General features: G+C 38.1%; 69 protein-coding genes, 1 tRNA gene, 1 other RNA gene and 4 pseudogenes (1 of these 75 cut by a window edge). 52 read left to right on the top strand and 23 right to left on the bottom strand.

The window, feature by feature from the left end; genetic code table 11:
- Positions 1-188: 188 nt before the first annotated feature.
- From H7T93_RS03520 to rpmF, 10 genes and pseudogenes are all read right to left on the bottom strand, one after another.
- The gene (locus H7T93_RS03520; RefSeq protein WP_195918084.1) at positions 189-2129 is read right to left on the bottom strand and encodes a hypothetical protein; all 1941 of its coding nucleotides are present in this window, start codon (positions 2127-2129) and stop codon (positions 189-191) included.
- A complete protein-coding gene (locus tag H7T93_RS03525; RefSeq protein ID WP_175063095.1) occupies positions 2126-4351 on the bottom strand; it encodes a glycosyltransferase family 2 protein in 2226 nt (741 codons plus the stop codon). Before H7T93_RS03525 ends, H7T93_RS03520 begins: the two co-directional genes overlap by 4 nt.
- Positions 4341-5405, bottom strand: coding sequence for a bifunctional glycosyltransferase family 2/GtrA family protein (locus H7T93_RS03530; RefSeq protein WP_084915202.1), 1065 nt, complete (start codon positions 5403-5405; stop codon positions 4341-4343). Before H7T93_RS03530 ends, H7T93_RS03525 begins: the two co-directional genes overlap by 11 nt.
- Positions 5406-5507: 102 nt before the next feature.
- Positions 5508-6545 carry a GGDEF domain-containing protein gene (locus H7T93_RS03535; protein ID WP_014635176.1) on the bottom strand — a complete coding sequence of 346 codons (1038 nt, stop codon included), beginning with the start codon at positions 6543-6545 and terminating at the stop codon, positions 5508-5510.
- 21 nt (positions 6546-6566) lie between these two features.
- Positions 6567-6800, bottom strand: a pseudogene (locus H7T93_RS03540) (PfkB family carbohydrate kinase); the annotation flags it as partial.
- Between the two features lie 29 nt (positions 6801-6829).
- A pseudogene (locus H7T93_RS03545) lies at positions 6830-7212 on the bottom strand (UDP-N-acetylglucosamine 2-epimerase); the annotation flags it as partial.
- Positions 7186-7613, bottom strand: a pseudogene (locus H7T93_RS09955) (UDP-N-acetylglucosamine 2-epimerase); the annotation flags it as partial. The pseudogenes H7T93_RS09955 and H7T93_RS03545, both read right to left, overlap by 27 nt.
- 829 nt (positions 7614-8442) lie before the next feature.
- Positions 8443-9897: pseudogene (locus tag H7T93_RS03550) on the bottom strand (IS1182 family transposase).
- Between the two features lie 321 nt (positions 9898-10218).
- The gene (gene rpmG / locus H7T93_RS03555; protein ID WP_002262412.1) at positions 10219-10368 is read right to left on the bottom strand and encodes a 50S ribosomal protein L33; all 150 of its coding nucleotides are present in this window, start codon (positions 10366-10368) and stop codon (positions 10219-10221) included.
- A 15-nt stretch (positions 10369-10383) separates the two neighbouring features.
- On the bottom strand, positions 10384-10566 hold the full coding sequence (gene rpmF, locus H7T93_RS03560) for a 50S ribosomal protein L32 (protein ID WP_002885630.1): 183 nt from the start codon (positions 10564-10566) through the stop codon (positions 10384-10386).
- Between the two features lie 230 nt (positions 10567-10796).
- On the opposite strand from rpmF, the gene H7T93_RS03565 reads away from it, so the two are divergent.
- The 8 genes from H7T93_RS03565 to yaaA all read left to right on the top strand — a co-directional run bounded on the left by H7T93_RS03565 (position 10797) and on the right by yaaA (position 18630).
- The gene (locus H7T93_RS03565) at positions 10797-11909 is read left to right on the top strand and encodes a vitamin B12 independent methionine synthase (protein WP_175057855.1); all 1113 of its coding nucleotides are present in this window, start codon (positions 10797-10799) and stop codon (positions 11907-11909) included.
- 65 nt (positions 11910-11974) lie between these two features.
- Entirely contained in the window at positions 11975-12757 is a 783-nt protein-coding gene (locus H7T93_RS03570) for a PTS transporter subunit EIIC (RefSeq protein WP_021144728.1), read from the top strand.
- Positions 12758-12914: 157 nt separating this feature from the next.
- A complete protein-coding gene (locus tag H7T93_RS09960) occupies positions 12915-13061 on the top strand; it encodes a hypothetical protein (protein WP_227039390.1) in 147 nt (48 codons plus the stop codon).
- 236 nt (positions 13062-13297) lie between these two features.
- Positions 13298-14578, top strand: a complete 1281-nt coding sequence (hisS, locus tag H7T93_RS03575) for a histidine--tRNA ligase (protein WP_175057854.1) — start codon at positions 13298-13300, stop codon at positions 14576-14578.
- A 7-nt stretch (positions 14579-14585) separates the two neighbouring features.
- Positions 14586-15008, top strand: coding sequence for a hypothetical protein (locus tag H7T93_RS03580; RefSeq protein ID WP_002892121.1), 423 nt, complete (start codon positions 14586-14588; stop codon positions 15006-15008).
- Between the two features lie 109 nt (positions 15009-15117).
- Positions 15118-16869 (top strand): aspartate--tRNA ligase, encoded by a 1752-nt coding sequence (aspS, locus tag H7T93_RS03585; protein ID WP_073686029.1) that lies wholly within the window; start codon positions 15118-15120, stop codon positions 16867-16869.
- Entirely contained in the window at positions 16862-17803 is a 942-nt protein-coding gene (locus H7T93_RS03590) for a YitT family protein (protein WP_002892117.1), read from the top strand. The genes aspS and H7T93_RS03590 overlap by 8 nt, the downstream gene beginning before the upstream one ends.
- Positions 17804-17889: 86 nt before the next feature.
- Positions 17890-18630, top strand: a complete 741-nt coding sequence (yaaA, locus tag H7T93_RS03595) for a peroxide stress protein YaaA (RefSeq protein ID WP_175057853.1) — start codon at positions 17890-17892, stop codon at positions 18628-18630.
- Between the two features lie 20 nt (positions 18631-18650).
- On the opposite strand, the gene nrdG is transcribed toward yaaA, so the two are convergent.
- From nrdG to rpmB, 9 genes are all read right to left on the bottom strand, one after another.
- Entirely contained in the window at positions 18651-19256 is a 606-nt protein-coding gene (nrdG, locus tag H7T93_RS03600) for an anaerobic ribonucleoside-triphosphate reductase activating protein (RefSeq protein WP_175057852.1), read from the bottom strand.
- Between the two features lie 4 nt (positions 19257-19260).
- On the bottom strand, positions 19261-19761 hold the full coding sequence (locus H7T93_RS03605; RefSeq protein ID WP_048790912.1) for a GNAT family N-acetyltransferase: 501 nt from the start codon (positions 19759-19761) through the stop codon (positions 19261-19263).
- A gap of 1 nt (position 19762) precedes the next feature.
- Positions 19763-19894 carry a hypothetical protein gene (locus tag H7T93_RS09965; RefSeq protein ID WP_002885877.1) on the bottom strand — a complete coding sequence of 44 codons (132 nt, stop codon included), beginning with the start codon at positions 19892-19894 and terminating at the stop codon, positions 19763-19765.
- A gap of 89 nt (positions 19895-19983) precedes the next feature.
- The gene (nrdD, locus tag H7T93_RS03610; protein WP_048790913.1) at positions 19984-22188 is read right to left on the bottom strand and encodes an anaerobic ribonucleoside-triphosphate reductase; all 2205 of its coding nucleotides are present in this window, start codon (positions 22186-22188) and stop codon (positions 19984-19986) included.
- A gap of 98 nt (positions 22189-22286) precedes the next feature.
- The gene (locus H7T93_RS03615) at positions 22287-23933 is read right to left on the bottom strand and encodes a membrane protein (protein ID WP_048790914.1); all 1647 of its coding nucleotides are present in this window, start codon (positions 23931-23933) and stop codon (positions 22287-22289) included.
- A gap of 212 nt (positions 23934-24145) precedes the next feature.
- The gene (locus H7T93_RS03620; protein ID WP_002887079.1) at positions 24146-24451 is read right to left on the bottom strand and encodes a DUF1292 domain-containing protein; all 306 of its coding nucleotides are present in this window, start codon (positions 24449-24451) and stop codon (positions 24146-24148) included.
- 105 nt (positions 24452-24556) lie between these two features.
- Positions 24557-24976: a Holliday junction resolvase RuvX gene (ruvX, locus tag H7T93_RS03625; RefSeq protein ID WP_002887078.1), complete on the bottom strand. Its 420-nt coding sequence runs from the start codon at positions 24974-24976 to the stop codon at positions 24557-24559.
- Entirely contained in the window at positions 24976-25242 is a 267-nt protein-coding gene (locus H7T93_RS03630) for an IreB family regulatory phosphoprotein (RefSeq protein WP_002885737.1), read from the bottom strand. The genes ruvX and H7T93_RS03630 overlap by 1 nt, the downstream gene beginning before the upstream one ends.
- Before the next feature lie 126 nt (positions 25243-25368).
- Positions 25369-25557, bottom strand: coding sequence for a 50S ribosomal protein L28 (gene rpmB, locus H7T93_RS03635; RefSeq protein WP_002885786.1), 189 nt, complete (start codon positions 25555-25557; stop codon positions 25369-25371).
- 169 nt (positions 25558-25726) lie between these two features.
- Between rpmB and H7T93_RS03640 the strand changes: the two genes are divergently transcribed.
- The 3 genes from H7T93_RS03640 to H7T93_RS03650 all read left to right on the top strand — a co-directional run bounded on the left by H7T93_RS03640 (position 25727) and on the right by H7T93_RS03650 (position 27350).
- Complete coding sequence (locus tag H7T93_RS03640) at positions 25727-26995, top strand: replication-associated recombination protein A (RefSeq protein WP_073686023.1); 1269 nt, start codon at positions 25727-25729, stop codon at positions 26993-26995.
- An 86-nt stretch (positions 26996-27081) separates the two neighbouring features.
- A non-coding RNA gene (gene ssrS / locus H7T93_RS03645) (6S RNA) lies at positions 27082-27277 on the top strand.
- Positions 27278-27350, top strand: a tRNA-Lys gene (locus H7T93_RS03650).
- Between the two features lie 86 nt (positions 27351-27436).
- On the opposite strand, the gene H7T93_RS03655 is transcribed toward H7T93_RS03650, so the two are convergent.
- Genes H7T93_RS03655 through H7T93_RS10030 form a run of 4 tightly spaced genes read right to left on the bottom strand, consistent with a single transcriptional unit; the run spans position 27437 to position 29983 of the window.
- Positions 27437-28576 (bottom strand): site-specific integrase, encoded by a 1140-nt coding sequence (locus H7T93_RS03655; RefSeq protein WP_175057851.1) that lies wholly within the window; start codon positions 28574-28576, stop codon positions 27437-27439.
- A 1-nt stretch (position 28577) separates the two neighbouring features.
- Complete coding sequence (locus H7T93_RS03660) at positions 28578-28766, bottom strand: DUF3173 domain-containing protein (RefSeq protein ID WP_000369785.1); 189 nt, start codon at positions 28764-28766, stop codon at positions 28578-28580.
- An 11-nt stretch (positions 28767-28777) separates the two neighbouring features.
- On the bottom strand, positions 28778-29755 hold the full coding sequence (locus H7T93_RS03665) for a replication initiation protein (RefSeq protein WP_181670798.1): 978 nt from the start codon (positions 29753-29755) through the stop codon (positions 28778-28780).
- A 45-nt stretch (positions 29756-29800) separates the two neighbouring features.
- Positions 29801-29983 carry a hypothetical protein gene (locus H7T93_RS10030; protein WP_003009863.1) on the bottom strand — a complete coding sequence of 61 codons (183 nt, stop codon included), beginning with the start codon at positions 29981-29983 and terminating at the stop codon, positions 29801-29803.
- A gap of 210 nt (positions 29984-30193) precedes the next feature.
- Here H7T93_RS10030 and H7T93_RS03670 point away from each other — a divergent pair, with 210 nt between their 5' ends.
- From H7T93_RS03670 to H7T93_RS03870, 41 genes are all read left to right on the top strand, one after another.
- Positions 30194-30706 carry a helix-turn-helix domain-containing protein gene (locus H7T93_RS03670; protein WP_002919839.1) on the top strand — a complete coding sequence of 171 codons (513 nt, stop codon included), beginning with the start codon at positions 30194-30196 and terminating at the stop codon, positions 30704-30706.
- A 223-nt stretch (positions 30707-30929) separates the two neighbouring features.
- The gene (locus H7T93_RS03675; RefSeq protein ID WP_175057849.1) at positions 30930-31445 is read left to right on the top strand and encodes a DUF308 domain-containing protein; all 516 of its coding nucleotides are present in this window, start codon (positions 30930-30932) and stop codon (positions 31443-31445) included.
- Positions 31446-32131: 686 nt separating this feature from the next.
- Positions 32132-32737 carry a DUF1269 domain-containing protein gene (locus H7T93_RS03680; protein WP_175057848.1) on the top strand — a complete coding sequence of 202 codons (606 nt, stop codon included), beginning with the start codon at positions 32132-32134 and terminating at the stop codon, positions 32735-32737.
- A 28-nt stretch (positions 32738-32765) separates the two neighbouring features.
- Positions 32766-33182: a helix-turn-helix domain-containing protein gene (locus tag H7T93_RS03685; RefSeq protein ID WP_071788307.1), complete on the top strand. Its 417-nt coding sequence runs from the start codon at positions 32766-32768 to the stop codon at positions 33180-33182.
- A gap of 214 nt (positions 33183-33396) precedes the next feature.
- Complete coding sequence (locus H7T93_RS03690) at positions 33397-34542, top strand: low temperature requirement protein A (protein ID WP_021152654.1); 1146 nt, start codon at positions 33397-33399, stop codon at positions 34540-34542.
- Positions 34543-35040: 498 nt separating this feature from the next.
- The gene (locus tag H7T93_RS03695; RefSeq protein ID WP_049528623.1) at positions 35041-35547 is read left to right on the top strand and encodes a DNA topology modulation protein; all 507 of its coding nucleotides are present in this window, start codon (positions 35041-35043) and stop codon (positions 35545-35547) included.
- A gap of 235 nt (positions 35548-35782) precedes the next feature.
- Positions 35783-37075 (top strand): adenylosuccinate synthase, encoded by a 1293-nt coding sequence (locus H7T93_RS03700; protein WP_014632520.1) that lies wholly within the window; start codon positions 35783-35785, stop codon positions 37073-37075.
- A 275-nt stretch (positions 37076-37350) separates the two neighbouring features.
- Complete coding sequence (locus H7T93_RS03705) at positions 37351-37785, top strand: low molecular weight protein-tyrosine-phosphatase (RefSeq protein ID WP_014635146.1); 435 nt, start codon at positions 37351-37353, stop codon at positions 37783-37785.
- Positions 37782-38192 carry a membrane protein gene (locus tag H7T93_RS03710; RefSeq protein WP_014635145.1) on the top strand — a complete coding sequence of 137 codons (411 nt, stop codon included), beginning with the start codon at positions 37782-37784 and terminating at the stop codon, positions 38190-38192. The genes H7T93_RS03705 and H7T93_RS03710 overlap by 4 nt, the downstream gene beginning before the upstream one ends.
- Positions 38189-40012 carry an acyltransferase family protein gene (locus tag H7T93_RS03715; RefSeq protein ID WP_014635144.1) on the top strand — a complete coding sequence of 608 codons (1824 nt, stop codon included), beginning with the start codon at positions 38189-38191 and terminating at the stop codon, positions 40010-40012. The genes H7T93_RS03710 and H7T93_RS03715 overlap by 4 nt, the downstream gene beginning before the upstream one ends.
- A gap of 80 nt (positions 40013-40092) precedes the next feature.
- Entirely contained in the window at positions 40093-41094 is a 1002-nt protein-coding gene (gene ruvB, locus H7T93_RS03720; RefSeq protein WP_014635143.1) for a Holliday junction branch migration DNA helicase RuvB, read from the top strand.
- 243 nt (positions 41095-41337) lie between these two features.
- Positions 41338-41646, top strand: a complete 309-nt coding sequence (gene rpsJ, locus H7T93_RS03725) for a 30S ribosomal protein S10 (protein ID WP_002885653.1) — start codon at positions 41338-41340, stop codon at positions 41644-41646.
- Between the two features lie 114 nt (positions 41647-41760).
- Positions 41761-42387 (top strand): 50S ribosomal protein L3, encoded by a 627-nt coding sequence (rplC, locus tag H7T93_RS03730; RefSeq protein WP_002885755.1) that lies wholly within the window; start codon positions 41761-41763, stop codon positions 42385-42387.
- A 24-nt stretch (positions 42388-42411) separates the two neighbouring features.
- Entirely contained in the window at positions 42412-43035 is a 624-nt protein-coding gene (gene rplD / locus H7T93_RS03735) for a 50S ribosomal protein L4 (RefSeq protein ID WP_014635142.1), read from the top strand.
- Positions 43035-43331 (top strand): 50S ribosomal protein L23, encoded by a 297-nt coding sequence (locus H7T93_RS03740; protein ID WP_002887066.1) that lies wholly within the window; start codon positions 43035-43037, stop codon positions 43329-43331. Before rplD ends, H7T93_RS03740 begins: the two co-directional genes overlap by 1 nt.
- Positions 43332-43348: 17 nt before the next feature.
- On the top strand, positions 43349-44182 hold the full coding sequence (rplB, locus tag H7T93_RS03745; protein ID WP_002887065.1) for a 50S ribosomal protein L2: 834 nt from the start codon (positions 43349-43351) through the stop codon (positions 44180-44182).
- 93 nt (positions 44183-44275) lie between these two features.
- Positions 44276-44554, top strand: coding sequence for a 30S ribosomal protein S19 (rpsS, locus tag H7T93_RS03750; RefSeq protein ID WP_000533765.1), 279 nt, complete (start codon positions 44276-44278; stop codon positions 44552-44554).
- Positions 44555-44569: 15 nt separating this feature from the next.
- Complete coding sequence (gene rplV / locus H7T93_RS03755) at positions 44570-44914, top strand: 50S ribosomal protein L22 (RefSeq protein WP_002887063.1); 345 nt, start codon at positions 44570-44572, stop codon at positions 44912-44914.
- A gap of 12 nt (positions 44915-44926) precedes the next feature.
- The gene (rpsC, locus tag H7T93_RS03760) at positions 44927-45580 is read left to right on the top strand and encodes a 30S ribosomal protein S3 (RefSeq protein WP_002885727.1); all 654 of its coding nucleotides are present in this window, start codon (positions 44927-44929) and stop codon (positions 45578-45580) included.
- Between the two features lie 3 nt (positions 45581-45583).
- Positions 45584-45997 (top strand): 50S ribosomal protein L16, encoded by a 414-nt coding sequence (gene rplP / locus H7T93_RS03765; RefSeq protein WP_000960950.1) that lies wholly within the window; start codon positions 45584-45586, stop codon positions 45995-45997.
- A gap of 9 nt (positions 45998-46006) precedes the next feature.
- On the top strand, positions 46007-46213 hold the full coding sequence (gene rpmC, locus H7T93_RS03770; protein WP_002885754.1) for a 50S ribosomal protein L29: 207 nt from the start codon (positions 46007-46009) through the stop codon (positions 46211-46213).
- Between the two features lie 27 nt (positions 46214-46240).
- Positions 46241-46501 carry a 30S ribosomal protein S17 gene (rpsQ, locus tag H7T93_RS03775; RefSeq protein WP_002885836.1) on the top strand — a complete coding sequence of 87 codons (261 nt, stop codon included), beginning with the start codon at positions 46241-46243 and terminating at the stop codon, positions 46499-46501.
- Between the two features lie 24 nt (positions 46502-46525).
- On the top strand, positions 46526-46894 hold the full coding sequence (gene rplN / locus H7T93_RS03780) for a 50S ribosomal protein L14 (protein ID WP_002885711.1): 369 nt from the start codon (positions 46526-46528) through the stop codon (positions 46892-46894).
- 80 nt (positions 46895-46974) lie between these two features.
- Positions 46975-47280 (top strand): 50S ribosomal protein L24, encoded by a 306-nt coding sequence (gene rplX, locus H7T93_RS03785; RefSeq protein ID WP_002885874.1) that lies wholly within the window; start codon positions 46975-46977, stop codon positions 47278-47280.
- Positions 47281-47306: 26 nt separating this feature from the next.
- A complete protein-coding gene (gene rplE, locus H7T93_RS03790) occupies positions 47307-47849 on the top strand; it encodes a 50S ribosomal protein L5 (protein WP_002887058.1) in 543 nt (180 codons plus the stop codon).
- Positions 47850-47866: 17 nt separating this feature from the next.
- Entirely contained in the window at positions 47867-48052 is a 186-nt protein-coding gene (locus H7T93_RS03795) for a type Z 30S ribosomal protein S14 (protein ID WP_001085699.1), read from the top strand.
- 122 nt (positions 48053-48174) lie between these two features.
- Entirely contained in the window at positions 48175-48573 is a 399-nt protein-coding gene (gene rpsH, locus H7T93_RS03800; protein WP_002885642.1) for a 30S ribosomal protein S8, read from the top strand.
- 126 nt (positions 48574-48699) lie between these two features.
- A complete protein-coding gene (gene rplF, locus H7T93_RS03805; RefSeq protein WP_002887056.1) occupies positions 48700-49236 on the top strand; it encodes a 50S ribosomal protein L6 in 537 nt (178 codons plus the stop codon).
- A gap of 89 nt (positions 49237-49325) precedes the next feature.
- Positions 49326-49682 (top strand): 50S ribosomal protein L18, encoded by a 357-nt coding sequence (gene rplR, locus H7T93_RS03810; protein WP_002885810.1) that lies wholly within the window; start codon positions 49326-49328, stop codon positions 49680-49682.
- Positions 49683-49700: 18 nt separating this feature from the next.
- Complete coding sequence (gene rpsE, locus H7T93_RS03815; protein ID WP_002885626.1) at positions 49701-50195, top strand: 30S ribosomal protein S5; 495 nt, start codon at positions 49701-49703, stop codon at positions 50193-50195.
- Positions 50196-50209: 14 nt separating this feature from the next.
- Positions 50210-50392 carry a 50S ribosomal protein L30 gene (gene rpmD, locus H7T93_RS03820; RefSeq protein ID WP_002885773.1) on the top strand — a complete coding sequence of 61 codons (183 nt, stop codon included), beginning with the start codon at positions 50210-50212 and terminating at the stop codon, positions 50390-50392.
- A gap of 127 nt (positions 50393-50519) precedes the next feature.
- A complete protein-coding gene (rplO, locus tag H7T93_RS03825; RefSeq protein WP_002885849.1) occupies positions 50520-50960 on the top strand; it encodes a 50S ribosomal protein L15 in 441 nt (146 codons plus the stop codon).
- A 16-nt stretch (positions 50961-50976) separates the two neighbouring features.
- The gene (gene secY, locus H7T93_RS03830; RefSeq protein ID WP_002892081.1) at positions 50977-52272 is read left to right on the top strand and encodes a preprotein translocase subunit SecY; all 1296 of its coding nucleotides are present in this window, start codon (positions 50977-50979) and stop codon (positions 52270-52272) included.
- Between the two features lie 131 nt (positions 52273-52403).
- Entirely contained in the window at positions 52404-53042 is a 639-nt protein-coding gene (locus H7T93_RS03835) for an adenylate kinase (protein WP_073949444.1), read from the top strand.
- 117 nt (positions 53043-53159) lie between these two features.
- Positions 53160-53378, top strand: coding sequence for a translation initiation factor IF-1 (gene infA, locus H7T93_RS09970; protein ID WP_001040189.1), 219 nt, complete (start codon positions 53160-53162; stop codon positions 53376-53378).
- Between the two features lie 25 nt (positions 53379-53403).
- Positions 53404-53520, top strand: a complete 117-nt coding sequence (gene rpmJ / locus H7T93_RS03845) for a 50S ribosomal protein L36 (RefSeq protein WP_000868345.1) — start codon at positions 53404-53406, stop codon at positions 53518-53520.
- Between the two features lie 17 nt (positions 53521-53537).
- The gene (gene rpsM, locus H7T93_RS03850) at positions 53538-53903 is read left to right on the top strand and encodes a 30S ribosomal protein S13 (protein WP_073949446.1); all 366 of its coding nucleotides are present in this window, start codon (positions 53538-53540) and stop codon (positions 53901-53903) included.
- Between the two features lie 26 nt (positions 53904-53929).
- Positions 53930-54313, top strand: a complete 384-nt coding sequence (rpsK, locus tag H7T93_RS03855) for a 30S ribosomal protein S11 (RefSeq protein ID WP_002885718.1) — start codon at positions 53930-53932, stop codon at positions 54311-54313.
- Positions 54314-54361: 48 nt separating this feature from the next.
- A complete protein-coding gene (locus H7T93_RS03860; protein WP_002885793.1) occupies positions 54362-55300 on the top strand; it encodes a DNA-directed RNA polymerase subunit alpha in 939 nt (312 codons plus the stop codon).
- 17 nt (positions 55301-55317) lie between these two features.
- Positions 55318-55704: a 50S ribosomal protein L17 gene (gene rplQ / locus H7T93_RS03865; RefSeq protein ID WP_002885709.1), complete on the top strand. Its 387-nt coding sequence runs from the start codon at positions 55318-55320 to the stop codon at positions 55702-55704.
- Positions 55705-55952: 248 nt separating this feature from the next.
- Positions 55953-56961 carry the 5' portion of a gamma-glutamylcysteine synthetase gene (locus H7T93_RS03870; RefSeq protein ID WP_195968946.1) on the top strand. Its footprint extends 287 nt past the window's final position, so 1009 of the gene's 1296 nt are visible here — the first part of the coding sequence; its start codon is at positions 55953-55955; its stop codon lies off the right edge, out of view.

The following is a 56961-nucleotide window of genomic DNA, read 5'->3' on the forward strand; positions in this document are numbered from 1 at the left end:
GCTTTGTGTGATGAGTAGAGCAGATAATTCAAACGGACTTATCTTAGCTTCCTCTCCAATGTTCAAGAAAGTCTTTTGAGCACTACAAGAGGCGAAGTCACAAACTCCGCCTCCTTCTACATATTTTTTGTTATAATAGAATATTTTATTTGAAATATCAAGACTTATGCTTGATAAAGCTAGAAAACTTACCCTTTTCCAGCAAGAATATCTGATACTTTATACAATCCTGGGGAATATGTCCGACCAAATAGTTTTTTCGTCAAGGCATTAAACGTATAATGGTCATCTAAAATCAAGACTTCGTCATACGTTTTTAAGAGTGCAATAAAGTCATCGTCTGTTAAATTGGAACCATCTCTAGTATCGATATTTTCATTGCCGAGGTAATAACTTGTTGCGCTGTCGCTGTATGATGCCATTAAATCTAAAAATTCTTGGTCAGCCGTCACAAAATTTTCTCTGGCATCAACATTGACATCCCACAGATAATAACGACTAGCATATTGGACAAAATAATTATCTACATTCTCCTTATCTGCTGTTACAACCAAAATTCTATCCGTTGACGAATTACTCTGACTTTCAGTAAACTGATGAATTTCTTTTACGACCTCGTTTGTTTCCTGATTGTTATTGTAAACAATGCTATTATTTTCTGACAAGAACATTCCAATGGCATAAACTGTCAAAACAAGGCTCGCGTATTGGTACAAGTGTTTATTAAATAAGCTCTTGTAAGACCTAGCATTACGTTTACTAATGATTTTTTCATACAGACACTTGTCCATTACCCATGCTAAAGCCATGGTCAAACAACCAAAAGCAAAGATAACGATGCTCGAAGCATAGCGCTCAAATCCTGCTAATTCTAACGCTTCATCAGTCGGCATTGCTGTCAGATACATGAGTAAAATGCCAATATAGTAAGTCACAATCGAAATATCAACAAATCCCCAAGTCAACAAGACAAATTTCTTATATTTCAAACGAATGCCAATCACAATAAAGGCAATCAGCATAATCAGATTGATTATCAAAATTCCATTGCTTGCCAAACTGTCAAACGTAAACACCGATTTGACAAAAAGAGTGATAATTTTTTGTGGGTCGCCTGACAGATTTCCAGTCAATACCTGACCAAGTTCTGACATGGACACCGCATGCTTGGCACTTGAGGCATTTGGGAAATTATCCGTCACATGCTTTTGCCAAATAACAAAAGGAAGACAGCTGACTAGCAAGGTCATTATGAGCAGCACTAGTGCTTTTAAACGTGCTCTTTTACGAACAAGTAAACGCACAATACAAACCACATAAACTACTAAAACGAGAGCGACAAAGAAAAGTCCACTTACTTTGACGATACTTAATAATCCAAGAATTACCGCCGTATTTAGTGACAAAAACCAGAAACGATTACGATAGACAAAACAACCTGCTATGGCTGCCAAGGCCAAGGCCGGAAGCAGAAAATCAACCAGCAAATTATTTAATCGAATAGCAACGTTGAACGTATTAAAAACAGCAAACGAAGCAAAAATCATGCTAACCATTAAGACACGTCGATCATCACGAAGTGCCGCAAACATGGCATAAAGACTGGAAGCAATCAAGAAGAATTGCCCGACCAACATACTACCTTCTGAAAAGCCTACGATAGTCGTGAAAAAATAAATGAAAAGTGAACTTCCAACAGGATAGGTATAATAACTAATAATCGTATCCTGCTGTGTTGGCAAAGCATTATTGATATGGAAAAATTTTACAATCGTTGCCCAATGCGTAAAATTATCATAATGTAAAAGCGGTGAATGCCAGAGCGTTATTCCAAACAAAAGCAAATAAGCCATCATTCCAAGCGCAATATAATCAAGTCTCCTAAAGCGATATTTCTTTTTCCATACCGCCCAAAGATAATAAAGACTCAAAAGACAGCCCAAAACAGAAATGGCATACACGGTCTGCAACATAAAGCCTAACAAACTACCAAGGTACAATACCAATGTAATGACTGAAAATGTAAACACCCATGTCAGACTGCGATTCATCTTCACAGTATTACGGAAAAAGGCATTGTACCCCATGGTAATCACAAAGAACAACAGTAATCTAGCAATACTAATCATACTCTCCCTCTCCATTCATTTGCTAAGGCTTTAAAAGCAGGTAAGCTATCCAAATCCGCTAAATTGGTAACTCGATAAAGCGATTCGTCTCTATCAATATCATAGGACACAAAAGTCAACTGAATTGGCAAATCTTTGTAGGTAAATGCGACATTCGGTCCTTTTTTAGGATTTGTCAATTTTCCAGAAAATGTCATGTAATAATAATCTGTCTTTCTAAGCTGGCATTTTTTTCCAGCAACCTGAACCTCTTCATTAACACGAACTTTCGGAAAAGCTACTTGGTCATAGGCTGAAACAGGACGTTCATTATTTTGGAAACGTTGACTAAAGTTCTCAAATAAATCATCCCATGTTGTCATCCAAGGGTCTTTTTCCTTCGGAAGATTGTGATTAATGCGGTCATAAATGTACTGATAAAATTCGCGCTTATCAGCTTCAGGAATTTCTGAAAATTGAACGCCGTAGCGCCAACCATTATCAATCGCAAAAACACGAACAACATGACCTTTTACCCTCGCATGGTAATCACGTGATTGCAAATTAAGCGTCAGTTCTTTTTCTTTCGGCAAATACAATGGTAAATCCGTATAGAATGAAATCCCCGTTTCTGAAATATCACAGACTCTCACTTGGTAAGAATCATCATCAACCTCAATAACCATAGCTTCATCAACAGTAAAACGCTCACTTGAGCGATAAATCGGACGACCAAGCGCACAGAAAATCGCAAAGGTCAAATTGATGATATGATAAATCAACCAAAAACTGATAATACTTCCATAAAAAAGCTCTGAACCAAATTTTCCATAGTTAAAAGTCACCAACCCATAAACGGCTAATCCCCATAAAACAAGATAAGGAAGCGCATAAAGGTACAACGTCCACGACGTATCATTTCCCTTACGTGTCACCTTAAATTTTTTTTCGCTAATGCCAAAGGACTCCAACATCATGGGAATAAACAAATACGGAGCAAAAATCGTTTCCACAATTTCTCCCCAAACCTGTGTTCGGTATTGTTTTGAGACTTCTCGCATTGACAAGTGTGTCAATGCGTAACTTGGCAACCAGAATAGGAACAGTAGCCAGATATTTGACACCACCACACGCACATGGAAAACCGTATATAAAATCGGTGCCAAGATATACAATAACCGTCTAAAGAAAGACCACCAATAAAGATAGCCATTAATATAAACAATTCTTTGCCCCTTTGTCAATTTGGGATTAAAGAAGATATTCATATTGTAGCTACTGCGAATAACGCCACGTCCCCAGCGCGCGCGCTGTTTGATGACACTCTTCAAATCTGTTGGCGTTAACCCGCTAGCCATTGGACTTTTCGTCGAATAATTTACATAACCAGCCGCATTCATCCGAACACCTAGCTCGAAATCCTCCGTAATGGTATCTGTCGGAAAACCACCAACATCTTCAATCGCCTTGCGGAAAATAAGCGTATTAGACCCCGTATAAACCGCTGCACCGTGCGAATTATTGCAAACATTAATTTCTTTGGAAAAGAAATCTTGTTCGTTTGGTAAGGTTGATTCTGAAAACAAGTTAAATTGGAAAATATCAGCATTGTAAAAACTTTGTGGCGTTTGAATCAAACCAACTTTTGACTTATCATAATCGTCACCATTTTCATAAGCCTCAACTTGTTCAACAAAATAAGGCACAGTTTCCAACAGGAATTCACGATAAGGAATCATATCCGCATCAAATGTCGCCACCAAAGGTGATGACGTCTGACGTAAAGCATTATTGTAGTTTCCTGATTTGGCATCTTTATTATCCGCCAAACCAAAATAACCAACACCAAGCTCATCAGCCAATTTGGCAACTTCTAGACGATTGGTATCATCACAGACGTAGATATGCACCTTAGACTTATCAGGATATTCCATAAAAGTACAGGCATTAATCGTCTTATAAAGCAACTCTGGATCCTCATTATGCGTTGCAATCAAAACATCCACATCTGGGTAACGCTCCTTAGCAATCTCAGGCTTTTTAAGCTCAAAGTCCTTTTGCTTATTCCAAATGAGAATGTAGCCTGTAATGGCTGAAACTACCTCACTTCCCCACAATAAAATCCCAAAGATCAGCGCAAACCATGAATCATGCCACGGAATAGTCGCCACCAAACGCCAAGTTAAATAAAAGGCAGTCGTTACAAATGCAACGAAATAGAGTATCCTCTTACTAGTCTTCATTCTCACCTCCACTAAAAATCAAATGTTTTTGCACAAAATAACTGACAAAGAAAAGTGTACCGTCAACTAAAATCTTCACCAATGAAATTGGCAGCGTCGTCAAGGCATTTCCTAGAACTGTTACCAATAAACTTGACAAAACAATCTGTACTACCACCAAAGTGAAGTATTTTATCGCACTATTTGATTGACCTCGTTTAAAGACCACCTTATGATTCAAGGTGAAATTAACAACAGATGATATCGCACGCGCTAAAATCGAAGCTAACGTCACCGCACTAAAACTCAATCCATTAAACAAAGAAATTAAAATCGTAAAAGCAACAATATCAACCAAGAAGGAAAACAATGCTGAAAAAATGTACTTGAAGAAAACCTTGTAAATTCTAATCGAGTCACGAATCGCATCAAAATGCGACGACTGATTTTCATCCAAATAAATCGTTGCAATGCCAACTTCACAAATCAGAATATTGTCCTCTTTTGCCTCAAGTAACATATTCATCTCAAATTCATACCGTTCACCCTCCACGGTTAAGAGTTTTGGCAACCATGACATAGGAATCACACGAAGCCCCGTTTGCGTATCAGAAACGTTCATACCTGTCATAGCCCCCAAGACGTCTCTTGTCAATAAATTTCCAAATTTACTACGTAAAGGAACAGATTTTTCAAATGTTCTAACACCCAGCACCAAACTATCAGGATGTTGCAAAAATTCAGCCAAACATTTCATCATGTCTTCGTAGGTATGTTGACCATCAGAATCAATCGTCACAATTCCTTTGGCATTAGGAAAATTGTCCAAAATATATGAAATAGCCGTTTTTAAAGCACGACCTTTTCCTTTATTATCATCATGTCTTTGCAAATGACATGCATAGTCACTCTGCGCTATTGCAAATAACGGTGCAAAATCAGCTCCACTACCGTCATCGACTAGAATAATGTCAAACATTTGATTTTCCTTATCCCGAATATTTTTCAAAAGTTCCAACAAACGGTCATCAGGTTCATAGGCAGGAATGACAATAACAACATCTTGAAACATCATCGACGTTCTCCTTTCTGACTTTTATTTTCGTACATTTTCTTATCAGCTATTGCAAATAACGGTGCAAAATCAGCTCCACTACCGTCATCGACTAGAATAATGTCAAACATTTGATTTTCCTTTCTGACTTTTATTTTCGTACATTTTCTTATCAGCTATTGCAAAAAAATCAACGAAGTTTTTATGTGATTGATAAGAGTCCGTATAAGCACCTAAAGATGCTGTAATCCCCATATCTTTGAGAGTCATTTCTGCTTGAACAAGTTTTATTAAAAATTCAGCTTGATTTTCAGAAACTCCAGGGAGTAAAACCGCAAATTCATCTCCACCTAACCTTGCTATTACAGCACTTTCAGGCATTATCTTCGTTAAAATATCACCAAATTCAATTAGAATCTTATCTCCCGTAGCATGTCCAAAGGTATCATTTGCTTCCTTGAATTTATCCAAATCAGATATAATAACCGTAATTTGTTCTTCTTTACGTGTCAGACATTCCTCAAAAGCAAGCTCAATATATCGTCGATTATGAACCCGTGTTAAAACATCTTCGTATGCCATCCTCTGTATTTCAAGTTCATGAAGTCTCTGCTCTGTAACATCAAGAACAAAACAAAAAACACCAATCACTTTTTGGCGATTGTTATAAATGGGAGAATACATATTTTGCCAGTAAAGCGTTTTGTCGCCTGTCTTAATAGTATCCATAAATATAAATGTTTCACCCTTTTTCGCACGATCAACATTTGCTTTTAAACGCGCAGCATCTTCACTATTAAGATAATTCATTGGAAAGTCACCAATTTTGGGAGTGAAATAAAAGATTTCTTCCATGAGCCGAATATCATTCTTATTAACCGCAATAAAACGATAATCTAAGTCTACAGCATAGACGTTAATAAGTTTCGAACTCTGTAAGATAAAGTGGGATAGCATATGCTGTCTTCGATTAAGGTAAGATGCTAGGGTCCAAAGAACTAGTATTCCTATAAAGATTGCTAAAACGATGGGATTATCATGGTCAATCAAAACATCATCATACACTAAGCGCATTAATAACATTAACGCAGCAAAAATACTTAAGTATGTTAACAATCTTTGATGCTTGATTAAAAAATCACTTACTTTTCCTAATACCATTACAGTCTCACCATTCTAAGTAGTTTTAATACCTTCAGCATCCAAACTGTCTGTAACAAAACGTCCTGTAAAACCACCGATGAAGCCCGTAGCAGTATTGTCAATTCCTAAACGTTGTAGAATACGGCTGACATTAATACCCTTACCGCCAGCGAATTTATCATCACTCTCTATTCGGTTAACTTCACCAATCTCTACCTTGTCGATACGAACAATGAAGTCGATTGATGGGTTTAGCGTCACAGTATAAATCATACTTCAATAACCCTCGTTTTCTCTTTTAATTATTTAAGGAGCCCTTCTTCCGAAGCATTTGTGATTATGGTTACTTTCTCAACCTCGGCTACCTTAGCATAGGTTGAGAAAGTTTAGAAGCATCAGCTAGAACATAGGCTTTTTGCGCATTAGCTATCACTGTTCGTTTAATGACCGCCTCTTCCATATCTGGCGTTGTGAAATAATTGGCATCAACTCCATTAGCACCAATGAAAGCACAATCAAAATTCAGTTGTCTGATTTGTTCCAGAGCTGTACTTCCAATAGAGGCATCTGTTGAATGTTTAACCTTACCACCAATAATCCTAGTACTAATACCGAGATCTACCAGCTTAACAGCATGATGGATAGAATTAGTCACAACCGTCACCTGACGATTCATTTCCTCTGGATATGGTGAATATTTGTCATAAGTTCTAAGCCCAGCCTCAACGTGACCAATACTTACTTTATTGTAAAATGCAACCAATCCAGCAGCAAAAGTTGTTGTAGTATCACTATGAACTAAAACCAAATCAGGTTGTTCTTTCTTAACAACTGGATCAAAATTAGCCAAAATTTTAGAAGTAATTTCCTGAAGTGATTGATTTTTTTCCCATGATATCCAAATCATAATCAGGAACTATTTCAAAAGTCTCCAAAACCTGGTCAAGCATTTGACGGTGTTGAGCTGTGACTACTGTAATAGTATTAATGGTTTCTTGATGTTTTTTTCAACTCAAGAATTAACGGCGCCATCTTAATTGCCTCTGGTCTTGTCCCAAAGACAACCATAATATTTAATTTTCCCATAAGATCCCCCCCTATGACCTATACGAAATCAATATAATATTGACAAATAAGACTCTACATTATCACTTTATTATCCCCAATAAAAAGGAAAATGAGTTATCCTTTCTCCAAAAGCATTAAAGGGAATGCCCTCGCTATTGGTCTTGTTTTGCAAATGATGTAAAGTAGATAAAGAAAAAGGTCTCAATAAAAAGACTATCATTACGTATAAAATTCAAGAAGTAAGACAAGAAAACTAAGTCATATCATCCAAGGATATCAATTGTTTTGAGATTTTCTAGTCTTCTCCCCCGAATTTAAAAATACACTATTTAATAAATAAAAAAACTGCAGGAGAAAAAACGCTTTGCTAATAAAAGTGTTTTTGAATCCAGCAGTATTGCTAATTTACATATATTTCATAAAAACTTCTCCCCATTTTAAAGAGCGTCCCCTTTACTTACGCTCTATCCCCATCTTACAAATCAAAACATCGGTATGATAACCCTATCCCAATACCATATCACATAGCACCAAGTACCAACAAGTAATCATTCAACTCTCCCCAAAAGAGTCAAAATATTACAAACAGGTTGGCTTCGAGTTACTACTACCCATGTTCCCTATTCATATAGACGCTATAATTATAGCATGTTATTTTTATTTTTCAACCTTCTTTCAATTTTTTATTATTTTAATGTATGTGATAAGCATTATAATGAGGTCGTTTGAATTAAGCACTCCTACTTAACAAATACTAATCAAATGATATTTATCTATATTTTAATAAATAATAATTAAACACCCTTTGGCTTTTAAATGGATTTGCATAAAAAAATCAGAATTCCTATTAAAATTCTGATTCAGAATGAAGACAAACATCGTTTTTGATGTTTGTCTTTTTTTATATTCACACTTAATTCTCCCATAATCCAATAATATTGAGGTATTTGGATAAAATAACAGGTCTTCCCTACCATCATTTTTACCAATTTTTTGATATTTAGACATGCCAAAGTAAGCCCAACCTTATCTTCCATTTTGGACTTTCCTTTTTCTCTGGTATAACGCAAGTTATGATATTCTTTAGCTGTTCCGAATAAACGTTCTATCGTTTCTTTCCGGTGTTGGTACCGTTCCTTCATCCCACTTTGATGACGGATATCTTCACAGATTTCTAAGGCATCTTTCCAAATATGACGCACAACAACTTTTTGGTGCTGGCGACTTTCAGTACAAATCGCTAACAAGGGACAGGTCTTACAAATTTCGGGATTACTTTTATATTCTCTATAACCTTCACGTGTCGTTGTACGGTAAGTTAATACCTGGTTCTCTGGACAAAGATAGCAGTCAAAATGCTCGTCATAGACAAAGTCTTTAGGACGTAGAAAGCCTCTCTTACTCTTGGCCTAGTGTAAGGGAATACTGGCGTAATCTCTTTTTCTAAAAGAAACTTGGCAATACTAGGTGTTTTGTAGCCTGAATCCGCAATAATGAATTCAGGGGAGAAGGGTTCTAACTTGGCGAAAAGAACAGGAAAGGCCTGACTATCATGGATGTTACCTGCTTCAACTGTATAAGCCAAGGCCCAACCATGTTTATCACAAGCTACCTGAGCATTATAAGCGAAGACTTCCTTGTGTTCTCCCTTGTGAAACCAACCACTATCTGGATCAGTCGTTGATTGTTTCTTAGATTTAGCTTCGCCTTTTTTGGCGGGCTTTAAGAACTTTTTTGCATGCTTCTTCCTGTCTAAATTAATCTCAACATCCAGTTGTTCACTCATGAATTTAGCTTTTTGATCAACAACAACATTTTTGTACTTATGATTATTAGCAGCTGCCTTGATATGTGTCCCATCGATGAAGATTTCTGAGGGATCAATGAGCCCCGCCTCCAAAACGTGATGAAGCACATGACTAAAAATGTGTGCTAACAATTCTTTATTTTGAAAGCGTCAGCTATAGTTCTTACCGTAAGTTGTAAAATGTGGTACCTTATCATCCAGAGATAAGCCAAGAAACCAACGATAAGCCGTATTCACCTCGATATCCTTGATGGTTTGGTGCATAGAACGAATGCCATAAAAACATTGAATCAAAGGAATCTTAACTAACAAAACAGGGGCTAGACTAGGGCGACCATTATCTGAAGAATAACTATCCTCAACAACATCATAAATAAAAGAAAAATCAATCGTTTCTTCAACTTTTCTTAGAAAATGGTCTTTAGGCACAAGTTCATCAAGTGTATAGAAACCTATTTGACGACGATTATATTCAGGATTATCTTTGTGAAACATAGGAGTACCTCATCAAATACCTTTTCTTTTATTATACTCCTTCGAAGCAAGAAAAGTCCCCAGAAGTATAACTTCTGAGGACTTTGTCTTCAATCAGATCTATTTATTTTTTATGAATAAGTTGTACAACCTTGCTAAAGGTTGATATAAAGCTATTTATAAATAACTTGGACACAAACCGTGTCCAATCAGATTTTACGATAAAAAGGTAGAGAAAAAGGTAGAGTTTAAATTGAAATACAGTGTAATATGTCGCATTCTGCATAAAGAAAAAACGCTTAAAATCAGCGTTTTTCTTTTGTATTGATTCGTATTGAATCCTTATTTAACCTCAGTAAAGATTACGTGTTTACGCAATTTTGGTGAGTATTTTTTCAATTGAAGACGGTCTGGAGTGTTACGTTTGTTTTTTGAAGTAAGGTACAAGCGTTCACCAGATTCTTTGTGTTCAAGTGTAATATTTACGCGCATGGTATCTCCCTTCTATTATTTAGCTGCGTTAGCTTTAGCGATTTTACGTCCTTTGTAGTATCCTTTAAGTGATACACGGTGTGAACGTGAGTAATCTCCAGTTGTTTCGTCAAATTGTACTGATGGAGCAGTCAATTTGTAGTGTGTACGACGTTTGTTTTTCTTCGCTTTTGAAGTGTGACGTGCAGGTACTGCCATTTCTTTATTTCCTCCGAATTAATATTTATGTTCTTGATTTTAAATCAACTATAACAGAATAACATATCTTTTTTGTAAAGTAAAGTTACTTGACAAAAAACTTCTCAAGAAAATATATAGTTAAAAACTATACAATGTGATAGTAAATACATATTTCACAGCTATAACAGCAAGTGCTAGAATAGGCTTATTATTACATTAAATGAAAGAATAAAAAGGAGTAAATAACTATGAGTAAAGTTCATTATCATTTTGATCATGTTGGTTCTTACCTTCGTCCACAAGCTTTAAAAGAAGCACGTGAAAAATTTGCCAATGGTGAGATTTCGCAAGAGGAATTGTTGAAAGTACAAGATGAATTGGTTAAGGAATTGGTTCATCATGAGGTAGAAAATGGCCTTCAAGTCGTTTCTGATGGTGAATTTGGTCGTTCTTGGTGGCACCTTGACTTCCTATGGAACCTAACTGGTTTTGAAGCTTACCAACAAGAGGATTCATATAAATTCCATGGAGCTAAGACACGTACAACTAACGTTCGTATCAATGGTAAAATTGATGAAAATCCTAATCATCCTTTCTATCGTGACTTTGAATATCTTAAATCAGTGACTCCTGAAGGAATTACTCCAAAAGTAACTATTCCAAGTCCATCACTCATCATTAACCGTGACCACCGTAGTGATCTTTATGCTGATTACTATGATTCATGGACAGATTTCCTTGATGATTTGGCTAAAGCTTACCATGATACCATCCAACATTTCTACGATTTGGGTGCACGTTATGTACAATTGGATGATACGACTTGGGGTTATTTGATTCAACAGTTTGAGAATGAAAAAAATAATCCTGAGAAAACAGCTGAGTTGGCAAAAATTGCTGAGGATGATGTATACACTATCAATAAAGCTTTGGAAGGTCTTCCAGAAGATTTGACTTTGGCTACTCACATTTGTCGTGGGAACTTTAAGTCAACTTATCTTTTTGAAGGTGGCTATGATTCAGTCGCTAAATATCTTGGTCAATTGAACTATGATATCTTCTTCTTGGAATACGATGATGCGCGTTCAGGTAGCTTCGCACCACTTCCAACGATTTGGAATAACCGTGATCATGTTGAATTGGTACTTGGTGTGATTACTTCTAAGGATCCAGCTTTGGAAGATGTAGATGCTGTTATTGCTCGTATCCATGAAGCGGCTGAACTTGTACCACTTAAGAACCTTGGTATCTCAACTCAATGTGGTTTTGCCTCAACTGAAGAAGGTAATATCTTGACTGAGCAAGATGAGTGGAATAAATTGAAATTGATTAAAACAATTACTGATAAAGTTTGGTCATAATAGAAAAAATGCAGAGGACGGGCTCAGCCTGTTCTCTCTTTTTATGAATATAGAAAGGAAGTGTCATGAATTATAAAGAGACAGGTCAGAAGATTTTAGAAGCTGTAGGAGGAAAGGAGAACGTTCAGAATCTAACACACTGTGCTACACGTTTACGTTTTACCTTAGCAGATGATTCTAAAGCTGATGATGAGGCTGTTAAAGCTATCGATGGTGTGGTGAGTTTGGCTAAGAGTGGTGGCCAGTATCAAGTTGTTGTTGGGAGTGATGTACCAAATGTATACCGCGCTTTAGAAGGTTTATTGGATCTGGATGAAGTATCTAAGGAATCATCGGAAAAACAAGATAGAACTCCTCTTCAAAGCTTTTTAGCTCTTATTTCTGGGATTTTCACCCCAATCTTACCAGTAATTACAGCAGCAGGGATGATCAAGGCCGTTTTGTCCCTTTTGGTTGTCTTTAAGGTAGTAGCTGTAGATGATGTTAACTATCAAGTTCTTAATTTTATTGGCGATGCTGGATTTTATTTCTTACCTGTATTTTTAGGTGCCTCAGCAGCTCGACAGTTTAAGACGAATGCTCAATTGGGGATGTTGATTGGTGCTATTTTATTACACCCAACTTTTACTCAGATTGTGACAACTGCCAAGGAATCAGGTCATGGCGTCTCTTTCTTTAGTATTCCTCTTACATTAACTTCTTACTCATCAACGGTTATCCCTGTTATTTTGGCAGTTTGGTTTATGAGTTACGTGGAGCGCTTTGCGATTAAAATTTCACCAAAAGCTGTGAAGTTTTTCTTGGTTCCTATGATTACGACCTTAATTACTGCAATCGTAACACTTTAGATTTTAGGTCCAGGTACTTTAGCTTCGAATGTGGCTCAGGGGGGAGTAGCCCTTGCTATTGCTTTAAAAACTAAGGATACCAAAAAAAGTTCTGGCTTCATCTGCTGGAATTACTGCAATTTGTGGGATTACGAAACCGGCTCTTTATGGGGTAACTTTGCAAAATAAAGCTGCCGTCATAGGATCTATTGTTGCAGGGGGAGTAGGTGGCTTCTTCCTTGGTATTTTAGGTGTGAGAAATTTTGCAGGTGGTTCCCCAGGTCTCTTGACGATTGCAGCCTATATCGGTGAAGATACACTTTAATATTTTTACACAGCTATTGCAGGTCTTGTAATTTCTGTTGTGGTCTCTTTTGTTGTGACCTTCGTTCTTTATAAAGAAGATTAATGATTGTGGCAGGCCGGGAGGTCTGTTTCTTTCTTACGTTGAAAAAACCTCTACCATTTCCCAAAAGCTATGTAAATTATGATAGAATAGAGTGATTATATCTGTAATAACGGAAAAGGAGGGCAGGTCTATTTGAGACCTGTATCATCATTATGAAACTTCAAAAACCTAAGGGAACGCAGGATATTTTACCTGCTGATAGTGCTAAATGGCAGTACGTAGAAAATGTTGCACGTGAAACATTTAAGAAATACAATTATGGTGAAATTCGTACACCTATGTTTGAACATTACGAGGTCATTTCACGTTCAGTAGGTGATACAACTGACATCGTTACTAAGGAAATGTACGATTTTCATGATAAGGGAGACCGTCATATAACACTTCGTCCAGAAGGAACAGCACCGGTTGTACGCTCTTATGTAGAAAATAAACTCTTTGCGCCAGAGGTTCAAAAACCCGTTAAAGTTTATTATATTGGATCAATGTTCCGTTATGAACGTCCTCAAGCAGGACGCTTGCGTGAGTTCCACCAACTAGGTGTAGAGTGCTTTGGATCAAAAAATCCAGCCACAGATGTTGAAACCATTGCTATGGCCTACCAACTCTTTAATACGCTTGGCATCAAGGAAGTTACCCTTCATTTGAATAGCCTTGGAAATACTGAGAGTCGTCTGGCTTATCGTCAGGCCTTGATTGACTACTTGACACCAATGCGTGATACTTTATCAAAAGATAGTCAGCGCCGTTTGGATGAAAATCCTTTGCGAGTACTCGATTCAAAAGAAAAAGAAGATAAGGTTGCAGTTGAAAATGCACCCTCTATTCTTGATTATTTAGATGACGAAAGTCAAGCGCACTTTGACGAAGTGCGTGCCATGCTCGATAGTCTTAACATTCCTTATGTGATTGATACTAATATGGTACGTGGTCTTGATTACTACAACCACACGATTTTTGAATTTATTACCACTATTGATAAGTCTGAATTGACAATCTGTGCGGGCGGTCGTTACGATAGTTTGGTTGAATACTTCGGTGGTCCAGAAATAGCTGGTTTTGGTTTTGGACTTGGTTTAGAACGCTTGCTTTTGGTTCTTGATAAACAAGGTATCGAACTTCCTGTGGAAGAAAGTCTGGATGTTTACATCGCAGTACTTGGTTCAGGTGCTAATGGCAAAGCTCTTGAGTTAGTTCAAGCTATCCGCTATCAAGGATTTAAAGCTGAACGTGATTACCTTGGACGGAAGATTAAGGCACAATTCAAGTCAGCAGATACCTTCAAGGCCAAGACTGTTATCACATTAGGTGAGAGTGAAGTGGAGTCAGGTCAAGTTAATGTCAAAAATAATTCTACTCGTGAGGAAGTTACTGTAAGTTTCGAAGAGCTAACTAACAACTTTGCAGCAGTCCTCAAACAGTTAGAAAAGTAGGGGGCATATGATTAGTATAGTTGATATGCTCAAACGGAGTGAAAAGTTTAGTTTGGCTTTTGATCGTAGTATGCCTATTCGTTTCCAACAACAGTTTTGGCAGTTGATTGCTTTTCTTGATAAGCATGAAATTACTTGGTTTAATGATGAGCCTGCAAGTGATCATGCGATGTGTCAGCAATTACTTGGTCAAGTTTGGCGTCAAGATTGTCAAGATGTAGTCTTGAGTTTTGAAACTCAGGAACGTTATTTGGGATGGCAGGTAGATGAGGAAACTGATGAACTTAGTGTTATCATTGAAGATGTTTACGGTTTCCGCTGGAATAGTTTACTTGACTTAGAAACAGCTGATTATCGTTTTGAAGATTTTGAAGAGTTTGCTGAAGATTACGTGGATACTAGTGATTTGTTGAAACAATTTGGCAAATAGTTTGATAAAAAAGAAAGTCTATTAAAATTCTAACCTGAAATGGGTGGGGTTTTGATGGGCTTTTTGCTATAATAGTTAAGACTAAAAAATTAACGAAAGAAGTGTATTTATGGAACGTTCTATGTATGCCGGACGTGTTCGTAGTGAACACATCGGAACTACTATTACTTTGAAAGGTTGGGTATCTCGCCGTCGTAACCTCGGAGGTTTGATTTTCATCGATCTTCGTGACCGTGAAGGTTTGATGCAGTTGGTTGTTAACCCTGAGAATGCGGATGCAACTGTGGTTGAAACAGCTGAGAGCTTGCGTAGCGAATTTGTTATTGAAGTAACAGGAACTGTTGAAGCGCGTGAACAAGCTAATGATAACTTGCCTACAGGTGCTGTCGAACTTAAAGTTGAAGACCTTAAAGTCCTTAATACTGCCAAAACAACACCATTTGAAATCAAAGATGGTGTTGAGGCTAGTGATGATACACGTATGCGTTACCGCTACTTGGATCTTCGTCGTCCAGAAATGTTGGAAAACTTTAAGCTCCGTGCAAAGGTAACTCACGCCATCCGTAATTATCTGGATGACTTGGAATTTATCGATGTTGAAACACCAATGTTGACAAAATCTACACCAGAAGGTGCTCGTGATTACTTGGTGCCAAGCCGTGTTAGCCAAGGCCACTTTTATGCTCTTCCGCAAAGTCCCCAAATCACTAAACAATTATTAATGAATGCTGGTTTTGACCGTTATTATCAAATTGTTAAGTGTTTCCGTGATGAAGATTTGCGTGGAGATCGTCAACCTGAATTTACACAAGTTGACTTGGAAACCTCATTCCTTAATGAGCAAGAAATCCAAGATATTACTGAAGGATTGATTGCTAAGGTCATGAAAGAAACTAAAGGTATTGAAGTTACACTACCATTTCCACGTATGTCTTATGATGATGCCATGAATAACTATGGTTCTGACAAGCCAGATACACGCTTTGACATGCTTTTACAAGACTTGACAGAGGTTGTCAAGGGGGTAGACTTCAAAGTGTTTGCTGAGGCACCAGCTGTTAAGGCAATTGTTGTCAAAGGAAATGCAGACAAATACTCACGTAAAAGCATTGACAAGTTGACAGAGTTCGCCAAACAATTTGGCGCTAAAGGTCTTGCTTGGGTTAAGATGACTGACGGAGCTCTAGCTGGTCCAGTTGCTAAATTCTTGACAAGTATTGAAGGAAAGTTGACAGATGCTTTACACCTTGAAGAGAATGACCTAGTTCTTTTTGTAGCAGATACTCTTGAAATCGCTAATAACACACTTGGTGCTTTGCGTAATCAGATTGCTAAAGAACTTGACATGATTGACAATACTAAGTTCAACTTCCTTTGGATTGTCGATTGGCCAATGTTTGAGTGGTCTGAAGAAGAAGGACGCTATATGTCTGCTCACCACCCATTTACTTTGCCAACAGAAGATTCTGTAGCAGAGCTTGAAGGTGATCTTTCCAAGGTTCGTGCTGTGGCTTATGATATTGTCTTGAATGGTTATGAGCTTGGTGGGGGTAGTCTACGTATCAATCATAAAGACCTACAGGAACGTATGTTGAAAGCCCTTGGCTTCTCTGAAGAATCAGCCTACGAGCAATTTGGATTCCTTCTTGAAGCTATGGACTATGGTTTCCCACCACATGGTGGTTTGGCTATCGGTCTTGACCGTTTTGTTATGCTTCTTGCAGGTAAAGATAATATCCGTGAAGTGATTGCCTTCCCTAAAAATAATAAGGCATCAGATCCTATGACTCAGGCTCCAAGTCTTGTGGCTGATAAACAGTTGGAAGAACTTGCCCTTCATGTAGATTTAGAAAATGAATAAAGCACCTCTTCATAAACATGTTAAATTTGTAGCGAAAAAGTCTGCGAAGAGAATGGGCGTTTTGCAGGCTGTTCGTAGTATTTCCCGTGAAAAGTATACTGAAAAAGTCTCAGCGTCTTTACTTTATGGGCTCTTATCGTCAATCGCCGTTAATTTCTTTTTTCAACCTGGACATGTTTACTCTAGTGGAGCGACAGGTTTGGCACAGGTTTTATCGGCATTGAGTGTTAGAACTTTGGGCTTTGAGATACCAGTATCATTGACTTTCTACGCGATTAATATCCCTCTCTTGATTTTGGCTTGGTATAAGATTGGCCATAAATTTACTATCTTTACCTTCATTACAGTAACGATGAGTTCCCTTTTTATTCAGGTGATGCCACATGTAACCTTGACAGAGGATCCTTTGATCAATGCTATCTTTGGTGGTTTGGTCATGGGAACAGGGATTGGTTTCGGTTTAAAATCTCGTATCTCTAGCGGAGGGACGGATATCGTTAGCCTCACTATTCGTAAGAAAACAGGCCGTGATGTTGGTAACATCTCCTTGATTGTCAATGGGATTATCATGGTTTTTGCGGGCATTCTTTTTGGTTGGAAATACGCTCTCTATTCAATGGTGACTATTTTTGTTTCTAGTCGAGTTACAGATGCGATTTTCACAAAACAAAAGAAAATGCAGGCTATGATTGTTACAAGTAATCCAGATCCAGTTGTACGAATGATCCAGAAGAAACTCCACCGTGGAGTAACGTTGATTAATGATGCGGAAGGAACATATAATCACGAAAAGAAAGCCGTATTATTGGCGATTATTACGCGTGAAGAGTATACTGACTTCAAGCATTATATGAGAAAAGCAGACCCTAAAGCCTTTGTCTCCATTGCAGAAAATGTACATATTCTAGGTCGTTTTGTTGATTTAGATGACTGACAAAAAAAGGAAGTTGACGAACGTTAGCTTCTTTTTTGTTGGAGAGAATTCTTGACGAAATGCTTGCTTGACTTTACAATATCAGTATGATTAGATTTTTAATTCCAACCGCAAAAGAAATGAAGGCCAGTAAGGAAGTTCCGTCTCAAAAATTATCCGAAAAGAGTGCGGCTATCCTAACTGAAATGTCACAATTATCCACAGATGAATTGTCCACAGCTTATAAAATAAAGTCCGAGCAGGCTGAGAAAGAGAAGCAGCGCTGGGCTGCGATTTTGTCGGGAGAAGCGAAGAACTATCCGGCTGTCGAGCTTTTTAATGGACTGATGTATCGTCACATCAAACGTAGTGACTTATCCACATGTGAAAAAGATTTCTTAGGCCAACAAGTATTCATCACATCTTCCTTTTATGGGATTATTCCCGCTTTTTATCCGATTCAGGAACATCGTCATGATTTTCATACGAAGATCAAGGTTAATGGTCAGTCCTTAAAAAACTATTGGCGTGCTGAATATGACCAATTTCTAGAGGAGAGTCAAGTTCCAGTTGTTTCTTTGCTTTCAAGTGAATTTGAAGATGTTTTTAGTCCAACTCTTCGTAAGCAGTTATTCACGGTTAGCTTTATGGAAGACCGCAATGGGGTTCTTAAGACTCACTCTACGATCTCCAAAAAGGCAAGAGGGGCTTTTTTGACAGCTGTTATAGAGGAGAATTGTCAAACGATTAATGATTTACGAAAATTGTCTTTTGATGACTTTAACTATCGTGAGGATTTATCTTCTAACAATGAGATAGTTTTTGTTAAAAATGTAAAAAAAGTCTGAGGTATCAACTCAGACTTTTTTTATAGCATATCTTTACGATCGACTTGTTCATAGTTCGTTTGACCGTCATTTAGCTTGTCCCAAATAATGACTGCTCCTTGATCAAGAGATTTTTTGACATCAATAATACGTTGATTAGATGATCCTCGAAACTGGAGCATAAGATTCTTTTTAGTGATGTCAAAGCGGCCGTCAACGAGAATGTCAACGAGTTGAAGAAGTTCTAGTTTATCAGGAGTTTCAAGCCTCAACTCCTCCCAAGTATAACCAGTCCAAGACCAGATATCTTTTTCCGGGAGTTCCTCACGAATGCGTTTGACTAGGGGAATGAGAATTCCTGTGTTTAGGAAGGGTTCACCACCAAGTAGCGTGAGACCTTGTACGTAAGGTTGAGCTAGATCCCTCATGATTTGTTCTTCAAGTTCTTTAGTATAGGGAATTCCTGCCTTAAAGGACCAGGTGGCAGCGTTATAGCATCCCTCGCAATGAAACATGCAACCAGAGACGTAAAGGGAGTTACGCACGCCTTCACCATCAACGAAATTAAAAGCTTTGTAGTCAATAATACGTCCTTGGCTAAGTTCTTCAGACTTCCATTCCTGTGGTTTTGGTGTATTCCATGTCATGATTCTACTCCAAATCTATCCAATAGCGCTCAGTTTCATGGCGAATGTCCTCCAACTGGCCACCATTGGCTAATATAACAGCTCGACTAGTAGGATTCTTGATACTACAAGTGACCAGAGCACGATGAATATTCTTGTCTTTAGCTACTTGTAAGCCTTGACGGAGTGATTCTTTCGCATAACCCTTTCCTCGTTCGGATGGACGGATAGAGTAGCCAATATGGCCCCCTTTTTCTAGTAAGTAGTCATTTAATCGGAGACGAAGGTTGAGAAAACCAAGAGCATAATCCGCTTCGTCAAAACTAACCAGCTGGATAGCAGGAACCCAGTTTTCAGGAATATTGAGTCCCGCTTCCGCTTGAATATTTTCTTCTAGCCACTCTTCATAAACAAAATTGTCGGGGTTCCAAAATCCACCATCATGAGCAGATTGCTCCCTTTCAAATTCAGCCATCATCTCTAAGATAGCTTCTTTATCTGTTTGACTCGGTCGGCGTAAGATCATATTATTTCTTCTTTCCAGCTTTTTTCAAAAGGGCTTGGACACGTGCTTTTTTATCGTTTTTGACGGTTGCATTTTTTTCGTGGTAACGTTCCACTTGTTGCATACCTTTATAATCTAATTGATATTTTCCCATTATATTCCTTTCTAAAAATAAAATAAGCAAAGCAGTTGGAAGGTATCATCCAGCTGCTTCTAGTTTATTATAATGTATTCTAGGTCTTGTTAAAGGTGTTTACCTTCATATTTTATGGTTGAACCGTTCATGTGTTTGACTCGAGCAGAGATTTCTTTGTGGCGTCCTTTAACCATTGGGCGTGCCTGTGGATTTCCTAGATAGCCACAAGTACGTTTGACAACATCAACTGTTTTAGGATCTGTGTTGCCACAGTTAGGGCACATGAATCCACGTTCTGTTGGGGTGAAGTCTCCTTCAAAATCACACTTGTAGCATTTATCAATTGGAGTATTCGTTCCGAGGTAACCGACACGGTCATAAGCAAAGTCCCAGACAGCTTCGAGTGCCTTTGGATTTTGCTGGAGGACTGGATATTCGCAGTAATGGATGAATCCACCAGTTGCGCCAGCTTCTGGGTAAGCTTTTTCGAATTCTAATTTTTCAAATGGTGTTGGATTTTTACGAACATCGTAGTGGAAAGAGTTGGTGTAATATTCTTTATCTGTGATATCAGTCACGACACCGAACTTTTCAGTATCCAAACGACAGAAACGATCCGTTAAACTCTCTGATGGTGTTGAATAAACAGAGAAATGATAATCATATTCGTCAGACCAACTTTCACAAGCATTTTTCATAGATTTAACGATATCTAACGTGAACGCTTTGGCTTCTGGATTAGTCTCCCAGTCACTACCATAAAAAACAGATGCTACTTCATAAAGCCCAATATAACCAAGTGATACGGTTGCACGACGATGTTTGAAGAGTTGATCTACATTGTCGAATTTACCCAGACGTTGGCCAAAGGCCCCGTACTGATAAAGAATAGGTGCATTAGCAGGTGTAGCTTCTTTGACACGTTCAACTCGGTAGATGAGTGCATCTTTGGCAATTCCCATTCTTTCTTCAAAAATTTCCCAAAATTTATCTTGGTCTCCCTTAGATTCTAGGGCAATTCGAGGAAGATTAAGGGTTACAACACCCAGATTCATTCGTCCAGAATTAACTTCAATACCATTTTCATCCTTCCACCCTTGTAGGAAGGAACGACATCCCATAGGAGCTTTAAAGGAACCTGTCAATTCAACGATTTTGTCATATGACAAGACATCTGGATACATACGCTTTGTTGCACATTCAAGAGCTAGTTGCTTAATATCGTAGTTAGGTGAGCTAGGCTCTAAGTTGAGTCCACGTTTTAAGGTAAAAATGAGTTTAGGGAAAATGGCAGTACGGTGTTCGGAGCCAAGTCCTAAAATACGAACTTGTAGGATAGCCTTTTGGATTTCACGCTCAAACCAGTTTGTCCCTAAACCGAAACCGAGAGAGGTAAAGGGAGTTTGTCCATTCGAAGTGAAAAGCGTATTAATCTCGTATTCAAGAGATTGCATAGCATCGTAGATATCTTTACGCGTTTTGGCGCGTGCATAGTCTTCACGTTTTTCTTCAGCTACCCACTCTTTAGCATCAGCTAAGTGTTTTTTGTAGTTAAGTTCTGCGTAAGGAGCTAAAAACTCATCGATACGGTCTGCAGTACAGCCACCATATTGACTAGAGGCAACATTTGCGATGATTTGTGAAATTTGTGCTGTTGCAGTTTGAATGGATTTAGGACTCTCAACTTCAGCGTTACCAATTTTAAAACCATTTGCCAACATGCCTTTGAAGTCAATCAAACAACAGTTGGTCATAGGTGTGTAAGGGCTGTAGTCTAAATCGTGGAAATGGATATCTCCCTTTTGATGAGCATTTGCTACGTGTGGAGGAAGCATCTTAAGTCCTACAGATTTTCCGACAATTCCTGCGGTTAAATCACGTTGCGTATTGTAAAGATCGCTATCTTTATTAGCATTTTCATGAACAACAGCCTGGTCTTTATTAACAAGTTTACTAATGGTGAAATTGATGTCAGTAGCCTGAGAACGCTCAAAATCACGTTTGGTACGATAGTTGATATATTCTTGAGCGATAGCATATTCGTTAGCTTCGAGTAACTCGTGCTCTACTATGCTTTGGATTTCATATATTTTGATATTTTGAGTGAAGCGGTCATTGATTTCAGCAACAATACGGTTGGCAATTCCCTCCAACTTTGCTTCAATCAAGGGTGTGATAGGTGTAATAGCCTCACTTGCTTTTAGGATAGCCTCATATATTTTACTTGAATCAAAGACAACCATACGACCATCACGTTTGATGACTTTGATATCAGGGTTGATTGTAACCTTTTCTTTTTCTAATGTAATCATCTAAAAATCACCTCGTTACTAATTATAGCACTAGGCAAAAAAAAATCAATATATTGTGGTATATTTTTATCTTAACCACTATATATTGATTTTTCGACCTATTTTAGGACGTAAACAGTGTATCGTTCAACGCCTTTTACAGGGGCTTTTTTATAGTTTTTTGAAAGTGTAGATTTAACATCAGAAGGTAGTTGTGTATCTTGTTGGACAACGATATATTGTGCTGAATCTTGGATAATAGTATCTGATAGAGCTTTCTGATGACTAGATTTAGCTGTGTTAAGTTCTGGAAGAACAAATTGTGAGGCTGCTTTACGACTGCTTTCCAAATAAATTTTTGCTGATGAATCGTAAACGTAGATAGTTTCATCTTTTTTGGTATTTTTAGCGAGGTAATTTGCAACAGTACTACGTTCAGTATTATTTCCTAAATTAAATAGGAACATAATGATTGGCATCGCGAAAGCAAATGCAAAGACTGCAATAGGTAAGAAGTAATTACGACTAAGGAATATACCAAAAACTTTAAGTGTGTGAATCTGGTTACCATTACGACGTCGGTGAGAAGTTCGCTCTGCTCTCTTTTTAATAGCATCATCTAAAGAAAGTGCTGTCAAGACTAGACCATAAGGTACGATGTTGAGAATACTGTAAAGCCCAAAACTTTGAGAGAACAAGCTGTAAACCACTGTAAAGATAAAACTAAGGAGTAGTACCCACTTGATGCTCTTATCTTTAGCATCGCCAAGAAGGTGGTTGCTTGTAGTCAGTGCACCAATAAGTAATCCAGAGCCGATGACAGCAAAACTTTGGTAAGCTAACGTAAGTAGAAAGTCATTTTTTTCTACAGCAAGTTGTGTAAAGTTGTAAACCAAAACTTGGTTAATATAGTCCGATGTAATTTGTAAATTCAGGATAAAGTAAAGACATAGATACAATACTAGAATGTTACCAAAAATAATACAAAGAACTTGATAAAAACCACGAGCAAAGTGTTTGTTGACAAGGTTGTAAACGAAGATTGTCACAAGTGACAATATCCAGAAAATAAGAGTTCGAGCTTCAAAAAGAGCTCCCGCAGTGCCAGCGAAGCCGTAAAGAATAAAGGCTTCATCACGACTGTGACCCGCAAAGTAACGAGTTAAGAAGAAGATAGCACCTAGGACAAAAGGCATAGCAAATTGGATAGGGTAGAGCCCACCAAAACCAAGTGTTCCATTAGTGACATAGAAAATAATACTAATTAGAGTGGCAATTTCCTTCTTGTTTGTCATGTGCATGACAGTCTTGTAAAGGTAACTTCCAGAAAGATAGTAGCTAAGGAATTGAATAGGAATCAGCCAAAGAGTTGATCCTAAACGGAAAGCCAGAGAAACTAGTAAGTAATAAAAGAAGCCGCCTGTCGCAAAAAAGTCAGAGTAGGGTAAGCTACCATTGGCAAACATTTTTGCAATGTAAAGGTTTTGAGACTGTATATTATTGGCAAAGTCTGTGAAGCAGGGAACTGATATACTAAAAATACTCAAAATCAAACTGAGAATCAGGATATGGCCTTTATGCTTCCATGGAAGTGAAATCTTAGTTTTTTTCTCTATTTGAGACGAATTGGATTCTTCTGTATGTCCCTGAATTGCCACTTCAATCTTTTCGGATTGATTATCTTGTGTATGAGAGCGATGGTGGCTTCGATGATAACCTTGGTAGCCACTTGAATCTAAAGTATTGTCTTCGTTGTATGGACTCACAATTAAACTCCTTTGTTGACATTTGGATAGTTATAAATAAAAGGGTCTTATCCCCTAATTGTCTTATTTAAAGTATATCAGATAATACCATTTAGTCAATTTTCCTCTAATTTCTTACATTTAAGAAAAAAATATCTAAAAAAGAGACTGAGATACAATATCCCAATCTCTTTTTAACAAGTCATTTCTTTGCCTATGGCATTGATTATTTTTTAGTTTTCATCGATGAAGCTATTGAAAACTTCTTCAATCATATCCCATTCAGCATCTGAATCTTCAGGGATTGGTTGAAGGTCGCCTTCAGTACCGTCTTCATTTTCAGTGAATGAGTATGCTTGGATTTCAATTTCTCCATTAGCATCTTCTTCAGCACCAGCTGGTACCAAAAGAACATAGTTTTTACCAAATTCTTCGCGTCCATCAATAGTCAACAAGATTTCAAAAAGTGTTTCATTTCCTTGTTCGTCTACTAAAGTGATGACTTCATGATCATGGTTGTGGTCGTGATTGTGTGACATATTGTTCTCCTTTTTGTAGAGAGCACTGAATAGTGAGGAAATCTAGTATATTGCTTGGCAATTTACTAGATTGTCACTTGACTATTAGGTCTCTATTACACTTTCTTAAAACATTCGATCGAGGTAGTTTTGTAGAATAAGTTGGGCAGCTAATTTATCAATAACTTTTTTACGTTTACCACGGCTGACATCTGCTTGTTCAACCAACATACGCTCGGCTTGAACAGTTGTCAAGCGTTCGTCTTGGTAATCTACAGGAATTCCAAAGATTTCCTTGATTTTGTCACCATAGGCTTTGCTTGCCTCAACACGTGGTCCTTCAGTGTTATTCATATTTTTAGGAAGACCAACAACAAATTTTTCTACCTTATATTCTTTAACGAGCTCGCCTAGTCGGTCGAAACCAAACTCTTCAGCCTCCTCGTCAATTTTGATAATTTCAACGCCTTGGGCTGTAAAACCGAGGGGATCACTAATCGCAACACCTACTGTTTTTGAGCCAACATCAAGTCCCATTACTCGCATTAGAGGTCAATTCCATTTCCTTTAAGATAATAGCGAACGAGTTCTTCAACGATTTCATCACGTTCGTATTTACGAATCTGGTTACGGGCGTCATTATAACGCGGAACATAAGCAGGGTCACCGCTCAGAACATAACCGACGATTTGGTTGATAGGATTATAACCTTTCTCAGCCAACGAACGGTAGACATTTGTCAAAGTATTACTGATTTCATCTTTGCTACCGTCGTCTAGGTTGAAACGAACAGTTTCATCTGTAAATCCCATACTGACACCTTCTTTCTATAAGAATTATCTGTTAGTTCTTTATTATAACATAAGTATAGCCAAAAGGGAAAGATGATAAATAAAAAAAGAGACGACTGAAGTCATCTCTCTTAATATCCAATAAGATTAAACGCGTTCAACTTTACCAGATTTAAGCGCACGAGCTGAAGCCCAAACTTTTTTAGGTTTACCATCAACAAGGATAGTAACTTTTTGAAGGTTAGGTTTAACGGCACGTTTAGTTTTGTTCATAGCGTGTGAACGGTTGTTTCCAGAAACAGTTTTACGTCCTGTAAAGTAACATACTTTAGCCATTTCGTGTTTTCCTCCTAGGTAGAATTTATTACGGATGTGCTAGCACCACATACCAAAACATTCTATCATAAGAATTTAGGTTTGACAAGAACTATTTATGATTTCTTTTTGTAACAAAATAGTATATGCTTATTATAATAAGAAAAAATCAGTTAAAAAAGGAGAGAAGATGCCAGATAATCTTGCTCTACGCATGCGTCCACGTACAATTTCAGAGGTGATTGGTCAGAAGCATCTGGTTGGTGAAGGTAAAATTATTCGCCGTATGGTAGAAGCGAATATGCTATCGTCAATGATTCTCTACGGGCCACCAGGAATCGGGAAGACCTCAATAGCTAGTGCTATTGCAGGAACAACAAAATTTGCTTTTAGAACCTTTAATGCTACAGTTGATAGCAAGAAACGCCTGCAGGAAATTGCGGAAGAGGCTAAATTTTCAGGTGGCTTAGTTCTGCTCCTAGATGAGATTCATCGTTTAGATAAAGCTAAACAAGACTTTTTATTACCACTCTTAGAGAATGGTAATATTATCATGATTGGGGCTACAACGGAGAATCCGTTTTTTTCTGTAACACCAGCCATCCGTAGTCGTGTACAAATATTTGAGTTGGAACCACTCTCTAACGAGGATATTAAGGAAGCTATCCTAAGTGTTTTAGAGGCCAAGGAGCGTGGTTTTGACTTTGATGTCCAGTTAGATGATGATGCTCTAGATTTTATTGCTACAGCTACTAATGGTGATCTACGTTCGGCTTATAATTCGTTGGATCTAGCTGTCATGTCGACGCCAGCTTCAGAAGATGGGCTTCGCCATATTACTTTAGATACAGTGGAAAATAGTTTACAACGTAGCTATATCACCATGGATAAAGACGGTGATGGACACTATGATGTGCTCTCTGCTTTGCAAAAATCTATTCGAGGCTCTGATGTTAATGCCAGTCTTCATTATGCAGCGCGTTTGGTTGAAGCAGGAGATCTCCCTAGTCTAGCGCGGCGTTTGACTGTGATTGCATACGAGGATATTGGTTTAGCTAATCCTGATGCGCAAGTTCACACGGTTACAGCTTTGGAAGCTGCACAGAAAGTAGGTTTCCCAGAGGCGCGTATTTTGATTGCCAATGTAGTTGTTGACTTAGCTTTATCTCCTAAGTCGAATTCGGCTTATATGGCTATGGATGCTGCCTTGGCAGACCTTAGAAAATCAGGGAATTTACCTATTCCTCGTCATTTGAGAGATGGACACTATGCTGGAAGCAAGGAACTGGGCAATGCACAAGATTACAAGTATCCCCATGCTTATCCTGAAAAGTGGGTCAAGCAACAATACCTTCCAGATAAATTAAGAGGTGTAAATTATTTCCAACCCAATGAAACCGGGAAATATGAAAGAGCTCTTGGAGCTAATAAAGAACGGATTGATAAGTTATCTAGGTAATACGAGAGGAATCAACGAAAACGATTGCAAAAAAATTGTTTTTTCCTCTTGCAATAATTTTCAAAAGTGGTATTATAAAAACATAGAAATTGCTGTGGTATACGAATCCACATATAAGTGTTGACCGACTAATTTTTGTATTATCGGGAGACAGAGGTCTATTAACAGTGTGCAGGCTGGCTCACCCAGAAGCAACTGAAGTTAGTAGCGAGTCGCCCACCTGCTTTTTTACGTCGCGGGTTCAATACAAACCGTGGATCATCGGTACCAATACAGCATCCAGCCTCCTTAGCTCAGTTGGTAGAGCAGTGGACTCTTAATCCATGGGTCACAGGTTCGAGCCCTGTAGGGGGCATCAAACTTCAACAGTAAAAGCCTTGATAACCAAGGCTTTTTTGCTTGTCTTAAGAGCATTTGCCCCATCGTTTGCCCCACATTTTTTTATGAGCAATCTTTCCAGATATCTCTGATTTGATTAAATTCCTCAAAAATTTTCTCTTCTAAAGTGTGTCCATATACTTCTACCAACATTGAAATATCTCTATGCCCTAGAATTTTTGCAATAACTCCAAGGTCAAAACCTTTGTGCCAGAGGTAGCTTCCATAGGTGTGACGTGCTCCTTTTGTCGTGATAATTGGATAAATGTCCAACTCATTTAAGAGAACACTCAAAGCTTTATTGACGCTTGCAATATCTGGAACTGAATGAATATATCCAAAATGTTGAAAGATCATTCGATATCGATTTTTGATTCCTAACTCCATGTTTGATCTTTCTTGCTCCGTTTGTAAAAGGCGCAAAATTTTGATACACTCTTCGTCTATCGGAACCATCCGAATAGACGTTTTATTTTTTGGTGGAACAAACTTATGAGAGAGAGTATTATACCTCCTGTATGTTTTTAACAATCCTCTGTCAAAATCAACCTCATTCCAAGTTAACGCTACTAACTCTCCAAACCTCATGCCTGTTTTTAATAGAAAATAGACGATATAAGGAACAATTGAACGTTGGTAATCGAATTTTCTCTTTACTGCTAAAAGTAAATCCAGATAGTCCTTTTCTGTATGTAAATATTTCTCTTCTGTCATCTGTTGTTCTTTGGATGAAAACAACTCGACATGTTGTGTAAAATCATCTATTAGAACTTTGTCAGCAATTGCCATTTGGATGCTCTGATGAATTCCAGTATTCAATCTACCAAGAAAATTTCTACCAACTGTTTGTCCATACTTATTCATAATTCTTTGGTATTCACTCGCACGAATTTGAGTGACTTTTTTATTTCCAAATAATCTTTCAATTGTGTTTTTACGGAGAAGATATTTTTTCTTTGTCTCTTCCGACCTACTACTCGGTAGAATTTTTAGTTCAAGCCATTCTTGATATAGATCGACAAGAGAAATATCTCTAGAAATTCTTTTCCCTAAACGAAGTTCTTGCAGAATCGGTTCAGCTTCTGACTCTGCAAGTTTTTTTGTTTTAAAACCGCTATTATGAGCAACAGTTTTTCCTTCGTTACGAATTTCATAGGTCCATAAGTTACTATCTCCTCGCTTTCGATAACGAACACTTGCCATATTACGCCACCTCTGTTCCTAGAATCTCATTTACAACACTTTTTGGAACAACCATCAAACGTTTGCGATTATAAAATGTATAGCCTCGTGATACAAGTAATTCTCTTGCCTGATGAATGATATCATTCGCTGTATGAGGGCGATAGCCCATTTCAATTAATTCTTTGTTACTAATTAAATTATTATCCATAGTTATCCTCCTTAATTATTTTCTAAATTCAGAAACTCGCCTACAAGTAGTTTTAATTCTGTATTTAATTTAGGGAGATTCTGTATTAATACTTCTTTTAATTCTTCCGCAAATTGGTTCGTTTCTTCTCTCAATAATTTGCGGACTCTTGTTTTTTTCTTTTTGATGCTGTCAGATTTTAAATTTGGAAAAGCTAATGATAACAGTTCAGGATTGTTGAGAAAGATAATTGTAAAGGCTCTTTGATCCACTCGAATATGATCTAGCTTATAAAATCCGAAATTATCAAGTCGATTCATAATATCTTGGACCATCTCCTCACCAATCGCTTTGGTTCTGAGTTGGAACTCTAGTCTCCACCAAAACGGATTCACATCCAAATCTAGCTTCTCTTCTCGCTTGTGAGCAATGATTTCTTTATTCTTATCATATAACCTAACTTGTACATTACTACCGCTAGAACCCCAATATTTCGTCTCTAATTCGCCCCCTCGACCATAGAAGACCTTATGTGTAACACCACCTTTAATATGTTGCAAATTAACGATTTCAGGCCTGTTGAAAATGTCAAATGCCAAATCAAAACGAGACAAACGTACCGTCAATGAATTCAATCTGGCAAAGTACATTAATTGCCTCCATACTTTCATTCCATCAAATTCTTTTAAAGTATTAGGATTGAAATCAATTCGAATCAATTGTTCACCTCCATAAGTGGATAATTGAAAAAATATAATATTGATCGAATCATACTCATTAAAAACTTTAGCTAAAGTAAAGACATCATCTCGAACATTATCATATATTTCAAATGAGTCAACTCTTGTACTTATTGCCTGTTTCAGATTTTTGAAAATTCGTCTTAGGGAACCAGTGTCTGTATCCCAGATAACCGTTAATCTATCAATACTGACATCTAGTCGCTGTACTAATTCTCCTACATCACATCGTTCTTGAATGCTTCTTAAATCTTGTATAGAAACCAACAAAATCGTCCCCCCTTCTTTTAGATTTTTTAGTCCTCAGAAACACCGTCAAATCAACGTTTGCTCGTTCCGTCGTTCTTTGGGCGTTGCCCTAAGTGTACCTTTTTGCTGGCTGTTAGAATAGCCAGCTTTTGCTTGGCTAGAAATTGTCTGGACGGCAGTCTGCAGGACTTCGCCTGACTTCCCGTCAGGCTCGTCCCTTGTCCTTGTCCACACAATTTCTAGCTCCAAGGCTTCGAATAGTCATAAGTCATAGTCTCGTCCTCAACTTCCTCCTCACTCACCAATCCTAAACTTACGAGCTATTTTTTGTATTGTTTATAACTTATTTATAAGTTATAAATATATTTTATAAAAAATATTTTAAACAGTCAACTAAAAACTTGATTTGTAAGTTTATGGGTGATAAAATAAGTTTAAAATACAACATAGGAGTTTATCATGACCTTTATTATTCAAAATTTTGGACCCAATTTGGCACGATTGCGCATAGAAAAAGGAGTAAGCCAAACTCAACTAGCTGAAGATTTAGGAATCGGTAAACAGTCCATCTCTGATTACGAAAAACAAAAAAGCTATCCTACCTTTGCAAATTTGGATAAGATAGCGGAATATTTTAATGCAACTCCAACCCAACTCTTTGGAACGAGTAAAGAGATTGAGTTAGAAAAGAGTGTTCTTGAATCTAATGAATACTCTGATAAAGTAAGTGAGATTTTAAAAGCTGTCAAATACATCGAAGATTTTCTAGAAACTGATGGACAGTACTTAGAGGATTTACTTTACTTAACAAGAGGCAACCAACTATACACAGAAGATGGAGATGAGTTGTATATTGATCCAACTTCTCAGAAAAGAACACTTCATAACCAATATGAACCTGGTTTTATTGTAGCAAGGGATAAATCTCCACTAGAACTCTTAATTGAAAATAAGGAATTGTTTGATAAATAGAAAAAGCGAGGATAACCTCGCTTCAGATTGAAGTTAAAATCTTTAGAAGACACTTTTATAAGGACTTTGTCTTCAATCTGTGAAAAGGAGTGAAAACTCCTTTTCTTTTTGTAAGTCAGACTGAAACTTCCAAATTGTTTATTTATTTTATTGACATTTTCTATAAAAATAAGTACAATAGTTTTATTAGAAAACTATATTATACTATATAGGGGGTATTGAAATGAAATTTTCTAATCGTTTACTGCTATTCCTTGCAGGAGTTGTTTTTGTCCTTTTAGGACTTTTCCTATTTACAAACCCCGTAGCTAGTCTTGTTGCTTACAGCTGGTGGATTGCATTTGGTTTACTGGTTTCTTCTATAGCAGCTATTTTAGGCTATTTCTCTGCACCAAAAGAGCTTCGCTCACCTGTTTATCTTTTCCAAGGATTTGTTAGTCTTCTCTTAGCTCTTTACCTCGTTGCTTATGGCTTTTTGACCCTGCCGGTCGTCATTCCGACCATTGTAGGAATTTGGTTAATTGTAGAAGCCATTATTGCTTTCTTTAAAGGCAATCGTCTAGGATTGATTTTCCCTATTATTGGTAGCAATATCATGTGGGTAGCCTTGCTTGAATTTTTACTAGGTCTAGTGATTCTGTTCAATCCAGTGGCTACAGGTGTCTTTGTCGTTTATGTCATTGCCTTTGCATTTTTAGTTACTGGCTTCACCTACATTATTGAGGTCTTTCGTAAATAGTCTAGTTGCTATTTCTATCGCATTCAAAAAAGCTGGGAAATCATATTCTCAGCTTTTTTGTCTCTTTAATTATCACTTTTTCGCATTCCATTCTGCGTAGAATTGCTCCAAGTATTCTTCCAAAAAGTGATGGCATAGTGCTCTAGCATTCGATAAGTTGCAATAATAACCGGTCGAGAACGGGGCATCGACTCAATCATACCGAAAATAAAAGAGCGAATGTTATCTGCAAAAAGAAAGCTTAGATTCTTTGCGATTTCAACAAAAAAAGCACTGTTTGTACTGACCCCAAAAAGTTAGACAAGTAATTTAAGTGAAGGATTTAGTTCTGTATTTCACAGGACTAATGTAAGTGGCTCATTTGGACTATCCTCCTGTTTTGTTTTGTCACTTACAGTATAGTCTTTTTAGGCTTTTCTTGTATTTTGAGTTTAACTAATGCATGTTCTTAAAATTTCCTAAGTCTACCAACAGCTCTATCCAAATCTTTTTTTAATCAAAATTTTAAAGTTATCTAATTTATAGAATATAAGTTTTGTAATAAAACCTCAATCTCTTTGTAAAATATTGTATATTACATAAAAGATTATTGTATGCTATAATTCACCTTGTGTAGCAGTATTTTGTACTACTAAATATAGGAGATTTTATTCTATCTCTATAAAGTAATAAAGGAGTGTAAGCCCATGGAAAATGTTGTTGTCTCAATTTTTGATATTGAAAGTGAAGCCTTTCAGGCCTTTTCAGAATTAAAACAGTTTGGTCAAACTGAAAATACAAATTTAGCTCAGGCTTCAATTGTAAAAGCTGAAAATGGTGTTGTTAACGTCAAAGATAGCTTTGATTTGATGGATTCCCTAGGAGATGATTATTTCGAAGGCGGATTAATTGGTAGTTTAATCGGAATTTTAGGTGGACCACTAGGTGTTCTCTTTGGTTTTGCTGCTGGTGGAGCAATTGGCGCCTCCGTTGGTTCAGACAAAGAATTGGCCAATTCGGTATTAATTACAACCGTTAGTAATAAGTTGACAAATGGCGAAGTAGCTATTATTGCACTTGTACAAGAAAATGATGAATCTGTTTTAAATTCTATTTTTGAAAAGTATCAGGTTCACATTGCTAGGTGGGATGTCGCTACTGTTGCGGCAGAAATAGAGTCAGCTCTCAAAATTCAAGAAGATTTAGAGCATCAAGCTAAAGCTCGCTTAATTGCGGATAAAAAAGAAGCTCGTCGTGAAAAATTTGATAAATTGAAAGCTAATATTAAAGAGAAATTTTCGAAAAAAAATTAACAGACTGAAGAGACTGAGGTAATTAGGAATCGGTAAACAGTCCATCTCTGATTACGAAAAACAAAAAAGCTATCCTACCTTTGCAAATTTGGATAAGATAGCGGAATATTTTAATGCAACTCCAACCCAACTCTTTGGAACGAGTAAAGAGATTGAGTTAGAAAAGAGTGTTCTTGAATCTAATGAATACTCTGATAAAGTAAGTGAAATCTTAAAAGCTGTCAAATACATCGAGCATTTCCTACATACTGATGGACAGTACTTAGAGGATTTACTTTACCTAACAAGAGGCAACCAACTATACACAGAAGATGGAAAAGAGTTGTATATTGATCCAACTTCTCAGAAAAGAACACTTCATACCCAATATGAACCTGGTTTTATTGAAGCAAGAGATAAATCTCCACTAGAGCTCTTAATTGAAAATAAGGAGCTATTAGATTAAATAAAAAAAGCGAGGATATCCTCGCTTTTCTATTGTAAAATCTTATTCTTCATTATCAATCATCAAACACTCTGCCTGTGAGTTGGTACATGAGGTAAATGTGCTCCAAGGTTTTGACAATTCGCGTCACATGAAGTTATTTAAGCATCTCCTTTTCTCTCATTACCATTTTCTGTTATAATAAATTGTACTTCTAGAATAGAAAGGTCTTAAGATGGCAACTCTTATTAAGCATAAACGTGTAGAATTTTCAGAACTATTTTATGACCTAGTGTTTGTTTTTGCAATTTCAAAAGCAACTGCTTTAATTCACCCTATTCATAACGGTGTTTTGGCTTGGGACTCTTTACTTGATTTCTTCATCTCTGTCATGGTTATCATCAATTCCTGGATGATTCAAACCATTTATACCAATCGCTATGGAACAAACTCGTTATTTAACATGGTAATCATGTTTATCAACATGGGACTTATGCTCTTTATATCCAATATGATTGGATACAATTGGCAACAATGGTACTATCATACCTGTTGGGCTGTTGGCACATTAACCCTTACCTTATTTTTTCAATATTTGGTTCAGTTTTTTAGAGGATCAACCGATAGTGCTGATCGGGAAAGTATCAAAGGTTTTCTATGGTTGACAGGTCTACAAAGCTTAGGAGTCTATCTGGCAGCTCTTTTTCCTATTTACGTTGGAGTCTATATCTTTATTGCTAGTATTCTGCTAACATTTATTGTGCCAATTTTCTTGATTACTAAAGATGAGCATTTCCAAGTAAATCTTCCCCATTTAATCGAGCGCGTCTCCCTTCTTGTCATTATTACGTTTGGAGAGATGGTTATTGGGCTAGTTAACTTCTTTACAGTTGAGAATTTCTCGATATATTCGGTTCTTAATTTCGTTATCATGCTTTCTCTGTTCTTGTTTTATTTTGGTGAATTTGACCATGCTATTGACGAAGGATCCAATCAAAAGGGATTATTTATAATTTATAGTCACTATCCTATTTTCATTGGGCTTATGTTGATGACAGTTTCGATGGGTTTTCTTCTGAATCCTGAGGCTAATCTTCTCGTTGCAATCAGCTTCTTTTATATCGGAATTGGCCTCTTCCAAGCTGCTGTCCTAGCAAATGGGCCCTATAACAAAAACTATCTTCGCTATTCGAGAAGTTACTACTGTGCTCAAGCGACACTCTATCTGGCTGCCTTGATTCTCTCTTTGGTTTTCGCTTCGAATCCTACAATAGTGCTGAGTATTGCAACCATCTTCGCTCTAGCTATAGCCATTCATTTTATTTATTTTTATGTGACACAGAATAAAAAATATTCCAAATCTAACTGGGGGTTCTTTTAATGAGTTTATAACATAAAAAAGCTTTGGGAACCAAGGCTTTTTTTTCATTAATTTGTTTTTCCATTTTATCCTCCGATTTGAACTCGCACTGACATTTATTTATAACAACACTATATATCTAGTATGGCATAATCATTAGGTATTATAGATTTTCAAACCAAATGTGAGTCATTCGTTTTTGCCCCACTTTTGCCCCATTTTTAAATCCTGACATTGAAAACACCTAAAAGTATTTCCCTAAAATCAGCTATATTTCAACATTTTTGTTTATTTTCAATATGAAAAGTTCTTACAAATTCATGTAGGGGGTATCTTAATATCGGAAAGAGACTTGCTTATAAGTCTCTTTTTTATTTTTCTAAGAAAGAACTCATTTTAAACAGAACTTTACATGCTTGTTTGTCTAAACGAGAGTTGTTCCCAATGATAATTTCTTCTAAATATATGCTTTGTGTTATGATAATAGTCAAGAAACAGAAATGAAAAAGGAGACATGAGTTGAAAATTGCAATCATTGGCTATAGTGGTTCTGGAAAGTCGACTTTGGCAAATTTTTTAGGTCAACACTACAATTGTGAGGTACTTCATTTAGATAAAATTCATTTCACATCAAATTGGCAAGAGCGAACAGTTGATGAAATGACCGGCAATATATCAACATTTATGCTACAAAGTGATTGGATTATTGAAGGGAATTACTCGGCCTGTCTTTATGAAGAACGTATGAGAGAAGCTGACTGTATTGTCTATTTCAACTTTAACAGAGTTAATTGCCTCTATCGGGCATTTAGGCGTTATTTAACATATAGGGGAAAGACACGTCCTAGCATGGCAGAAGGCTGTAATGAAAAATTTGATTTTGCATTTGTGAAATGGATTTTATTAGACGGACGTTCTAAAAAATATGTAGAGCGATATAATGCAGTTGTTAAAAATTATTCTGACAAGACAATTATTTTAAAGAATCAAAGGCAGTTAAATGATTATATGAAGCAGGTTAAATAGCTGATAGTTATACATAAGAAGCAAGGTTAAAAAGATATAGTAAATAACTAGTTGCAATCTTAGCTATAACTGTCAGAATATTTTGTAAGAAGTGCTTTCAACGTTGAACAAATAGACTTTTTTCTGCTATAATAAACTGTAACGCAAAACTTGTGGGTGAAATTCCCACCGTGAAGTTTTTCAAGAAAGGTGGGGACAGCCTCGTAAAGGTGGAGCTGTCCGTTATCAAAATAATATGACATCAGTAGTTGTTGTGGGTACCCAGTGGGGTGATGAAGGTAAAGGGAAAATTACAGATTTCCTAAGTCAAGATGCCGAAGTGATCGCACGTTATCAAGGTGGAGACAATGCAGGTCACACGATTGTTATCGATGGTAAGAAATTTAAATTGCACTTGATTCCATCAGGTATTTTCTTCCCAGAGAAAATCTCTGTTATCGGGAACGGTGTAGTGGTCAATCCTAAATCACTTGTCAAAGAGTTGGAATATCTTCATGCAGAAGGTGTGTCAACAGAGAGCCTTCGTATTTCTGACCGCGCACACGTTATTTTGCCGTACCATATTAAACTTGATCAACTGCAAGAAGCCGCCAAAGGTGACAATAAGATTGGTACAACTAACAAAGGTATTGGTCCTGCCTATATGGATAAGGCTGCGCGTGTAGGTATCCGTATTGCAGACCTTTTGGACAAAGAAATTTTTGCTGATCGTTTGAAAACGAACTTAGCTGAGAAAAACCGTCTTTTCAGTAAGATGTATGAAGCTGAAGAATTATCATTCGATGAGATTTTTGAAGAATACTACGCTTACGGACAACAAATTAAGCAATATGTCACAGATACATCCGTTATCTTGAATGATGCTCTTGATGCAGGTAAACGTGTCCTCTTTGAAGGAGCTCAAGGGGTTATGCTTGATATTGACCAAGGTACTTACCCATTTGTAACGTCATCAAACCCAGTTGCGGGTGGTGTTACAATCGGTTCTGGTGTTGGTCCATCTAAAATTAATAAGGTAGTTGGTGTATGTAAGGCCTATACGAGTCGTGTTGGTGATGGTCCTTTCCCAACTGAGTTATTTGATGAAGTGGGTGAACGCATCCGTGAAGTTGGTCATGAATATGGAACAACAACTGGACGTCCACGTCGTGTAGGATGGTTTGACTCAGTGGTGATGCGCCATAGCCGTCGTGTATCAGGTATCACAAACCTCAGCTTGAACTGTATCGATGTTCTCTCAGGTCTTGACACTGTAAAAATTTGTGTAGCTTATGACCTTGATGGTGAGCGTATTGATCACTACCCAGCTAGTCTTGAGCAACTGAAACGTTGCAAACCAATCTATGAAGAATTGCCAGGTTGGGAAGAAGACATCACAGGTTGCCGTAGTTTAGATGAGCTTCCTGAAAATGCTCGTAATTATGTTCGTCGTGTTGGTGAATTGGTAGGTGTACGTATCTCTACTTTCTCTGTAGGACCAGGACGTGAACAAACAAACATCCTTGAAAGTGTTTGGTCAAATATCTAAAGCCAACAAAAAGAGAATCTAGGAAACTAGGTTCTCTTTTCTCACGCCTTAAATATATAGATTAATAGGAATATTGCAACTGTTAAAAAAGGTTACTAATTTTTCGATATGATTAGGAAAGAAACCTTTCTATTTGATTAGTTTTTCGGTATAATATGGATTGATTAAATGAAAATTAATGAGAACCTACTTTCATGATTTAAAAGTGTGTTCATAATTTTGACGAAGAAAATAAGTGAGCAGATCTTTTAATAGTTTTGGGCAAGAGGTGAATAATGAATAAGATTGTATTTGTTTGTCTGGGGAATATTTGTCGTAGCCCAATGGCAGAATTTGTGATGAAAGAGCTGGACCAAGAAAAGTCTTTGCATATCGAAAGTCGCGCGACATCTTCATGGGAGCATGGAAATCCAGTTCATCAAGGAACCCAAAAGATTTTAAGGAAATATGCTATTTCTTTTGACTCTTCCAAGGGCTCACAACAGATTAGTCAGGCCGATTTTGAGTTCTTTGATTTAGTTGTGGGAATGGATGAGTCAAATGTTGAGGATCTTCTACAGATATCTGCAGGGCGTTATGACGATAAAATCAAGCTTTTCAGACCTGGTGGAGTTCCGGACCCATGGTATACAGGTGACTTTGAAGAAACATACAAATTGGTAACTGCAGGTTGTCGAGATTGGTTACAGTGGATTAAGGATAGACAATGAATTTTAAACAACTAAAGGATTTTGATTTTAAAAATATTGATATTGACCGAAATCAATTTGAGCGTATTACAGTAGGGGTTATTATTTTATGCGCCCTGTCCTTGTTTTTGGTGACTATAAAAACGCAACATTCTATCAAGATTGATGGGACTAAGATTGCCTATAAAGGTCAGATGCAGAACCATCGTTTGAATGGTCAAGGAACTTTGACCTATGATAATGGTGATACCTATACGGGAGAATTTAAGAATGGTTCCTTTAATGGTCAAGGAACCTTCAAATCTCATGAGGGTTGGATTTATCAAGGAGAGTTCAAGTCTGGTCAAGCCGATGGTCAAGGAAAATTGACTACTGAAAATAAGGTTACCTACAAAGGAAAATTTAAACAGGGGATTTTTAAAGGATGAGAATTAACTGGTTTTCTTATATTCGTGTGACAGGACTTCTTTTGGTTCTGATCTATCATTTCTTCCCAAGTATTCTTCCTGGGGGCTTCATCGGTGTTGATGTCTTCTTTACCTTCTCAGGGTATTTGATTACAGCGCTTTTGATTGATGAGGTATCTAGGACGCATCGCATTGATTACCTTGGTTTTATGCGACGACGCTTCTACCGGATAGTACCACCACTTGTGTTGATGGTTCTTATCTGCACCCCTTTGGCACTCTTGGTTCGAAATGATTTTATTGCAGGTATTGGACGTCAAATCACCTCTGTTATCGGTTTTGTAACTAACTATTATGAGATTTTGACCGGGGGAAATTATGAGAACCAGTTTAACCAGCATATTTACCTCCATACATGGAGTCTGGCTATTGAGGTTCACTATTATATTCTTTGGGGTGCCTTGCTTTGGTTCCTAGCTAAGCGTGTTAAACATCAAAATCAATTTAGAAGCCTAGTCTTTATGGTATCTCTTGCCTGCTTTATGGTGAGTTTTCTATCAATGTTTATTAGTGCTTTCTTTGTTGATAGTTTTTCTCGCTTATATTTCTCATCAATTACGCATGCCTATCCATTCTTCCTAGGTTCTCTCTTTGCGACACTTTCAGGTGTGTATGAAACGACCGCTAGGTTCAAGAAAAATATACGCCTTTGGACTCTGAAAAAGACAGTCCTTTATATGGTAGGAAGTTTTGCCTTGCTCGTATTGTTGGGCTTAGTTCTCCATTTTGAGGAACGCATTACCTATCTATTTGGTTTTGTTTTAGCTAGTTTGTTCACGGCTGTTATGATTTACTCTGCCCGTGTCCTCCATGAGAAATTGCCTGGAAAATCAGAGCCTGCTCTTATTAGTTATTTGGCAGAGATTAGCTATAGTGTCTATCTTTTTCACTGGCCGCTATATATTATCTTTAGTCAATTGACCAATAATATTATTGCAGTCATTCTGACAACGATTCTGTCAATTGTTTTCGCAACACTTTCCTACTATATAATAGAGCCATTTATTGCAGGAAGAAAGGCCAGTCTCTTTGGAATAGATTTAGACTTGACGCCGTACCGACATATTGTGCTTTATGTTTTTAGTGGTCTTACTTTAATTACAGTGCTTATTTCTCTCTTTGCGCCAGCTGTAGGGAACTTCGAGAAAGATTTAGAAGCTAATGGTTTGTCGCAAGCTCAGACTAAGATGAAATTAACGCGTACCAATGCGGAAAACAGTCAGGCTACTTCATTTGGTGTGAATAAGGGAGTGACAGTTTTAGGGGACTCCGTAGCTCTTAGATCAAAAGATCAGCTGGAATCAAGTATTGATAATGTCGCTATAGATGCAGTTGTCAGTCGTAACCTATCAACAATCAATGATTTGCTTAAAGATTACGCGGATAGTAATGCTCTTGCTAAGGATGTTGTCATTGCTGGTGGTGTTAATGAGATTGACGACTATAAAGGCGTTATTAATAAAATCATCAAGAATTTACCTAAGGGTCACCATATTATCTTTGTGACACCATATAATGGTAGTAAATCTGGTAATGAGGCCCAATCTTTGATTCAGTTACGTAAGTATGAGTTAGAGATGGCTAAGAAATACGACTTTGTGACGGTTGCTGACTGGTATCAAGTGGCTAAAGAAAATATTTCTATCTGGAATGGTACAGATGGGGTTCACTTTGGATCCGATAGCGACTCAATTAACCGTGGTGCTAAACTCTATACTAAGACAATTAAAGAAGCTATAGAGAAAGCTGATAAAGCACCAGTTAAGGGTGGTAAGAAATAATTAAAAGAGAAGGCAAGTCTTGTCTTCTTTTTTATGGACAAATTTTGACTGCATTTTTTGTTTTGTGCTAAAATAAGCCTATGACAAGAATATTAGATAATGATTTACTAGGAGATGAAGAGTATGTTGAGCGTACCCTTCGTCCTCAGTACTTTAAGGAATATATTGGTCAAGATAAGGTTAAAGACCAATTAAAGATTTTTATAGAGGCAGCTAAACTTCGTGATGAAGCACTAGATCATACTCTTTTGTTTGGTCCTCCAGGTTTGGGGAAAACAACCATGGCTTTTGTGATAGCTAATGAGATGGGCGTTAATTTAAAGCAGACGTCTGGGCCAGCAATTGAAAAGGCTGGTGATTTAGTTGCCATACTCAATGACTTGGAGCCAGGTGATATCTTATTTATTGATGAGATTCACCGGATGCCTATGGCAGTGGAAGAAGTTCTTTATAGTGCTATGGAAGATTACTACATTGATATCATGATTGGTGCAGGCGAAACAAGTCGTAGTGTCCATCTAGAGTTACCACCTTTCACATTAGTAGGTGCAACTACTCGAGCAGGTATGTTGTCAAATCCATTGAGGGCTCGCTTTGGGATTAATGGTCATATGGAATATTATGAGCTACCAGATTTGAAGGAAATTATTGAACGTACTTCAGAAATCTTTGACATGACTATAACACCTGAAGCTGCTCTAGAGCTAGCACGTCGTAGCCGTGGGACGCCTCGTATTGCTAACCGCCTACTTAAGCGCGTGAGAGACTATGCACAAATTATGGGTGATGGCATCATTGATGATAAGATTGCAGACAAGGCGTTGACTATGTTGGATGTGGACCATGAAGGACTAGATTATGTCGACCAAAAAATTCTCCGCACCATGATTGAAATGTATGGTGGGGGACCGGTTGGTCTAGGTACCTTGTCGGTGAATATTGCAGAAGAGCGAGAAACGGTAGAAGATATGTATGAACCCTACCTAATTCAAAAAGGATTCATTATGCGTACACGAACAGGTCGTGTTGCAACGGTTAAAGCCTATGAACATATGGGGTACGACTACACTCAAGAAAGTTGATAAAAAATCCATCGAAGATGGATTTTTTTGTTTAGGCAAAAAATAAAATAAAGAAAAAGAAAAAAACTAAAAAAATCCCTTGCAATGAGTAGGTTCTTTTGTTATTATATTATGGTGCTGTAAATACAGCGCTTAGCTATGATACAAGAGGTTGCGACACGCCTGGTTGCACTGCCACGCAATCCGTGTTGGTTTTCTTGAGGAGCTAGCCTATTATCTTAAATAGACGAAAGAGGAGAAAAAATGGCAAACAAAAAAATTCGTATCCGTTTGAAAGCTTACGAACACCGTACGCTTGATACAGCGGCTGAAAAAATCGTAGAAACTGCAACTCGCACAGGTGCGACAGTTGCTGGGCCAGTTCCACTTCCAACTGAACGTAGTCTCTACACAATTATTCGTGCGACTCACAAATATAAAGATTCTCGCGAACAATTTGAAATGCGTACACACAAACGTCTTATCGACATCATCAACCCAACTCAAAAAACAGTTGACGCTTTGATGAAACTTGATCTTCCAAGTGGTGTGAACGTAGAAATCAAACTTTAATTTAAAGCTTGATTCATTGAGCATAAAAAACGCTCGTTAAAAACTTTTTTGAGCATAAAAAACGCTCATAAAAAACTTTTTGAAAAAACAATAAAGTAAAGGAAATATTTTCTCATGACAAAAGGAATCTTAGGGAAAAAAGTGGGAATGACTCAAATCTTCACTGAAGCAGGTGAATTTATCCCTGTTACTGTCATCGAAGCTACTCCAAACGTTGTGCTTCAAGTTAAAACTGTTGAAACAGACGGTTACGAAGCAGTTCAAGTTGGTTTTGACGACAAACGCGAAGTATTGAGCAACAAACCTGCCAAAGGCCACGTAGCGAAAGCTAACACAGCTCCTAAGCGCTTCATTCGTGAATTCAAAAACATTGAAGGCTTGGAAGTTGGATCAGAAATCACTGTTGACACATTCGAAGCTGGAGATGTTGTTGACGTAACTGGTACTTCAAAAGGTAAAGGTTTCCAAGGTGTTATCAAACGCCACGGTCAATCACGCGGACCTATGGCTCACGGTTCTCGTTACCACCGTCGTCCAGGTTCAATGGGACCTGTTGCGCCTAACCGTGTTTTCAAAAACAAACACTTGGCAGGACGTATGGGTGGCAACCGTGTGACAATTCAAAACCTTGAAGTTGTACAAGTTATCCCAGAGAAAAACGTTATCCTTATCAAAGGTAACGTACCAGGTGCTAAGAAATCTCTTATCACTATCAAATCAGCAGTTAAAGCTGCTAAATAATAAGAAAGGAGAAATCAGTTAAAAATGGCAAACGTAAAACTATTTGACCAAACTGGTAAAGAAGTTAGCACAGTTGAACTTAACGACGCTATCTTCGGTATCGAACCAAACGAATCAGTAGTATTTGATGTCGTAATCAGCCAACGTGCTAGCCTTCGCCAAGGTACTCACGCGGTTAAAAACCGTTCAGCAGTATCAGGTGGTGGACGTAAACCATGGCGTCAAAAAGGAACTGGACGTGCTCGTCAAGGTTCTATCCGCTCACCACAATGGCGTGGTGGTGGTGTTGTCTTCGGACCAACTCCACGTTCATACGGATACAAACTTCCACAAAAAGTTCGTCGCCTTGCATTGAAATCTGTTTACTCAGCTAAAGTTGCAGAAGATAAATTTGTAGCAGTTGAAGCTCTTTCATTTGCAGCTCCAAAAACTGTTGAATTCGCAAACGTTCTTTCAGCTCTTAGCATCGATTCTAAAGTACTTGTTATCGTTGAAGAAGGAAACAAATTTGCTGAACTTTCAGCACGTAACCTTGCAAACGTAACTGTTGCAACTCCTGCAACTGCAAGTGTACTTGACATCGTAAACGCAGATAAACTTCTTGTTACTAAAGAAGCTATCTCATCAATCGAGGAGGTTCTTGCATAATGAATTTGTATGACGTAATCAAAAAACCTGTTATCACTGAGAAATCTATGATTGCTCTTGAAGCAGGAAAATACACTTTCGAAGTTGATACACGTGCACACAAACTCTTGATCAAACAAGCAGTTGAAGCTGCATTTGAAGGTGTTAAAGTTGCTAGCGTGAACACTGTAACTGTTAAACCAAAACAAAAACGTGTTGGACGTTACACTGGTTTCACTTCAAAAACTAAAAAAGCTATCATCACTCTTACAGCTGATTCTAAAGCAATCGAGTTGTTTGCAGCTGAAGCTGAATAATCAAAGGAGAAATTAACGTGGGTATTAAAGTTTATAAACCAACGACAAATGGCCGTCGTAACATGACTTCTTTGGATTTCGCAGAAATCACTACAAGCACTCCTGAAAAATCATTGCTTGTTTCTCTTAAGAACAAAGCTGGTCGTAACAACAACGGTCGTATCACTGTACGTCACCAAGGTGGCGGACACAAACGTCACTACCGTTTGATTGACTTCAAACGTAACAAAGATGGCGTTGAAGCAGTTGTTAAAACAATTGAGTATGATCCAAACCGTACTGCAAACATCGCTCTTGTACACTACACTGACGGGGTTAAAGCTTACATCATCGCACCTAAAGGTCTTGAAGTAGGTCAACGTATCGTTTCAGGTCCAGATGCGGATATCAAGATTGGTAACGCTCTTCCACTTGCAAACATCCCAGTTGGTACAGTTATCCACAACATCGAGCTTCAACCAGGTAAAGGTGCTGAACTTATCCGTGCCGCTGGTGCTTCTGCTCAAGTTTTGGGTCAAGAAGGTAAATACGTACTTGTTCGTCTTCAATCAGGTGAAGTTCGTATGGTTCTTGGTACATGTCGTGCAACTATCGGTACTGTAGGTAACGAACAACAATCACTTATCAACCTTGGTAAAGCCGGCCGTAATCGCTGGAAGGGTATTCGCCCAACAGTTCGTGGTTCTGTAATGAACCCTAACGACCACCCACACGGTGGTGGTGAAGGTAAAGCACCAGTTGGACGTAAAGCGCCATCTACTCCATGGGGTAAACCTGCGCTTGGTCTTAAAACTCGTAACAAGAAAGCTAAATCTGACAAACTTATCGTTCGTCGTCGTAACGAAAAATAATTTAGTCGCTTAGCACATAACATCCGCCAACTCGGTAGCATTTCTTAGTGCAAGCCGCTGTGGTACATTCAATTTAAAGGAGAAAACTACAAAATGGGACGTAGTCTTAAAAAAGGACCTTTCGTCGATGAGCATTTGATGAAAAAAGTTGAAGCTCAAGCAAATGACGAAAAGAAAAAAGTAATTAAAACTTGGTCACGTCGTTCAACGATTTTCCCAAGTTTCATCGGATACACTATCGCAGTTTATGATGGACGTAAACACGTTCCTGTTTACATCCAAGAAGACATGGTAGGTCACAAACTTGGTGAATTTGCACCAACTCGTACTTACAAAGGTCACGCAGCTGACGATAAGAAAACACGTCGTTAATAGGAGGAGGACACAATGGCAGAAATTACTTCAGCTAAAGCAATGGCTCGTACAGTGCGTGTTTCACCTCGTAAAACACGTCTTGTTCTTGATCTTATCCGTGGTAAGAACGTTGCTGATGCAATCGCAATCTTGAAATTCACTCCAAACAAAGCAGCTCGCATTGTTGAGAAAACTCTTAACTCTGCTATCGCTAACGCAGAAAACAACTTTGGTTTGGAAAAAGCTAACTTGGTAGTATCTGAAACATTCGCAAACGAAGGACCAACAATGAAACGTTTCCGTCCACGTGCGAAAGGTTCAGCTTCACCAATCAACAAACGCACAACTCACGTAACAGTAGTTGTGTCAGAAAAATAAGGAGGTAAACTCGTGGGTCAAAAAGTACATCCAATTGGTATGCGTGTCGGGATCATCCGTGACTGGGATGCGAAATGGTATGCTGAAAAAGAATACGCAGATTACCTTCACGAAGATTTGGCAATCCGCAAATTCATTCAAAAAGAACTTGCAGACGCTTCAGTTTCAACTATTGAAATCGAACGTGCTGTAAACAAAGTTATTGTTTCACTTCACACTGCAAAACCAGGTATGGTTATCGGTAAAGGTGGATCAAACGTTGACGCTCTTCGCGCTCAACTTAACAAATTGACTGGAAAACAAGTACACATCAACATCGTTGAAATCAAGAAACCTGATTTGGACGCTCACCTTGTTGGTGAAACAATTGCTCGCCAACTTGAGCAACGTGTTGCTTTCCGTCGTGCACAAAAACAAGCTATCCAACGTGCAATGCGTGCTGGAGCTAAAGGAATCAAAACTCAAGTATCAGGTCGTTTGAACGGTGCAGATATCGCCCGTGCAGAAGGATACTCTGAAGGTACAGTTCCACTTCACACACTTCGCGCTGATATCGATTACGCTTGGGAAGAAGCTGACACAACTTACGGTAAACTTGGTGTTAAAGTTTGGATCTACCGTGGAGAAGTTCTTCCAGCTCGTAAAAACACTAAAGGAGGCAAATAACAAATGTTAGTACCTAAACGTGTTAAACACCGTCGTGAATTCCGTGGAAAAATGCGCGGTGAGGCTAAAGGTGGTAAAGAAGTATCATTCGGTGAATACGGTCTTCAAGCTACAACTAGCCACTGGATTACAAACCGTCAAATCGAGGCTGCTCGTATTGCCATGACTCGTTACATGAAACGTGGTGGTAAGGTTTGGATTAAGATCTTCCCACACAAATCATACACTGCTAAAGCTATCGGTGTACGTATGGGTTCTGGTAAAGGGGCACCTGAAGGTTGGGTAGCACCAGTTAAACGTGGTAAAGTAATGTTCGAAATCGCAGGTGTTTCTGAAGAAGTTGCACGTGAAGCGCTTCGTCTTGCTAGCCACAAATTGCCAGTTAAATGTAAATTCGTGAAACGTGAAGCAGAATAAGGAGAAGACATGAAACTTGAAGAAATCAAAAAGTTTGTTGCTGAGCTTCGTGGCTTGTCTCAAGAAGAGCTTGCTAAAAAAGAAAACGAACTTAAGAAAGAACTTTTCGACCTTCGTTTCCAAGCTGCAGCAGGTCAACTTGATCAAACTGCCCGTTTGAACGAAGTGAAAAAACAAATTGCACGTGTTAAAACTGTGCAATCTGAAATCAAATAATAGATTGGGAAAGGAGCAATTCTAATAATGGAACGTAATCAACGTAAAACCCTTGTTGGACGCGTAGTATCTGACAAGATGGATAAAACAATCACAGTTGTAGTTGAAACTAAACGTAACCACCCAGTCTATGGTAAACGTATCAACTATTCTAAAAAATACAAAGCACATGATGAAAACAACGTTGCTAAAGAAGGCGATATCGTTCGTATCATGGAAACTCGCCCACTTTCAGCTACAAAACGCTTCCGTCTTGTAGAAGTTGTGGAAGAAGCTGTTATTATCTAATAAAACTAAAAGGAGACAATTGAAATGATTCAACAAGAAAGTCGCTTAAAAGTTGCTGATAATAGCGGTGCTCGTGAAATCTTGACTATCAAAGTTCTTGGTGGTTCAGGACGTAAATTCGCTAACATCGGCGACGTTATCGTTGCAACTGTTAAACAAGCTACACCAGGTGGAGCTGTTAAAAAAGGTGATGTTGTTAAAGCTGTTATCGTTCGTACAAAAACTGGTGCTCGCCGTCCAGACGGTTCATACATCAAGTTTGATGACAACGCTGCAGTAATCATCCGCGATGACAAAACTCCTCGTGGAACTCGTATCTTTGGCCCTGTTGCACGTGAATTGCGTGAAGGTGGATACATGCGTATCGTATCTTTGGCGCCAGAAGTACTTTAATCTGAATTAACACAAACTTAGTCCCCTGAAATGTTCAGGGTGCCCATTAGGGCGTAAGAAATAATAGGAGAAATACTCAAATGTTTGTAAAAAAAGGCGATAAAGTTCGCGTTATTGCTGGTAAAGACAAAGGAACTGAAGCAGTAGTTCTTAAAGCTCTTCCAAAAGTAAACAAAGTTGTTGTTGAAGGTGTTGCAATCATCAAAAAACACCAAAAACCATCAGCTGAAAACCCTCAAGGTGCTATTGTGGAAAAAGAAGCACCAATCCACGCTTCAAACGTTCAAGTTCTTGACAAGAACGGTGTAGCTGGACGTGTAGGTTACAAAGTTGTTGACGGCAAAAAAGTTCGTTACAACAAAAAATCAGGCGAAGTGCTTGACTAATCACGAAGGAAAGGAGAAAGTATTAAATGGCTAACCGTCTTAAAGAAAAATACACTAACGAAGTAATTCCAGCTTTGACTGAAAAATTCAATTATTCTTCAGTTATGGCTGTGCCAAAAGTTGATAAAATCGTTATCAACATGGGTGTTGGTGAAGCTGTAAACAACGCTAAAACTCTTGAAAAAGCTGCTGCTGAGTTGGCACTTATTTCAGGTCAAAAACCATTGATTACTAAAGCTAAGAAATCAATCGCTGGCTTCCGTCTTCGTGAAGGTGTAGCGATCGGTGCTAAAGTTACCCTTCGTGGTGAACGCATGTACGAATTCTTGGATAAATTGGTATCAGTATCACTTCCACGTGTTCGTGACTTCCATGGTGTTCCAACTAAATCATTCGATGGACGTGGTAACTACACACTTGGTGTTAAAGAACAACTTATCTTCCCAGAAATCAACTTCGACGATGTTGATAAAGTACGTGGTATGGATATCGTTATCGTAACTACTGCTAACACTGACGAAGAAGGTCGTGAATTGCTTAAAGGCCTTGGAATGCCTTTTGCAAAATAATCTAGGAGGTAAATAAATTGGCTAAAAAATCAATGATTGCTAAGAACAAACGCCCTGCGAAGTTCTCTACGCAAGCTTACACTCGTTGCGAACGTTGTGGACGTCCACACTCAGTTTATCGCAAATTTAAACTTTGCCGTGTTTGCTTCCGTGAATTGGCTTACAAAGGTCAAATTCCAGGTGTTACCAAAGCTTCTTGGTAAAAACATGGTACATTTAAGTTAGTTTCACCTAATTTGAATGTATTTAACACAATCTGAGCCTAGCTCAATCATTAACTAGCAAGTGAATTATTCAAACTACTAGTAAGAGGAGAAAATATAAAATGGTTATGACTGACCCAATTGCAGATTTCTTGACACGTATTCGTAACGCTAACCAAGCTAAACACGAAGTACTTGAAGTACCTGCATCAAACATTAAAAAAGGTATCGCTGAAATCCTTAAACGTGAAGGTTTCGTAAAAAATGTTGAAGTTATCGAAGATGACAAACAAGGTATCATCCGCGTATTCTTGAAATACGGACAAAACGGTGAACGTGTTATCACTAACTTGAAACGTATTTCTAAACCAGGTCTTCGTGTTTACTCTAAACGTGAAGATGTTCCTAAAGTTCTTAACGGACTTGGAATCGCGATCATCTCTACTTCAGAAGGTCTTTTGACTGATAAAGAAGCTCGTCAAAAGAACGTTGGTGGAGAAGTTATCGCTTACGTTTGGTAAGAAGCTGATACTAAGCACTTATCTCAAATGATTTGTGCGAGTTTCGTTGATTATATTCTATGAAACTCATCCCCGTGAAAACTAGTCACTTTGTGGCTTGATAATCTAACAGGAGAATTAAATACTATGTCACGTATTGGTAATAAAGTTATTACTTTGCCTGCTGGTGTTGAAGTAACAAACAACGATAACGTTGTTACTGTTAAAGGACCTAAAGGCGAACTCACTCGTGAGTTTAACAAAAACATTGAAATCAAAGTTGAAGGCAATGAAGTTACACTTCACCGTCCAAACGACTCAAAAGAAAACAAAACAATCCACGGTACTTCACGTGCAAACTTGAACAACATGGTTGTTGGTGTTTCTGAAGGTTTCAAAAAAGAACTTGAAATGCGCGGTGTCGGATATCGTGCGCAACTCCAAGGAACAAAACTTGTTCTTTCAGTTGGTAAATCTCACCAAGACGAGGTTGAAGCTCCAGAGGGTATTACTTTTGAAGTACCATCTGCAACTTCAATCGTTGTAAGTGGTATTAACAAAGAAGTTGTTGGTCAAACAGCAGCTTACATCCGTAGCCTTCGTTCACCAGAACCTTACAAAGGTAAAGGTATCCGTTACGTTGGTGAATACGTACGTCGTAAAGAAGGTAAAACTGGTAAATAATAGGATTTTATCCTTATGGCAATTCTTTGTGGATTGTCTCTTTACCAAAAGCTCTCATGAGCTAGCATTATAATTAAGAGGTGAAAATTGTGATTTCGAAACCAGATAAAAACAAACTCCGCCAAAAACGCCACCGTCGCGTTCGCGGAAAACTCTCTGGAACTGCTGATCGCCCACGTTTGAACATTTTCCGTTCTAATACAGGCATCTACGCTCAAGTTATTGATGACGTAGCGGGTGTAACGCTCGCAAGTGCATCAACTCTTGATAAAGAAGTTTCTAAAGGAACTAAAACAGAACAAGCCGTTGTTGTCGGTAAACTTGTTGCTGAACGCGCAGTAGCTAAAGGTATTTCTGAAGTGGTGTTTGACCGCGGTGGATATCTCTATCACGGACGTGTTAAAGCTTTGGCTGACTCAGCTCGTGAAAACGGATTGAAATTCTAATAGGGAGGACACTTAATAATGGCATTTAAAGATAATGCAGTAGAACTTGAAGAACGCGTAGTTGCTATCAACCGTGTTACTAAAGTTGTAAAAGGTGGACGCAACATGCGTTTTGCTGCTCTTGTTGTTGTTGGTGACCGTAATGGTCGCGTAGGATTTGGTACTGGTAAATCTCAAGAGGTTCCAGAAGCTATCCGTAAAGCAGTTGAAGCAGCTAAGAAAAACCTTATCGAAGTTCCTATGGTTGGTACAACTATTCCTCACGAAGTTCGTTCAGAATTTGGTGGAGCGAAAGTATTGTTGAAACCAGCTGTTGAAGGGGCTGGGGTTGCCGCTGGTGGTGCAGTTCGTGCCGTCATCGAATTGGCTGGTGTTGCTGATGTAACATCTAAATCACTCGGTTCAAACACTCCAATCAACATCGTTCGTGCGACTGTTGAAGGATTGAAACAACTTAAACGTGCTGAAGAAGTTGCGGCTCTTCGTGGCATCTCAGTATCTGACTTGGCATAAGAAAGGAGATAACAATGGCTCAAATTAAAATTACTTTGACTAAGTCTCCAATCGGACGCAAACCAGAACAACGTAAAACAGTTGTTGCTCTTGGACTTGGTAAATTGAATAGCTCAGTTGTTAAAGAAGACAACGCTGCTATCCGTGGTATGGTCAACGCAGTATCTCACTTGGTAACTGTAGAAGACGTTAAATAAAAATTGATTTAAGTCGTGAGGGTTACCTTGCGACTTAAACTGAACTTCATGTATAGGCGAGTTTCTAATCAAGCTACCTTACTTGGTTAGAGGCGCTAGCATTTTACAAAAAGAGGAGAAAAAAATAATGAAACTTCATGAATTGAAACCTGCTGAAGGTTCTCGTAAAGTCCGCAACCGTGTAGGTCGTGGTACTTCATCTGGTAACGGTAAAACTTCAGGCCGTGGTCAAAAAGGTCAAAAAGCTCGTAGCGGTGGTGGCGTACGTCCAGGATTTGAAGGTGGACAAACTCCATTGTTCCGTCGTCTTCCAAAACGCGGATTCACTAACATCAACGCTAAAGAATATGCACTTGTAAACCTTGATCAATTGAACGTCTTTGAAGATGGTACAGAAGTAACTCCAGCAGTTCTTAAAGAAGCTGGAATCGTTCGTGCTGAAAAATCAGGCGTTAAAGTTCTTGGTAACGGCGAATTGACTAAGAAATTGACTGTTAAAGCAGCTAAATTCTCAAAATCTGCTGAAGCAGCTATCACTGCTAAAGGTGGTTCAATCGAAGTCATCTAATGAGGGGTAACTCATTATGTTCTTTAAACTATTAAAAGACGCATTGAAAGTCAAAAACGTTCGTAATAAGATTTTATTTACAATCTTCATTATTTTCGTTTTTCGTGTAGGGACTCATGTAACAGTTCCTGGTATCAATGCGGAAAGTTTGAAACAATTAAGTGATTTACCTTTCTTGAACATGCTTAACTTGGTGTCTGGTAATGCCATGAATAACTTCTCAATCTTCTCGATGGGGGTTAGTCCTTACATTACAGCATCAATCATCGTCCAACTTTTGCAGATGGATATCTATCCGAAATTTGTGGAGTGGGGCAAACAAGGGGAAGTTGGTCGTCGTAAATTGAACCAAGCGACTCGCTATATTACTCTTGTTTTAGCCTTTGTTCAATCGATTGGTATTACAGCAAGTTTTAATACTCTCTCATCAATTTCATTGGTTAAAACACCAAATGTTTCAACCTACCTATTGATTGGGACAATTCTAACTGCTGGTAGCATAATTGTGACATGGCTTGGTGAACAAATCACAGATAAAGGTTTTGGTAATGGTGTGTCAATGATTATCTTTTCAGGGATCATTGCTTCTATTCCAAAAATGTTCTCAACGATTTACGAGGATTTCTTTGTCAATGTTCGTTCAGGAGAATTGACTCGTTCATATATCATAGTTGCTTTGTTAATTGTGGTAGGTTTGGCGATTGTCTTCTTTACGACATTTGTTCAACAGGCAGAATATCAAATTCCAATTCAATATACTAAATTGGTTCAGGGGGCTCCAACGAGTTCTTACCTTCCATTGAAAGTAAATCCAGCTGGTGTTATTCCCGTTATCTTTGCTAGCTCGATTACAACAATTCCTAGTACTATTCTTCCATTCTTCTCGAAGGTTACATGGTTATCACACTTACAAGGACTACTCTCGTATAATACACCTAGTGGAATGATTACTTACGCGATATTGATTATCTTATTCTCATTCTTCTACACATTTGTCCAAGTAAATCCTGAAAAAACTGCTGAAAATCTTCAAAAGAATGGATCTTACATTCCTAGTGTTCGTCCAGGTCGTGAGACTGAAAAGTACATGTCTTCATTGCTTAAGAGATTGGCAACAATCGGGGCTGTATTTCTCGCGTTTATTTCATTGGCTCCAATTGCGGCTCAACAGTTTATGCACCTTACAAGCTCGATCGCGCTTGGTGGTACATCTCTCTTGATCTTGATTTCAACTGGTATCGAAGGTATGAAACAACTCGAAGGTTACCTATTGAAACGTCAGTACGTTGGATTTATGAATCTTGAAGACTAAATCTTCTCATGAACAATTGAGAGGGAAAGAAAGGTTACTTTCTGTCCCTTCTCTTTTGTTTTTTGATAACTCTACCAATGTGTTAAAACCTTGATAGAGTTATTTGAAAACAAAAATAAGGAGTTCGTAAGATGAATCTTTTAATTATGGGTCTACCAGGTGCTGGTAAAGGGACTCAAGCTGCAAAAATTGTTGAGGAATTTGGTGTAGCTCACATCTCAACTGGTGATATGTTCCGTGCTGCTATGGCTAACCAAACAGAAATGGGAACTTTGGCAAAATCATTCATCGATAAAGGTGAATTGGTACCAGATGAAGTAACAAACGGAATCGTTAAAGAGCGTTTAGCTCAAGACGACATTAAGGAAAAAGGATTCCTTTTGGATGGTTTTCCTCGCACGATCGAACAAGCTCATGCCTTGGATCAAATCTTGGTTGATCTTGGTTTGAAGCTTGAGGGAGTAATCAATATCGAAGTGGATCCATCTTGCCTTCTTGAACGCTTGAGTGGTCGTATTATTCACCGCGAAACAGGTGAAACTTACCATAAAGTATTCAACCCACCAGCTGACTACAAGGAAGAAGACTATTACCAACGTGAAGATGACAAGCCTGAAACTGTTAAACGTCGTCTTGACGTAAACATTGCTCAAGGTGAGCCAATTATTGCACATTACCGTGAGCTTGGTCTTGTATCAGATATTCAAGGTAATCAAGATATCGACGATGTATTCGCTGATGTTAAAAAAGCGATTGCAGCAATTAAATAATTATATAATCTTACTTGCGTATCAGACTTAAGCATGTTATAATACTTTAGTCTGACTTATAATTGTTACCTCTGTGCTCAGAGGAAATCAAATCGAAATTTTAGGGGGTACTTTTGCGTGGCAAAAGAAGACGTGATTGAAATTGAAGGTAAAGTTGTAGAAACTATGCCTAATGCTATGTTTACTGTTGAATTGGAAAATGGACACCAAATTTTGGCGACAGTTTCTGGTAAAATCCGTAAAAACTACATTCGTATTTTGGTCGGTGACCGTGTGACTGTTGAAATGAGTCCTTATGATTTGACACGTGGACGCATCACATACCGCTTTAAATAATCGAAATAATTGGAGGGATTAAAACATGAAGGTAAGACCATCGGTTAAACCAATTTGCGAATACTGTAAAGTTATTCGTCGTAACGGTCGTGTTATGGTAATTTGTCCAACAAATCCAAAACACAAACAACGTCAAGGATAATATAGAAAGGAGAAATCATGGCTCGTATTGCTGGAGTTGACATTCCAAACGATAAACGTGTAGTAATTTCACTTACTTACGTATACGGTATCGGACTTGCAACATCTAAGAAAATCTTGGCTGCTGCAGGCGTTTCTGAAGACATCCGCGTTAAAGATTTGACAATTGATCAAGAAGACGCTATCCGTCGCGAAGTGGATGCAATCAAAGTTGAAGGTGACCTTCGTCGTGAAGTTAACCTTAACATCAAACGTTTGATGGAAATCGGTTCATACCGTGGTATCCGTCACCGTCGTGGACTTCCTGTCCGTGGACAAAACACTAAAAACAATGCCCGCACTCGTAAAGGTAAAGCTGTTGCGATTGCAGGTAAGAAAAAATAATTAAAATAAAATAGGAGGTAAAAACATTGGCTAAACCAACACGTAAACGTCGTGTGAAAAAGAATATCGAATCTGGTATTGCTCACATTCACGCTACTTTCAATAACACTATTGTTATGATTACAGATGTGCATGGTAACGCTGTAGCATGGTCATCAGCTGGTGCTCTTGGTTTCAAAGGTTCTCGTAAATCTACACCATTTGCTGCACAAATGGCTTCAGAAGCTGCTGCTAAATCTGCACAAGAACATGGTCTTAAAACAGTTGAAGTAACTGTTAAAGGTCCTGGTTCAGGTCGTGAGTCTGCTATCCGTGCTCTTGCTGCTGCAGGTCTTGAAGTAACAGCAATCCGTGATGTAACACCTGTACCACATAATGGTTGTCGTCCTCCAAAACGTCGTCGTGTGTAATCTTTAATAACAATAGTACACAAGGTTCGTTTCGAGGGAGTATAATAAATGATTGAGTTTGAAAAACCAATAATAACAAAAATTGATGAAAATAAAGATTACGGCAAATTTGTCATCGAACCACTAGAACGTGGTTATGGTACAACTTTGGGTAACTCTCTTCGTCGTGTACTTTTGTCATCACTTCCAGGTGCTGCCGTAACATCAATTAAGATTGATGGAGTACTCCACGAATTTGATACCGTACCAGGCGTCCGTGAAGACGTGATGCAAATCATCCTTAATATTAAAGGACTTGCTGTAAAATCTTACGTCGAAGACGAAAAGACAATTGAACTTGATGTCCAAGGTCCAGCTGAAGTTACTGCTGGAGACATCTTGACTGATAGCGACATTGAAATTGTTAACCCTGATCATTATCTTTTCACTATCGCTGACGGCGCTTCTTTGAAAGCGACTATGACAGTAGCTACAAACCGTGGTTATGTTCCAGCAGATGAAAACAAGAAAGATGATGCACCAGTGGGAACATTGGCTGTAGATTCAATCTACACACCAGTGAAAAAAGTCAATTATCAAGTTGAACCTGCCCGTGTAGGTAGCAATGATGGTTTTGATAAATTGACAATCGAAATCATGACAAACGGAACAATCATCCCTGAAGATGCCCTCGGTCTCTCGGCTCGCGTTTTGATTGAACACTTGAATTTGTTTACTGACCTTACTGATGTTGCTAAAGCTACTGATGTAATGAAAGAAACTGAAAAAGTGAACGATGAAAAGGTGCTTGACCGTACCATCGAAGAACTTGATTTGTCTGTACGCTCATATAACTGTTTGAAACGTGCCGGTATTAATACCGTTCATGATTTGACAGAAAAAACTGAGCCTGAAATGATGAAAGTCCGTAACCTAGGTCGTAAATCTCTTGAAGAAGTCAAAGTTAAGTTGGCTGATCTTGGACTTGGACTCAAAAACGATAAATAATAACATAGGAGGATAACATGGCTTACCGTAAACTTGGACGCACAAGCTCACAACGTAAAGCGGTTCTTCGTGATTTGACTACAGATCTTATCATTAACGAAGCAATCGTTACAACTGAAGCACGTGCTAAAGAAATCCGTAAAACAGTTGAAAAAATGATCACTCTTGGTAAACGTGGTGATTTGCACGCACGTCGTCAAGCAGCTGCATTTGTACGTAACGAAATTGCATCTGAAAGCTATGATGAAGCAACTGATAAATATACATCAACAACTGCTCTTCAAAAACTTTTCTCAGAAATCGCACCTCGTTATGCTGAACGTAACGGTGGATACACTCGTATCCTTAAAACAGAACCACGTCGTGGCGATGCTGCCCCAATGGCAATCATCGAACTTGTTTAATTTTTATCAATTTTGTTGAGTGTTATGATGATGGAATAGCTTAGCTTTTCTTAGTCTAGCTCTGGTCTACCGCTGGGCATACGCCTAGCGGGAACACTCATCATAAAAATGGGAATAAATAAGCATGTAACGCTTGTTTACGAAAGGTAATACGGTTATTTTTCGTAAGCAGGCGTTTTTTTGTCTATAAATCGTCTGAATATTTTGATATAATGGAATAAGCTTATTTTAAAAAGGGGGGCATTATTTTGACAACAGCCAAGGAATTGCTTAAGCAAAGGTACTATGAGCCAATTAAGGAGCAACCCGAATTATTTGTGGGGATTGAGTTGGAATACCCAGTTGTTAATTTGAGTGGTAATGCTACAGATGTCTCTCTTACAAAACAGTTACTAGTCTATCTTTTGGATAATTTTGATTTTCAAGCTGATAAGTATGATTCTGATAATAATCCTATTCAGCTTATCGATAAAGCTTCTGGAGACATGATTCTTTTTGAAGTTTCGTACAATACAATCGAGTTTGCTTTTGCAAAGGCTGAGAGAATTTCTGAGGTTGAGGAACGTCTGGATACTTACCTCAGTATAATCCAACCCTATCTTCAGAATCATAATCATGAGTTGCAAGGTTGGGGAGTGAATCCAAACTGGGCAAAAAATGACAACAGACCTGTTAAATCTCCTCGTTATGAAATGCTTATGGATTTTCTCGAGCTATCTAAAGCAAAGAACAATCCTTTCTTTCATGATTATCCAGAATATGGTTCTTTCATCTGTGGGAGTCAGGTACAGTTAGATGTTTCAAAAACGTCCTATTTAAGAGTCTTAAATGCTTTTAATCAAATAGAGGGACCCAAGGCAGTATTATTGGCAAACTCTGAGTTTTGGGGTTCTGATTGGGATTTAGCGCTTTCCCGTGATGTTTTCTGGGAGAATTCCATGCATGGTGTGTTTGAGGAAAATGCAGGAGTATTTCCCAAGGTATTTAAGAGTGAAGATGACTATTTTTCTTACTTGTCTGAGACAGCCATTTTTACTGCTAAGCGTGGTGACGAAACCTACTATTTTGAACCAATACGTGCTAAAGACTATCTAAGTACGTCATCTGTCAAAGCACACTCTATTCATGGCAAAGTAGTCACTATTGAGCCAAGTGAGGAAGATTTTAAGACTCACCGTTCTTATCAATTCCAAGATTTAACGACGCGAGGGACGATTGAGTTTCGCAGTGTTTGTACTCAACCTTTCTCATCAACCT

Origin of the sequence: Streptococcus sp. 9.1, from assembly GCF_016648815.1 — a bacterium.
In the GTDB taxonomy this organism is placed as follows: Bacteria; Bacillota; Bacilli; order Lactobacillales; family Streptococcaceae; genus Streptococcus; species Streptococcus salivarius_E.

Excerpts from the sequence above, each read along its gene's own strand:
- H7T93_RS03740 (WP_002887066.1), top strand. The coding sequence starts at position 43,035 with ATGAATTTGTATGACGTAATCAAAAAACCTGTTATCACTGAGAAATCT.
- rplO (WP_002885849.1), top strand. The coding sequence starts at position 50,520 with ATGAAACTTCATGAATTGAAACCTGCTGAAGGTTCTCGTAAAGTCCGC.
- H7T93_RS03620 (WP_002887079.1), bottom strand. The coding sequence starts at position 24,451 with ATGTCACACAATCACGACCACAACCATGATCATGAAGTCATCACTTTA.
- H7T93_RS03680 (WP_175057848.1), top strand. The coding sequence starts at position 32,132 with ATGGAAAATGTTGTTGTCTCAATTTTTGATATTGAAAGTGAAGCCTTT.
- rplQ (WP_002885709.1), top strand. The coding sequence starts at position 55,318 with ATGGCTTACCGTAAACTTGGACGCACAAGCTCACAACGTAAAGCGGTT.
- H7T93_RS03660 (WP_000369785.1), bottom strand. The coding sequence starts at position 28,766 with ATGGATAATAATTTAATTAGTAACAAAGAATTAATTGAAATGGGCTAT.
- aspS (WP_073686029.1), top strand. The coding sequence starts at position 15,118 with ATGGAACGTTCTATGTATGCCGGACGTGTTCGTAGTGAACACATCGGA.
- H7T93_RS03705 (WP_014635146.1), top strand. The coding sequence starts at position 37,351 with ATGAATAAGATTGTATTTGTTTGTCTGGGGAATATTTGTCGTAGCCCA.
- H7T93_RS03835 (WP_073949444.1), top strand. The coding sequence starts at position 52,404 with ATGAATCTTTTAATTATGGGTCTACCAGGTGCTGGTAAAGGGACTCAA.
- rplP (WP_000960950.1), top strand. The coding sequence starts at position 45,584 with ATGTTAGTACCTAAACGTGTTAAACACCGTCGTGAATTCCGTGGAAAA.
- H7T93_RS03675 (WP_175057849.1), top strand. The coding sequence starts at position 30,930 with ATGAAATTTTCTAATCGTTTACTGCTATTCCTTGCAGGAGTTGTTTTT.
- H7T93_RS03590 (WP_002892117.1), top strand. The coding sequence starts at position 16,862 with ATGAATAAAGCACCTCTTCATAAACATGTTAAATTTGTAGCGAAAAAG.
- H7T93_RS03535 (WP_014635176.1), bottom strand. The coding sequence starts at position 6,545 with ATGGTATTAGGAAAAGTAAGTGATTTTTTAATCAAGCATCAAAGATTG.
- rpsJ (WP_002885653.1), top strand. The coding sequence starts at position 41,338 with ATGGCAAACAAAAAAATTCGTATCCGTTTGAAAGCTTACGAACACCGT.
- H7T93_RS03525 (WP_175063095.1), bottom strand. The coding sequence starts at position 4,351 with ATGAAGACTAGTAAGAGGATACTCTATTTCGTTGCATTTGTAACGACT.
- rpsE (WP_002885626.1), top strand. The coding sequence starts at position 49,701 with ATGGCATTTAAAGATAATGCAGTAGAACTTGAAGAACGCGTAGTTGCT.
- rpsS (WP_000533765.1), top strand. The coding sequence starts at position 44,276 with ATGGGACGTAGTCTTAAAAAAGGACCTTTCGTCGATGAGCATTTGATG.
- rpsH (WP_002885642.1), top strand. The coding sequence starts at position 48,175 with ATGGTTATGACTGACCCAATTGCAGATTTCTTGACACGTATTCGTAAC.
- yaaA (WP_175057853.1), top strand. The coding sequence starts at position 17,890 with ATGATTAGATTTTTAATTCCAACCGCAAAAGAAATGAAGGCCAGTAAG.
- rpmC (WP_002885754.1), top strand. The coding sequence starts at position 46,007 with ATGAAACTTGAAGAAATCAAAAAGTTTGTTGCTGAGCTTCGTGGCTTG.
- H7T93_RS03860 (WP_002885793.1), top strand. The coding sequence starts at position 54,362 with ATGATTGAGTTTGAAAAACCAATAATAACAAAAATTGATGAAAATAAA.
- rplX (WP_002885874.1), top strand. The coding sequence starts at position 46,975 with ATGTTTGTAAAAAAAGGCGATAAAGTTCGCGTTATTGCTGGTAAAGAC.
- rpmD (WP_002885773.1), top strand. The coding sequence starts at position 50,210 with ATGGCTCAAATTAAAATTACTTTGACTAAGTCTCCAATCGGACGCAAA.
- H7T93_RS03640 (WP_073686023.1), top strand. The coding sequence starts at position 25,727 with ATGCCAGATAATCTTGCTCTACGCATGCGTCCACGTACAATTTCAGAG.
- H7T93_RS03530 (WP_084915202.1), bottom strand. The coding sequence starts at position 5,405 with ATGATGTTTCAAGATGTTGTTATTGTCATTCCTGCCTATGAACCTGAT.
- hisS (WP_175057854.1), top strand. The coding sequence starts at position 13,298 with ATGAAACTTCAAAAACCTAAGGGAACGCAGGATATTTTACCTGCTGAT.
- H7T93_RS03690 (WP_021152654.1), top strand. The coding sequence starts at position 33,397 with ATGGCAACTCTTATTAAGCATAAACGTGTAGAATTTTCAGAACTATTT.
- H7T93_RS03670 (WP_002919839.1), top strand. The coding sequence starts at position 30,194 with ATGACCTTTATTATTCAAAATTTTGGACCCAATTTGGCACGATTGCGC.
- rpmJ (WP_000868345.1), top strand. The coding sequence starts at position 53,404 with ATGAAGGTAAGACCATCGGTTAAACCAATTTGCGAATACTGTAAAGTT.
- rpmF (WP_002885630.1), bottom strand. The coding sequence starts at position 10,566 with ATGGCAGTACCTGCACGTCACACTTCAAAAGCGAAGAAAAACAAACGT.
- nrdG (WP_175057852.1), bottom strand. The coding sequence starts at position 19,256 with ATGACATGGAATACACCAAAACCACAGGAATGGAAGTCTGAAGAACTT.
- H7T93_RS03710 (WP_014635145.1), top strand. The coding sequence starts at position 37,782 with ATGAATTTTAAACAACTAAAGGATTTTGATTTTAAAAATATTGATATT.
- rplE (WP_002887058.1), top strand. The coding sequence starts at position 47,307 with ATGGCTAACCGTCTTAAAGAAAAATACACTAACGAAGTAATTCCAGCT.
- rpmG (WP_002262412.1), bottom strand. The coding sequence starts at position 10,368 with ATGCGCGTAAATATTACACTTGAACACAAAGAATCTGGTGAACGCTTG.
- H7T93_RS09965 (WP_002885877.1), bottom strand. The coding sequence starts at position 19,894 with ATGGGAAAATATCAATTAGATTATAAAGGTATGCAACAAGTGGAACGT.
- rpsQ (WP_002885836.1), top strand. The coding sequence starts at position 46,241 with ATGGAACGTAATCAACGTAAAACCCTTGTTGGACGCGTAGTATCTGAC.
- H7T93_RS03520 (WP_195918084.1), bottom strand. The coding sequence starts at position 2,129 with ATGATTAGTATTGCTAGATTACTGTTGTTCTTTGTGATTACCATGGGG.
- rplV (WP_002887063.1), top strand. The coding sequence starts at position 44,570 with ATGGCAGAAATTACTTCAGCTAAAGCAATGGCTCGTACAGTGCGTGTT.
- H7T93_RS03565 (WP_175057855.1), top strand. The coding sequence starts at position 10,797 with ATGAGTAAAGTTCATTATCATTTTGATCATGTTGGTTCTTACCTTCGT.
- nrdD (WP_048790913.1), bottom strand. The coding sequence starts at position 22,188 with ATGATTACATTAGAAAAAGAAAAGGTTACAATCAACCCTGATATCAAA.
- rplN (WP_002885711.1), top strand. The coding sequence starts at position 46,526 with ATGATTCAACAAGAAAGTCGCTTAAAAGTTGCTGATAATAGCGGTGCT.
- H7T93_RS03630 (WP_002885737.1), bottom strand. The coding sequence starts at position 25,242 with ATGGGATTTACAGATGAAACTGTTCGTTTCAACCTAGACGACGGTAGC.
- H7T93_RS03570 (WP_021144728.1), top strand. The coding sequence starts at position 11,975 with ATGAATTATAAAGAGACAGGTCAGAAGATTTTAGAAGCTGTAGGAGGA.
- rpmB (WP_002885786.1), bottom strand. The coding sequence starts at position 25,557 with ATGGCTAAAGTATGTTACTTTACAGGACGTAAAACTGTTTCTGGAAAC.
- ruvX (WP_002887078.1), bottom strand. The coding sequence starts at position 24,976 with ATGCGAGTAATGGGACTTGATGTTGGCTCAAAAACAGTAGGTGTTGCG.
- H7T93_RS03605 (WP_048790912.1), bottom strand. The coding sequence starts at position 19,761 with ATGATCTTACGCCGACCGAGTCAAACAGATAAAGAAGCTATCTTAGAG.
- rplC (WP_002885755.1), top strand. The coding sequence starts at position 41,761 with ATGACAAAAGGAATCTTAGGGAAAAAAGTGGGAATGACTCAAATCTTC.
- H7T93_RS03655 (WP_175057851.1), bottom strand. The coding sequence starts at position 28,576 with ATGGCAAGTGTTCGTTATCGAAAGCGAGGAGATAGTAACTTATGGACC.
- H7T93_RS03700 (WP_014632520.1), top strand. The coding sequence starts at position 35,783 with ATGACATCAGTAGTTGTTGTGGGTACCCAGTGGGGTGATGAAGGTAAA.
- rpsM (WP_073949446.1), top strand. The coding sequence starts at position 53,538 with ATGGCTCGTATTGCTGGAGTTGACATTCCAAACGATAAACGTGTAGTA.
- H7T93_RS03580 (WP_002892121.1), top strand. The coding sequence starts at position 14,586 with ATGATTAGTATAGTTGATATGCTCAAACGGAGTGAAAAGTTTAGTTTG.
- rplD (WP_014635142.1), top strand. The coding sequence starts at position 42,412 with ATGGCAAACGTAAAACTATTTGACCAAACTGGTAAAGAAGTTAGCACA.
- rplF (WP_002887056.1), top strand. The coding sequence starts at position 48,700 with ATGTCACGTATTGGTAATAAAGTTATTACTTTGCCTGCTGGTGTTGAA.
- H7T93_RS03715 (WP_014635144.1), top strand. The coding sequence starts at position 38,189 with ATGAGAATTAACTGGTTTTCTTATATTCGTGTGACAGGACTTCTTTTG.
- ruvB (WP_014635143.1), top strand. The coding sequence starts at position 40,093 with ATGACAAGAATATTAGATAATGATTTACTAGGAGATGAAGAGTATGTT.
- secY (WP_002892081.1), top strand. The coding sequence starts at position 50,977 with ATGTTCTTTAAACTATTAAAAGACGCATTGAAAGTCAAAAACGTTCGT.